The 55903-nt window shown below is 56.2% G+C and carries 56 protein-coding genes and 2 pseudogenes (1 of these 58 only partly in view); 34 read left to right on the top strand and 24 right to left on the bottom strand.

Features of this window, described 5'->3' with window-relative positions; all coding sequences use genetic code 11:
* The 11 genes from cheA to HFD92_RS00645 all read left to right on the top strand — a co-directional run.
* Positions 1-132, top strand: partial view of a chemotaxis protein CheA gene (gene cheA / locus HFD92_RS00595; RefSeq protein ID WP_185185185.1) — the final stretch only. It extends 1851 nt beyond the left edge of the window; the window shows 132 of its 1983 coding nt (coding positions 1852-1983); its start codon lies beyond the left edge, outside the window; it ends in the stop codon at positions 130-132.
* A 23-nt stretch (positions 133-155) separates the two neighbouring features.
* Positions 156-650, top strand: coding sequence for a chemotaxis protein CheW (gene cheW, locus HFD92_RS00600; protein ID WP_009089670.1), 495 nt, complete (start codon positions 156-158; stop codon positions 648-650).
* A 471-nt stretch (positions 651-1121) separates the two neighbouring features.
* Positions 1122-2684 (top strand): methyl-accepting chemotaxis protein, encoded by a 1563-nt coding sequence (locus HFD92_RS00605; RefSeq protein WP_167428094.1) that lies wholly within the window; start codon positions 1122-1124, stop codon positions 2682-2684.
* A 104-nt stretch (positions 2685-2788) separates the two neighbouring features.
* On the top strand, positions 2789-4465 hold the full coding sequence (locus tag HFD92_RS00610; RefSeq protein ID WP_046102009.1) for a methyl-accepting chemotaxis protein: 1677 nt from the start codon (positions 2789-2791) through the stop codon (positions 4463-4465).
* Between the two features lie 78 nt (positions 4466-4543).
* Positions 4544-5416, top strand: coding sequence for a protein-glutamate O-methyltransferase CheR (gene cheR / locus HFD92_RS00615; protein WP_009089677.1), 873 nt, complete (start codon positions 4544-4546; stop codon positions 5414-5416).
* Entirely contained in the window at positions 5416-6465 is a 1050-nt protein-coding gene (locus tag HFD92_RS00620) for a chemotaxis response regulator protein-glutamate methylesterase (RefSeq protein WP_009089678.1), read from the top strand. Before cheR ends, HFD92_RS00620 begins: the two co-directional genes overlap by 1 nt.
* Positions 6466-6504: 39 nt before the next feature.
* Complete coding sequence (gene cheY, locus HFD92_RS00625) at positions 6505-6894, top strand: chemotaxis response regulator CheY (RefSeq protein WP_003849158.1); 390 nt, start codon at positions 6505-6507, stop codon at positions 6892-6894.
* 9 nt (positions 6895-6903) lie between these two features.
* A complete protein-coding gene (gene cheZ / locus HFD92_RS00630) occupies positions 6904-7545 on the top strand; it encodes a protein phosphatase CheZ (protein ID WP_009089682.1) in 642 nt (213 codons plus the stop codon).
* 191 nt (positions 7546-7736) lie between these two features.
* The gene (gene flhB, locus HFD92_RS00635) at positions 7737-8888 is read left to right on the top strand and encodes a flagellar biosynthesis protein FlhB (protein ID WP_046102008.1); all 1152 of its coding nucleotides are present in this window, start codon (positions 7737-7739) and stop codon (positions 8886-8888) included.
* On the top strand, positions 8881-10980 hold the full coding sequence (gene flhA / locus HFD92_RS00640; protein WP_111207741.1) for a flagellar biosynthesis protein FlhA: 2100 nt from the start codon (positions 8881-8883) through the stop codon (positions 10978-10980). The genes flhB and flhA overlap by 8 nt, the downstream gene beginning before the upstream one ends.
* Positions 10980-11369 carry a flagellar protein FlhE gene (locus HFD92_RS00645; RefSeq protein ID WP_167428095.1) on the top strand — a complete coding sequence of 130 codons (390 nt, stop codon included), beginning with the start codon at positions 10980-10982 and terminating at the stop codon, positions 11367-11369. Before flhA ends, HFD92_RS00645 begins: the two co-directional genes overlap by 1 nt.
* Positions 11370-11465: 96 nt before the next feature.
* Here the strand turns inward: HFD92_RS00645 and HFD92_RS00650 are convergent, their stop codons facing one another.
* The 4 genes from HFD92_RS00650 to HFD92_RS21715 all read right to left on the bottom strand — a co-directional run bounded on the left by HFD92_RS00650 (position 11466) and on the right by HFD92_RS21715 (position 15764).
* On the bottom strand, positions 11466-12464 hold the full coding sequence (locus HFD92_RS00650) for an aldo/keto reductase (protein WP_167428096.1): 999 nt from the start codon (positions 12462-12464) through the stop codon (positions 11466-11468).
* 234 nt (positions 12465-12698) lie between these two features.
* Positions 12699-13616 (bottom strand): LysR substrate-binding domain-containing protein, encoded by a 918-nt coding sequence (locus HFD92_RS00655; protein ID WP_167428097.1) that lies wholly within the window; start codon positions 13614-13616, stop codon positions 12699-12701.
* A gap of 83 nt (positions 13617-13699) precedes the next feature.
* Complete coding sequence (argS, locus tag HFD92_RS00660; protein ID WP_111207745.1) at positions 13700-15430, bottom strand: arginine--tRNA ligase; 1731 nt, start codon at positions 15428-15430, stop codon at positions 13700-13702.
* Positions 15431-15641: 211 nt separating this feature from the next.
* Positions 15642-15764, bottom strand: a complete 123-nt coding sequence (locus tag HFD92_RS21715; protein WP_009089698.1) for a hypothetical protein — start codon at positions 15762-15764, stop codon at positions 15642-15644.
* Between the two features lie 313 nt (positions 15765-16077).
* Here HFD92_RS21715 and HFD92_RS00665 point away from each other — a divergent pair, with 313 nt between their 5' ends.
* Positions 16078-16638, top strand: coding sequence for a VOC family protein (locus HFD92_RS00665; protein ID WP_111207746.1), 561 nt, complete (start codon positions 16078-16080; stop codon positions 16636-16638).
* Here the strand turns inward: HFD92_RS00665 and HFD92_RS00670 are convergent.
* The gene (locus HFD92_RS00670) at positions 16635-17780 is read right to left on the bottom strand and encodes a MalY/PatB family protein (RefSeq protein WP_111207747.1); all 1146 of its coding nucleotides are present in this window, start codon (positions 17778-17780) and stop codon (positions 16635-16637) included. The two genes, HFD92_RS00665 and HFD92_RS00670, sit on opposite strands and share 4 nt — an antisense overlap.
* Before the next feature lie 85 nt (positions 17781-17865).
* Between HFD92_RS00670 and cutC the strand changes: the two genes are divergently transcribed.
* Positions 17866-18618, top strand: coding sequence for a copper homeostasis protein CutC (gene cutC, locus HFD92_RS00675; RefSeq protein WP_111207748.1), 753 nt, complete (start codon positions 17866-17868; stop codon positions 18616-18618).
* 668 nt (positions 18619-19286) lie between these two features.
* Here cutC and HFD92_RS00680 read toward each other — a convergent pair.
* Positions 19287-20285: a hypothetical protein gene (locus tag HFD92_RS00680; RefSeq protein WP_046101997.1), complete on the bottom strand. Its 999-nt coding sequence runs from the start codon at positions 20283-20285 to the stop codon at positions 19287-19289.
* A 527-nt stretch (positions 20286-20812) separates the two neighbouring features.
* Between HFD92_RS00680 and HFD92_RS00685 the strand changes: the two genes are divergently transcribed.
* Entirely contained in the window at positions 20813-21661 is an 849-nt protein-coding gene (locus tag HFD92_RS00685; protein WP_167428098.1) for a hypothetical protein, read from the top strand.
* A 30-nt stretch (positions 21662-21691) separates the two neighbouring features.
* Here the strand turns inward: HFD92_RS00685 and HFD92_RS00690 are convergent, their stop codons facing one another.
* Positions 21692-22789: a glycerol dehydrogenase gene (locus HFD92_RS00690; protein WP_009089706.1), complete on the bottom strand. Its 1098-nt coding sequence runs from the start codon at positions 22787-22789 to the stop codon at positions 21692-21694.
* A gap of 145 nt (positions 22790-22934) precedes the next feature.
* On the opposite strand from HFD92_RS00690, the pseudogene HFD92_RS00695 reads away from it, so the two are divergent.
* Positions 22935-23559 (top strand): annotated as a pseudogene (locus tag HFD92_RS00695) (LysE family translocator).
* 4 nt (positions 23560-23563) lie between these two features.
* Here the strand turns inward: HFD92_RS00695 and cmoB are convergent.
* The 4 genes from cmoB to HFD92_RS00715 form a co-directional block, all read right to left on the bottom strand.
* The gene (gene cmoB, locus HFD92_RS00700) at positions 23564-24532 is read right to left on the bottom strand and encodes a tRNA 5-methoxyuridine(34)/uridine 5-oxyacetic acid(34) synthase CmoB (protein ID WP_167428099.1); all 969 of its coding nucleotides are present in this window, start codon (positions 24530-24532) and stop codon (positions 23564-23566) included.
* Complete coding sequence (gene cmoA, locus HFD92_RS00705) at positions 24529-25257, bottom strand: carboxy-S-adenosyl-L-methionine synthase CmoA (RefSeq protein WP_167428100.1); 729 nt, start codon at positions 25255-25257, stop codon at positions 24529-24531. The genes cmoB and cmoA overlap by 4 nt, the downstream gene beginning before the upstream one ends.
* A gap of 81 nt (positions 25258-25338) precedes the next feature.
* Positions 25339-25734, bottom strand: coding sequence for an MAPEG family protein (locus HFD92_RS00710; RefSeq protein WP_167428101.1), 396 nt, complete (start codon positions 25732-25734; stop codon positions 25339-25341).
* A 70-nt stretch (positions 25735-25804) separates the two neighbouring features.
* On the bottom strand, positions 25805-26626 hold the full coding sequence (locus HFD92_RS00715; RefSeq protein WP_009089716.1) for a DUF72 domain-containing protein: 822 nt from the start codon (positions 26624-26626) through the stop codon (positions 25805-25807).
* A 211-nt stretch (positions 26627-26837) separates the two neighbouring features.
* Between HFD92_RS00715 and aspS the strand changes: the two genes are divergently transcribed.
* From aspS to ruvB, 6 genes are all read left to right on the top strand, one after another.
* Positions 26838-28616: an aspartate--tRNA ligase gene (gene aspS, locus HFD92_RS00720; protein ID WP_167428102.1), complete on the top strand. Its 1779-nt coding sequence runs from the start codon at positions 26838-26840 to the stop codon at positions 28614-28616.
* A complete protein-coding gene (gene nudB / locus HFD92_RS00725; RefSeq protein ID WP_167428103.1) occupies positions 28616-29047 on the top strand; it encodes a dihydroneopterin triphosphate diphosphatase in 432 nt (143 codons plus the stop codon). The genes aspS and nudB overlap by 1 nt, the downstream gene beginning before the upstream one ends.
* Before the next feature lie 277 nt (positions 29048-29324).
* Positions 29325-30068 (top strand): YebC/PmpR family DNA-binding transcriptional regulator, encoded by a 744-nt coding sequence (locus HFD92_RS00730; RefSeq protein WP_009089723.1) that lies wholly within the window; start codon positions 29325-29327, stop codon positions 30066-30068.
* A gap of 37 nt (positions 30069-30105) precedes the next feature.
* Positions 30106-30633: a crossover junction endodeoxyribonuclease RuvC gene (gene ruvC / locus HFD92_RS00735; protein ID WP_009089725.1), complete on the top strand. Its 528-nt coding sequence runs from the start codon at positions 30106-30108 to the stop codon at positions 30631-30633.
* A gap of 95 nt (positions 30634-30728) precedes the next feature.
* Positions 30729-31343 carry a Holliday junction branch migration protein RuvA gene (gene ruvA, locus HFD92_RS00740; protein WP_009089727.1) on the top strand — a complete coding sequence of 205 codons (615 nt, stop codon included), beginning with the start codon at positions 30729-30731 and terminating at the stop codon, positions 31341-31343.
* Positions 31344-31351: 8 nt separating this feature from the next.
* Positions 31352-32356, top strand: coding sequence for a Holliday junction branch migration DNA helicase RuvB (gene ruvB, locus HFD92_RS00745; protein ID WP_009089728.1), 1005 nt, complete (start codon positions 31352-31354; stop codon positions 32354-32356).
* Here ruvB and znuB read toward each other — a convergent pair.
* Together znuB and znuC are read right to left on the bottom strand one after the other, a co-directional pair.
* Positions 32353-33138: a zinc ABC transporter permease subunit ZnuB gene (gene znuB, locus HFD92_RS00750; RefSeq protein WP_009089730.1), complete on the bottom strand. Its 786-nt coding sequence runs from the start codon at positions 33136-33138 to the stop codon at positions 32353-32355. The two genes, ruvB and znuB, sit on opposite strands and share 4 nt — an antisense overlap.
* Positions 33135-33890 (bottom strand): zinc ABC transporter ATP-binding protein ZnuC, encoded by a 756-nt coding sequence (znuC, locus tag HFD92_RS00755; protein WP_009089732.1) that lies wholly within the window; start codon positions 33888-33890, stop codon positions 33135-33137. Before znuC ends, znuB begins: the two co-directional genes overlap by 4 nt.
* Positions 33891-33967: 77 nt before the next feature.
* Between znuC and znuA the strand changes: the two genes are divergently transcribed.
* From znuA to lpxM, 3 genes are all read left to right on the top strand, one after another.
* Positions 33968-34915 (top strand): zinc ABC transporter substrate-binding protein ZnuA, encoded by a 948-nt coding sequence (gene znuA / locus HFD92_RS00760; protein WP_167428104.1) that lies wholly within the window; start codon positions 33968-33970, stop codon positions 34913-34915.
* Positions 34916-34928: 13 nt separating this feature from the next.
* A complete protein-coding gene (gene mepM, locus HFD92_RS00765) occupies positions 34929-36260 on the top strand; it encodes a murein DD-endopeptidase MepM (protein WP_046101985.1) in 1332 nt (443 codons plus the stop codon).
* A 125-nt stretch (positions 36261-36385) separates the two neighbouring features.
* Positions 36386-37360, top strand: coding sequence for a lauroyl-Kdo(2)-lipid IV(A) myristoyltransferase (lpxM, locus tag HFD92_RS00770; protein ID WP_111207757.1), 975 nt, complete (start codon positions 36386-36388; stop codon positions 37358-37360).
* A gap of 27 nt (positions 37361-37387) precedes the next feature.
* Here the strand turns inward: lpxM and HFD92_RS00775 are convergent, their stop codons facing one another.
* The 3 genes from HFD92_RS00775 to HFD92_RS00785 form a co-directional block, all read right to left on the bottom strand.
* Positions 37388-38620 (bottom strand): MFS transporter, encoded by a 1233-nt coding sequence (locus HFD92_RS00775; RefSeq protein ID WP_167428105.1) that lies wholly within the window; start codon positions 38618-38620, stop codon positions 37388-37390.
* Between the two features lie 84 nt (positions 38621-38704).
* A complete protein-coding gene (gene pyk / locus HFD92_RS00780; RefSeq protein WP_009089741.1) occupies positions 38705-40147 on the bottom strand; it encodes a pyruvate kinase in 1443 nt (480 codons plus the stop codon).
* Positions 40148-40253: 106 nt separating this feature from the next.
* Positions 40254-41132, bottom strand: a complete 879-nt coding sequence (locus HFD92_RS00785; RefSeq protein WP_167428106.1) for a MurR/RpiR family transcriptional regulator — start codon at positions 41130-41132, stop codon at positions 40254-40256.
* Positions 41133-41496: 364 nt separating this feature from the next.
* Between HFD92_RS00785 and zwf the strand changes: the two genes are divergently transcribed.
* Positions 41497-42972, top strand: coding sequence for a glucose-6-phosphate dehydrogenase (gene zwf / locus HFD92_RS00790; RefSeq protein ID WP_009089746.1), 1476 nt, complete (start codon positions 41497-41499; stop codon positions 42970-42972).
* A gap of 212 nt (positions 42973-43184) precedes the next feature.
* The gene (locus HFD92_RS00795) at positions 43185-43823 is read left to right on the top strand and encodes a bifunctional 4-hydroxy-2-oxoglutarate aldolase/2-dehydro-3-deoxy-phosphogluconate aldolase (protein ID WP_167428107.1); all 639 of its coding nucleotides are present in this window, start codon (positions 43185-43187) and stop codon (positions 43821-43823) included.
* 34 nt (positions 43824-43857) lie between these two features.
* On the opposite strand, the gene purT is transcribed toward HFD92_RS00795, so the two are convergent.
* Complete coding sequence (gene purT / locus HFD92_RS00800) at positions 43858-45036, bottom strand: formate-dependent phosphoribosylglycinamide formyltransferase (RefSeq protein WP_154928258.1); 1179 nt, start codon at positions 45034-45036, stop codon at positions 43858-43860.
* Positions 45037-45203: 167 nt separating this feature from the next.
* Between purT and HFD92_RS00805 the strand changes: the two genes are divergently transcribed.
* Both HFD92_RS00805 and HFD92_RS00810 read left to right on the top strand, forming a co-directional pair.
* Positions 45204-45860, top strand: a complete 657-nt coding sequence (locus HFD92_RS00805) for a tellurite resistance TerB family protein (RefSeq protein ID WP_046101979.1) — start codon at positions 45204-45206, stop codon at positions 45858-45860.
* Positions 45861-45976: 116 nt separating this feature from the next.
* A complete protein-coding gene (locus HFD92_RS00810) occupies positions 45977-48040 on the top strand; it encodes a prolyl oligopeptidase family serine peptidase (protein WP_167428108.1) in 2064 nt (687 codons plus the stop codon).
* Here the strand turns inward: HFD92_RS00810 and exoX are convergent.
* The gene (gene exoX, locus HFD92_RS00815) at positions 48034-48705 is read right to left on the bottom strand and encodes an exodeoxyribonuclease X (protein WP_181161900.1); all 672 of its coding nucleotides are present in this window, start codon (positions 48703-48705) and stop codon (positions 48034-48036) included. The two genes, HFD92_RS00810 and exoX, sit on opposite strands and share 7 nt — an antisense overlap.
* Positions 48702-48935 carry a DNA polymerase III subunit theta gene (locus HFD92_RS00820; RefSeq protein WP_046101977.1) on the bottom strand — a complete coding sequence of 78 codons (234 nt, stop codon included), beginning with the start codon at positions 48933-48935 and terminating at the stop codon, positions 48702-48704. Before HFD92_RS00820 ends, exoX begins: the two co-directional genes overlap by 4 nt.
* 151 nt (positions 48936-49086) lie before the next feature.
* Here HFD92_RS00820 and copC point away from each other — a divergent pair, with 151 nt between their 5' ends.
* The 5 genes from copC (at position 49087) to HFD92_RS00845 (ending at position 52675) form a co-directional block, all read left to right on the top strand.
* The gene (gene copC / locus HFD92_RS00825) at positions 49087-49464 is read left to right on the top strand and encodes a copper homeostasis periplasmic binding protein CopC (protein WP_167428109.1); all 378 of its coding nucleotides are present in this window, start codon (positions 49087-49089) and stop codon (positions 49462-49464) included.
* A gap of 5 nt (positions 49465-49469) precedes the next feature.
* On the top strand, positions 49470-50345 hold the full coding sequence (gene copD / locus HFD92_RS00830; RefSeq protein ID WP_167428110.1) for a copper homeostasis membrane protein CopD: 876 nt from the start codon (positions 49470-49472) through the stop codon (positions 50343-50345).
* Positions 50346-50373: 28 nt separating this feature from the next.
* Entirely contained in the window at positions 50374-50721 is a 348-nt protein-coding gene (locus HFD92_RS00835; protein WP_009089760.1) for a YebY family protein, read from the top strand.
* A gap of 725 nt (positions 50722-51446) precedes the next feature.
* Entirely contained in the window at positions 51447-52217 is a 771-nt protein-coding gene (locus HFD92_RS00840) for a hypothetical protein (RefSeq protein WP_255461680.1), read from the top strand.
* A 17-nt stretch (positions 52218-52234) separates the two neighbouring features.
* Positions 52235-52675: a hypothetical protein gene (locus tag HFD92_RS00845; RefSeq protein WP_167428111.1), complete on the top strand. Its 441-nt coding sequence runs from the start codon at positions 52235-52237 to the stop codon at positions 52673-52675.
* Between the two features lie 188 nt (positions 52676-52863).
* Here HFD92_RS00845 and HFD92_RS21720 read toward each other — a convergent pair whose 3' ends face one another.
* Positions 52864-53001, bottom strand: a complete 138-nt coding sequence (locus HFD92_RS21720; RefSeq protein ID WP_255461681.1) for a hypothetical protein — start codon at positions 52999-53001, stop codon at positions 52864-52866.
* 268 nt (positions 53002-53269) lie between these two features.
* Here HFD92_RS21720 and HFD92_RS00855 point away from each other — a divergent pair, with 268 nt between their 5' ends.
* Complete coding sequence (locus HFD92_RS00855; RefSeq protein WP_167428112.1) at positions 53270-54394, top strand: hypothetical protein; 1125 nt, start codon at positions 53270-53272, stop codon at positions 54392-54394.
* Positions 54395-54396: 2 nt separating this feature from the next.
* Here the strand turns inward: HFD92_RS00855 and HFD92_RS00860 are convergent, their stop codons facing one another.
* From HFD92_RS00860 to HFD92_RS00870, 4 genes and pseudogenes are all read right to left on the bottom strand, one after another.
* Positions 54397-54843, bottom strand: coding sequence for a phage virion morphogenesis protein (locus HFD92_RS00860; protein WP_167428113.1), 447 nt, complete (start codon positions 54841-54843; stop codon positions 54397-54399).
* Positions 54818-55009 carry a phage tail protein gene (locus HFD92_RS21725; protein WP_255461682.1) on the bottom strand — a complete coding sequence of 64 codons (192 nt, stop codon included), beginning with the start codon at positions 55007-55009 and terminating at the stop codon, positions 54818-54820. Before HFD92_RS21725 ends, HFD92_RS00860 begins: the two co-directional genes overlap by 26 nt.
* An 8-nt stretch (positions 55010-55017) precedes the next feature.
* On the bottom strand, positions 55018-55197 hold the full coding sequence (locus tag HFD92_RS21730) for a phage tail protein (protein WP_255461689.1): 180 nt from the start codon (positions 55195-55197) through the stop codon (positions 55018-55020).
* A 273-nt stretch (positions 55198-55470) separates the two neighbouring features.
* Positions 55471-55734: pseudogene (locus tag HFD92_RS00870) on the bottom strand (DUF1493 family protein); the annotation flags it as partial.
* Positions 55735-55903 lie beyond the last annotated feature (169 nt).

The raw sequence follows: 55903 nt of genomic DNA on the forward strand, positions 1-55903 counted from the left end.
AGCAACTATCGCAAGGTACCGGGCATCTCTGCCGCGACCATTCTGGGTGACGGTAGCGTCGCGCTGATTGTCGATGTCTCCGCCCTGCAATCTCTGAACCGTGAAAAACGTGTGGCCGGCGCTGCCGCCTGATTGAAAACGAAAAGGTAAATAACATGAATGGAATGGCAACCGTGACAAAAATTGCTGGCGAAACCGTAGGTCAGGAGTTCCTGGTTTTCACGCTGGGCGACGAAGAGTACGGCATCGATATCCTTAAAGTGCAGGAGATCCGCGGTTACGATCAGGTTACCCGTATCGCAAACACCCCTGACTTTATCCGTGGTGTAACCAACCTGCGCGGCGTTATCGTGCCGATCATCGATCTGCGCGTGAAGTTTGCACAGCCCGATGTGGAGTACAATGACAACACCGTGGTCATCGTGCTGAATCTGGAAAACCGCGTGGTCGGCATTGTGGTTGACGGCGTCTCTGATGTGCTGTCGCTGACCCAGGATCAGATCCGTCCTTCCCCGGAGTTCGCGGTCACCATGTCTACCGAATACCTGACCGGTCTGGGTGCGCTCGGCGAGCGTATGCTGATTCTGGTCGACATCGAGAAGCTGCTGAGCAGCGACGAGATGGCGCTGGTCGATAACCTGCGCGCGTAAGGTGTTTATCACGGGCCGGTCTTAACCGGCCCGTGATCCTTCATGCCTGACCTCATTCCCGTTTATTCAGATATCTCCCCCGACACCTGCGCTGATTTCCCGCCTTACTCTGCTGATACGTCAGCGGTCATCCTGATCTGGCTGGCCTTCAAGGATTCATCAGGCTGAACGCCTGCGTTGCCACCTCTCTATCGCTGAAGCACACCGGGAGTCGGGTGTGCGATGACTCTGATACGATTTTCACCCTTGTCAGTCAGACGCACTGGCATTGCGTCTGATTCTGCGCTGTCCATCCTGCGAGGCGGGGCGCACCCTTTGTGCTTTTTCTGACTAAAGTCAAACTGATAGCCCCGCGCTGATAAAAATAATTACAAAAGCCATTTTCGGTCTTCAAGTGCCGAAAAGCGTTAATTAATCCCGTAATCACGCCGATATAGCCGCTGCACCTTAATCAACCTGCAGGGGAACGAGATGTTAAAAAAAATAAAAGTGGTGACCAGTTTAATCGCCGTACTGGTTATCTTTGGCACGCTCCAGTTAATTTCTGGCAGCCTTTTCTGGTCCGCTCTGAATAATGACAAAGCGGCTTTTGCACTGTCGCAGGTCTCTAACCGCAACGTCACCTCGATGACGGATGCCTATATCTCTCTGAACAACAGCCGCACCACACTGAACCGCGCCATGCTGCGGTTGCAGACCAGCATGGCGGCGCAGATGAACGGCGGTCAGCTGGATGATCTGATGAACCGCGCTAACAGTCAGTTAGCGGAAGCCGATCGTCACTTCAAAATCTACTACGATCTGCCTGCCACGCCGGGCCTGGAAGTGGCGCTGCGTGACAGACTCGAAGCGGATTATGCGCAATATGAAAAAGGGCTGAAGGGGATGGTGGCGAGCCTGCAGGCCCGCGATCTGGAAGGGATGTTCAAACAGAACATCGAGCAGAAGCAGGTTGCCATGCAGGAGAGTTACAGCGCATGGCGTGAACGTCAGACTGAGCTTTCCGATCAGGGCATGGCGCAGAACCAGCGTGCCTTCACCCAGATGATGTGGCTGCTGGGCGCGATTGGTATTACGGTCATTGCCGTGATCGTCGCCTGCTGGTTTGGCCTGCGTCAGGTGCTGATTCAGCCGCTGCACCAGCTGCTGACCCAGATTCGTGCTATCGCGTCTGGCGATCTGACACAGCCGATTGTGGTTGAAGGCCGCAACGAGATGAGCCAGCTGGCCGCAGGCATCCATGAGATGCAGCAGTCACTGGTGATGACGGTCGGCAATGTGCGCGACGGCTCTGATGCCATCTTTACCGGCGCCAGCGAAATCGCGGCCGGTAACAACGATCTGTCGGCCCGCACCGAAGAGCAGGCCGCCTCGCTGGAGCAGACCGCAGCCAGCATGGAACAGCTGACCGCCACCGTGAAGCAGAATGCGGACAACGCCCGCCAGGCCTCTCAGCTGGCGCTGACCGCCTCGGAAACCGCGCAGCAGGGCGGAAAAGTGGTCGATGGTGTCGTCAGCACCATGAAAGAGATCGCGGGCAGCTCGAAGAAAATTGCTGACATCATCAGCGTTATCGATGGCATCGCCTTCCAGACGAACATCCTGGCGCTGAACGCCGCCGTGGAAGCGGCGCGAGCCGGTGAACAGGGTCGCGGTTTTGCGGTCGTGGCCGGTGAAGTCCGCAGCCTGGCGCAGCGCAGCGCACAGGCCGCCAAAGAGATTAAAGGCCTGATCGAAGATTCCGTGTCGCGCGTCAACAGTGGTTCACTGCAGGTGGAAAGCGCCGGCAGCACCATGAGCGAGATCGTCGGGGCGGTCACCCGCGTCACCGACATCATGGGCGAAATCGCCTCAGCATCGGATGAGCAGAGCCGCGGTATTGAGCAGGTCGGACAGGCGGTAACCGAGATGGATCGCGTCACGCAGCAGAACGCCTCGCTGGTTGAGGAGTCGGCTGCCGCCGCCGCCGCACTGGAGCAGCAGGCCAGCGTACTGATGCAGGCGGTCTCCGTTTTCAAAATCTCCCGCGCCTGATTTTCCTTCCTTTGACTCTGGTGACGGCGTAAAGCCGTCGCCATCCATAAAGTTCCCTCACGTTGCGCCGATAAACAAAACGAATCGCAACCAATGAGGTGTTTATGTTTAGTCGAGTACGCGTTGTTTCCGGCCTGCTGTGTGTGCTGGCGCTGTTTGCGCTGCTGCAGCTGTTTTCCGGCGGAATGTTCTTCAAAACTGTCAGTTCAGATAAAGATAACTTTGCCTACAACCAGCGTCTGAATACGCTGCAGCAGGCTATGGGCACCTCATGGGTTTCGCTTGTTCAGGCGCGCAACACCCTCAACCGCGCCGGTATTCGTTTTCTGCAGGATGCGCAGATGGCGGGATCGGGTGCCAGCGTGAAAGAGCTGGTGGCACTGGCGGGTGAAGAGCTGAAACAGGCGGAAATCAACTATCAGATCTTCAACGATAACCTGTCGGAGAAGGGCAAAACGGCCGAAAACGTCCTGGCACTGCAGGCGAACTACAAGGCCTATCACGATGCGCTGGCGGAGCTGATGGTCTTCTTCACCACCGGCAACTTCAAAGGCTTTGTCGATCAGCCCACCCAGAGCTATCAGGACAAGTTCCAGAAAGATTACACCGCCTGGCTTGAGTACAACCAGGTCCTGGCGAAGCAGGGTGTCGAAGCTAACCAGCAGGCCTATACCCGTTCTATCACCATCGTGGTGGCCACGCTGGCGGTCACGCTGCTGATGATTATCCTGGTCTGGAATGTGATGCGCTCGGTGCTGATCCGTCCGCTGCGTCAGAGCATGGAACATATCCAGCACATTGCACGTGGCGATCTGACTCAGCCGATAGAGATTAGCGTGCGAAACGAAATCGGTGAGTTACTGACCTCTCTGCAGCACATGCAGCAGGAGCTGGTACGTACCGTACGTACCGTGCGTGATGGCTCTGACGCCATCTACACCGGTGCCAGCGAAATCGCTATCGGCAACAACGATCTCTCTTCGCGTACGGAAGAGCAGGCGGCCTCTCTGGAGCAGACCGCGGCCAGTATGGAGCAGCTGACGGCCACCGTGAAGCAGAACGCCGAAAACGCCCGTCAGGCGTCCAAGCTGGCGCTGACCGCCTCGGAAACCGCGCAGCAGGGCGGCAAAGTGGTGGATGGCGTGGTCACCACCATGAAAGAGATTGCGGGCAGCTCGAAGAAAATTGCCGATATCACCAGCGTCATCGACGGTATCGCCTTCCAGACCAACATTCTGGCGCTGAACGCGGCGGTTGAAGCCGCCCGTGCGGGTGAACAGGGGCGCGGTTTTGCCGTGGTGGCCGGTGAAGTGCGCAGCCTGGCGCAGCGCAGCGCCCAGGCCGCAAGAGAGATCAAGGGCCTGATTGAAGATTCCGTGAGTCGCGTGAATACCGGCTCGGTGCTGGTAGAAAGCGCCGGTGACACCATGAGCAACATCGTCAGCGCGGTAACCCGCGTGACCGACATCATGGGTGAAATCGCCTCTGCGTCAGACGAGCAGAGCCGCGGTATCGACCAGGTTGGCCTGGCGGTCACCGAGATGGATCGCGTGACCCAGCAGAACGCCTCACTGGTCGAAGAGTCAGCGGCAGCCGCTGCGGCGCTCGAAGATCAGGCAAGTCACTTAAAACAGGCGGTTTCAGTGTTCAATATTGGTAAAGAATTTGTCGCTCAGGCCGTTAACAAGACAACGGCGACAAAAACCCTACAGCTTGATGCGCCGTTAGCCGTTGGCCGTCAGTCTGCTGCGCGCAGTGACGACAACTGGGAAACCTTTTAATCGCCCGTCGTCCGGCCGCCGTTTCGCGGCCGGACATCGCAGCAGAGTTAATGTATTCAGTTCGGGCCAGGTGCAGAGATGAAAAAATCGACGATATTAGATCAAAATGAGACGACAACGCTGCTGTCACAGATGGTGCAGCGCCTGCCGCTCTCCGATGCGCATTTTCGCCGTATCAGCCAGCTGATCTATCAGCGTGCCGGTATCGTACTGGCCGATCACAAGCGTGAGATGGTTTACAACCGTCTGGTTCGTCGTCTGCGCACGCTGAACATCGACGATTTTGGTCGCTACCTGGCGCTGCTGGAGTCCGACCCGAACAGTGCCGAGTGGCAGGCGTTTATTAACGCCCTGACGACTAACCTGACCGCGTTCTTCCGTGAAGCGCATCACTTCCCGATTCTGGCGGAGCATGCACGTAAGCGTCAGGGCAACTTCAGCGTCTGGAGCACCGCGGCGTCAACCGGCGAAGAACCCTATTCGATCGCCATGACGCTGGCCGAAACGCTGGGGACCGGACCCGGCAAATTTCAGGTTCACGCCAGCGATATCGACACCCAGGTACTGGAAAAAGCGGTTTCCGGCGTCTATCGCCAGGAGGAGCTGCGCACGCTGTCACCGGCGCAGATGCAGCGCTTCTTCCTGCGCGGAACCGGGCCGCATGCGGGCATGGTGCGGGCGCGCCCTGAGCTCAGTGGCCTGGTCACGTTCGCCCAGCTTAACCTGCTGGCTAACGAGTGGGCGCTACCGGGGCCGTTTGACGCCATATTCTGTCGCAATGTGATGATCTATTTCGATAAAGAGACGCAGGAGAAGATTCTGCGTCGGTTTGTCCCGCTGCTGAAGCCGGGCGGCATTCTGTTCGCCGGTCACTCAGAGAATTTCAGTCAGATCAGTAAAGAGTTCTGGCTGCGCGGACAAACCGTCTATGGACTGACGAAGGAAAGATGATGAGCAAAATCACCGTGATGTGCGTAGATGACTCTGCGCTGATGCGGCAACTGATGACGGAAATCATCAACAGTCATCCGGATATGGAGATGGTCGCTACGGCGCCGGATCCGCTGGTCGCCCGCGATTTGATTAAGCAGTTCAATCCGCAGGTGCTGACGCTGGATGTGGAAATGCCGCGCATGGATGGCCTCGATTTCCTGGAAAAACTGATGCGGTTACGCCCGATGCCGGTCGTGATGGTCTCCTCGCTGACCGGAAAAGGCTCCGAGATTACGCTGCGGGCGCTGGAACTGGGGGCGGTCGACTTCGTCACCAAGCCTCAGCTCGGCATCCGCGAAGGGATGCTGGCTTACAGCCAGATGATTGGCGACAAGATCCGCGCCGCGGCCCGTGCCCGTCTGCATAACCGCGCCGCGATGCCGGCCCCGGTGACGCTGAAAGCAGGGCCGCTGCTGAGTAGTGAGAAACTGATTGCGATTGGCTCCTCTACCGGCGGCACCGAGGCGATCCGTCATGTGCTGCAGCCGTTACCGGCGACCAGCCCGGCATTGCTGATTACCCAGCACATGCCGCCAGGCTTTACCCGCTCCTTTGCCGAGCGTCTGAACAAGCTGTGTCAGATCACGGTGAAAGAGGCGGAAGATGGCGAGCGTATTCTGCCGGGTCACGCCTATATCGCGCCAGGCGCGATGCATATGGAGCTGGCCCGAAGCGGTGCCAACTATGTTGTGAAGCTCAATGACGGCCCGCCGGTTAACCGGCACAAACCGTCGGTGGATGTGCTGTTCAAATCGGTGGCGATCAACGCCGGACGAAATGCGGTGGGGGTGATCCTCACCGGCATGGGCAACGACGGCGCCGCCGGGATGCTGGAGATGAACCGGGCGGGAGCCTGGACCATCGCCCAGAGCGAGGCCAGCTGTGTGGTATTTGGCATGCCGCGTGAGGCAATTGCCACAGGCGGTGTGAATGAAGTCGTGGATTTAAGCAACATCAGCCAGCACATGCTGGCGAAAATTAGCGCCGGACAGGCATTGCGTATTTAACAGGCCCGTCCTGCCGGGCGAGACAACTCAGGAGTAGATATGGCTGATAAAAACATGCGCTTTTTGGTAGTAGACGACTTCAATACGATGCGTCGTATTGTCCGTAACCTGCTGAAAGAGCTGGGCTTCAATAACGTAGAAGAAGCAGAAGATGGTGTGGATGCCCTTGGCAAACTGAAAGCAGGCGGTTTTGACTTCGTCATTTCTGACTGGAACATGCCAAACATGGATGGCCTGCAGCTGCTGCAGACCATTCGTGCCGACGCGGCGATGAGCACGCTGCCGGTGTTGATGGTGACCGCAGAAGCGAAGAAAGAGAACATTATCGCTGCTGCTCAGGCAGGCGCCAGCGGATATGTGGTGAAGCCTTTCACCGCCGCTACCCTGGAAGAGAAGCTGGGTAAAATTTTTGAAAAACTGGGCATGTAAGGAGATGTGATGAGCGACCTTCCGAAACCAACTATGGATGCCTCGGCACACGACATCATCAGTCGCATCGGGTCTCTGACCCGCATGCTGCGCGACAGCCTGCGCGAGCTGGGGCTGGATAAAGCCATCGCCGATGCCGCTGAAGCCATTCCTGATGCCCGCGACCGTCTGGATTACGTGGTGCAGATGACGGCGCAGGCCGCCGACCGTGCGCTGAACTGTGTTGAAGCAGCTCAGCCACATCAGGATAAAATGGAAGCCGGGGCAACTCAGCTGAAAGGGCGTTGGGATGAGTGGTTTGAGAACCCGATTGAACTGGGTGATGCGCGGGAGTTGGTGACGGATACGCGCGCATTCCTCGACGCTGTGCCAGAGCATACCTCCTTCACCAACAAACAGCTGCTGGCCATCATGATGGCGCAGGATTTCCAGGATCTGACCGGTCAGGTGATCAAGCGCATGATGGATGTGATCCAGGAGATTGAGCGCCAGCTGTTGATGGTGCTGCTGGAGAACATGCCGGAAGTCAGCGCAGAGAAGCGCCAGGAGGGCACCAGCCTGCTGAACGGGCCGCAGATCCACGCCGATGCACCGGGCGTGGTGGCGAACCAGGATCAGGTTGATGACCTGCTGGACAGCTTAGGGTTCTGACCCGATGTTGTCCGCCTGCGGGCGGGCAACAGCGCTGTACTCCCCTGAAACAGGGTCACCCTCCGGTGGCCCCGTTCCCCATTGCCAGATTCATCCCCGAAAGAACGCCCTTTTTCCCCATCTTATCTCCGCTTTGACTTAAGCCAGATTTGGCATCCTATGCTCAGAATTCCTGCCAGCTGAGGTTTGTCGTGGCTGAAGAAAGCGACGAAGACAAAACAGAATCGCCCACGGCCCACCGACTTGAGAAAGCGCGTGAAGAGGGCCAGATTCCGCGTTCGCGCGAACTGACGTCATTACTGATGCTGCTGGCCGGCATCATGATCCTGTGGGTAGGCGGCAACATGATGGCGCACCGGCTGGCCGCGATGGTGGCCACCGGCCTCCGCTTTGATCATGGCATGGTCAGAGATGACAAAATCATTGTCAGCCACATCGGCGGACTGATCACCCAGGCGCTGATGGCGCTGCTGCCCCTGATGGGCGGGCTGGTGCTGGTGGCGATTGCCGCCCCCATGCTGCTGGGCGGTATCGTGTTCAGCGGCAAATCGATCAAGTTCGACCTGAAAAAACTGAGTCCGATGGCCGGTTTTAAGCGGATGTTTGCCGCTCAGGCCTGGACCGAACTGTTTAAAGGCGTGCTCAAAACCATTCTCGTCGGTGCCGTGGGCTGGTGGTACATCTGGAGCCACTGGCCGGAGATGCTGCGGCTGATCAGCGAAGCCCCGATTAACGCGCTGATCCACGGCATGGAGATGATCGCCGTCTGCTGTTCGCTGGTGATGCTGGGGCTGGTGCCGATGGTGGGGTATGACGTCTTCTGGCAGCTCTACAGCCACTTCAAAAAGCTGAAGATGTCGATGCAGGAGATCCGCGACGAGCATAAGCAGCAGGAGGGTGACCCGCACGTTAAGGGGCGTATCCGCCAGCAGATGCGTGCCGCCGCGCGCCGCCGCATGATGGCGGATGTGCCGAAAGCAGACGTTATCGTCACCAACCCGACACACTACTCGGTGGCGCTGCAGTACAACGAGAAGAAGATGAGTGCGCCAAAAGTCGTCGCCAAAGGCGCAGGCGAGATAGCCCTGAGAATCCGCGAACTGGGCGCGGAGCACCGCATCCCGGTTCTGGAAGCACCGCCGCTGGCGCGTGCTTTGTATCGACACACTGAGATTGGTCAGCACATCCCCGGCGCGCTTTATGCTGCCGTGGCAGAGGTACTGGCATGGGTCTGGCAGTCACGCCGCTGGAAGCGTGAAGGCGGCCTGATCCCAGCCAAACCAAAAAACCTGCCGGTTCCGGCAGAGATGGACTTTGCAGGAGAGAGCAAAAACGATGGCTAACAACCTGGCCGCAAAACTACGTTTACCGGGCAACTTTAAAGAGATGCAGTGGCAGGTGCTGGCAGGTCCGGTGCTAATCCTGATGATCCTGTCGATGATGGTGCTGCCTTTACCGCCATTCATCCTCGATCTGCTGTTTACCTTTAACATTGCGCTGTCAATCATGATCCTGCTGGTGTCGATGTTCACCCAGCGGACCCTGGAGTTTGCGGCATTCCCGACCATCCTGCTCTTCTCTACGCTGCTGCGCCTGGCGCTCAACGTCGCGTCGACCCGTATCATCCTGATGGAAGGACACACGGGGGCCGCGGCGGCGGGGCAGGTGGTGGAAGCGTTCGGCCACTTCCTGGTGGGCGGAAACTTCGCCATCGGTATTGTGGTGTTTATCATCCTCGTCATCATCAACTTCATGGTTATCACCAAGGGTGCCGGGCGTATCGCGGAAGTTGGCGCGCGCTTTGTGCTGGACGGGATGCCCGGTAAGCAGATGGCAATCGATGCCGACCTCAACGCCGGTCTGATTGGCGAAGATGAGGCCAAGCGTCGCCGTGCGGAAGTGACCCAGGAAGCGGACTTTTATGGCTCGATGGACGGTGCCAGTAAGTTCGTTCGCGGGGATGCCATCGCAGGCATCATGATCATGGTGATTAACGTCATCGGCGGCCTGCTGGTCGGCGTGGTGCAGCACGGTATGGATGTGGGTCATGCCGCAGAAACCTATACCCTGCTGACCATCGGTGATGGTCTGGTCGCTCAGATCCCGGCGCTGGTTATCTCCACCGCGGCCGGTGTTATCGTTACGCGCGTCGCCACCGATCAGGATGTGGGCGAGCAGATGGTCACCCAGCTGTTCAAAGATCCGCGCGTGCTGATGCTCAGCGCCGGGGTGATCGGTCTGCTGGGCCTGGTGCCGGGCATGCCTAACTTTGTCTTCCTGCTGTTTACCGCGGCCTTACTGGGTCTGGCCTGGTGGCTGCGTGGCCGCGAAATGCAGCCGAAGAAGAAAGTGGACAGTGCAGGCAGCATCAGTAACAAAGCGGCGGCGGACACGCCTGCCGCCACGGAAGCCTCCTGGACCGATGTGCAGCTGGAAGACACGCTGGGCATGGAAGTAGGCTACCGCCTGATTCCGATGGTCGATCATCAGCAAAATGGCGAGCTGCTGGGGCGTATCCGCAGTATCCGTAAGAAGGTCGCTCAGGATGTGGGTTTTCTGCCGCCGGTCGTGCACATTCGCGACAATATGGAGCTGCCGCCTGCACGCTACCGCATTCTGATGAAAGGGGTGGAGATTGGCAGCGGGGATGCGTACCCTGGCCGCTGGATGGCGATCAACCCAGGCACGGCGGCTGGCTCGCTGCCGGGTGAAGCCACGGTCGATCCCGCCTTTGGCCTGGCGGCGGTCTGGATTGACAGCGCGCTGAAAGAGCAGGCGCAGATTCAGGGCTTTACCGTAGTGGAAGCCAGTACCGTCGTCGCGACCCACCTGAATCACCTGATTGGTCAGTACGCCAGCGAGCTGTTTGGTCGTCAGGAAGCGCAGCAGTTGCTGGATCGGGTGACGCAGGAGATGCCGAAGCTGACCGAAGATCTGGTGCCGGGTGTAATCACGCTGACGACGCTGCATAAAGTGTTGCAGAACCTGCTGGTTGAGCGGGTGTCGATTCGCGATATGCGAACCATCATTGAAACACTGGCGGAGCATGCGCCAGTGCAGAGCGATCCGCAGGAGCTGACCAGCGTCGTTCGTGTGGCGCTGGGCCGTGCGATTACCCAGCAGTGGTTCCCGGGTAATGATGAGGTGCAGGTAATCGGACTGGACTCGACGCTGGAACGGCTGTTGCTGCAGGCCCTGCAGGGTGGCGGCGGGCTGGAGCCGGGGCTGGCCGATCGGCTGTTAAGCCAGGCACAGGCGGCGTTGCAGCGTCAGGAGATGCTGGGCGCACCACCGGTGCTGCTGGTTAATCATCCGCTGCGTGCGCTGCTGGCGCGTTTCCTGCGCCGCAACCTGCCACAGCTGGTCGTAATCTCAAATCTGGAGCTGAGCGACAACCGCCAGATCCGTATGACCGCCACCATCGGAGGCAAATAATGCGCTGGCCAATCGCTCTGTTGCTGCTGCCGCTGATGGCACAGGCGGCCGGCGGGGCCTGGAGTGGCAGTGCCAGCGGGCCACCGCTGGCAAACCGGGGCAGCTGGATGCGGTCGCAGCCGCTAACGCCCCCCACCGGTGTGGGCGGTGAGGTCAGCGTAATCAGCTGGCGTTATGAGCTGAGCCGGCCGGCGCCTTCCGGTCTGGAGGTGCGGCTCTGCGGCGTGCAGCGCTGCGCAACGCTGGAGGGGGCCAGCGGGGTGACGCGCGGGCTGGCCCATCTGAGTGCCGATGAACCGCTGCATATGGTGTTTGGTTTTGCCGGCAGCGGGGCGCTGCCGCCAGGTTTGCGGGTGGTCAGCAGCGAAGTGATGGTCAACTACGAGTAGGGCTACGGCCGCGAGTCAGACTGCGGCTGAATAATCCGAAAGTCCTTATTTTCAGCACTTGCGCACCGTTGCACAGTGCGCAAGTGCTAATCGGGGTCAGCCATTTACCCCCTTCATTCCCTCCTCAGAGTAGCGGCCACCTTTGACTTCGATCTGCTGATGCAGGCCATTCAGCAGCCGGACATCGGCCTCTTCCAGTTCAATCTCTGCGGCCCCGGCATTTTCATGAAGCCAGACGAGCTGCTTCGTGCCTGGGATCGGCACCACTTTTTCATACTGAGCCAGTAACCACGCCAGCGCAATCTGCCCGCTGGTGGCGTGATATTTCTCAGCCAGCGGCGCGATCGCGTTAAGAAGGCTGAGATTGTGGTCGAGATTTTGTTGCTGGAAGCGGTCATTATTTTTGCGGAAGTCGCCTTCAGTAAAATCGCTGTTGTTACGGTATTTACCGGTAAGAAAACCTCTGCCCAGCGGCGAGTAGGGCACCAGTCCGATGCCGAGCTGTTTCACCATTGGCAGGATCGCCGCCTCAATGTCCCGCGTCCAGAGTGAATACTCCGTCTGTAATGCCGCCAGAGGATGCACGGCATGCGCCCGCTTCAGCGTGGCGGCGGAGGCTTCGCACAATCCAATCTGTGCAATCTTGCCCTGCTGCACCAGACTGCTGAGGCACGCCATGCTCTCCTCAATCGGTGTCGCCGGACTGATACGATGCAGATAGAACAGGTCGATGCGCTCAACGCCCAGCCGTTTCAGCGACGCGTGGCAGCTGCGGATAATGTAGTCCGGCTCATTATTGATGGTGCGGGCATAGGCCTCATCCGCTGGCCGGGCGATGCCACATTTGGTGGCGACGGTAAATGTCTGCCGGTCGGCCGGGCTCAGCCCGGCAAGAAACTGACCGATCAACTGCTCGTTGTGGCCGCGGCCATAGAGATCGGCGGTGTCGATAAAGGTGATGCCGGTTTCGCGTAGCTGGTTAAGCAGCTGCAGTGAGTAGCGGTCGTCGGTCTGACCATAAAATTCGCTCAGCCCCATTGCGCCATAACCGATCGCGCTGACCTCCATCCCCTGAGATAACGTACGTGTTTTCATTGTCTCTCCTCGTGAGTGAGCCGCCATTATTTCACTCACGCCGATAGCCATGAATTGCTATTCCGGCAATGCCATTAAGGTATCAGTCAGGTGAATAAATAAGCGGAGAAGCTGCGGCGGAAATTATTAATTGCACATTGGAAAAGGGCGGGGGTGGGTAATTAACGCTTCGTTCTGAGGGCGGCGTAAATATATTTTCTCCGATGAAGTGCGGCTATTTTTTAACGGAATGGGTTAGCTTTGAGAGGATATTTTTTCCAGCGCTGCGAGAACCGCCTCGTTTTTTTCATCGGCACGGATAGCGGCATACACATCAATGGCCAGGTGCCGGGCTGCGCGTTCGCTCAGCGGCCGGTAGCAGAGTCCGGCCTGATTAAAGGTACATTTTGACCGGGGCATCAGGGCGAAACCCTTGCCTCTGGCGATATGGGACAGCATCAGCAGTGAATCTTCCGGCTCCCGCTGCCGTTTCAGCGTCACGCGAAGCGTGGCGAAGTAGCGCTCACATTTGTCGTAGAACAGCGGATTGGCACTGCGCGCGAACCAGAACAGGGGCAGGTCAGCCACGGCCTCAGGCGAAACCTGTTCCGCCCGTGCGGCAGGATGAGAGGCGGGCAGGACGACCAGCAGCGGCTCGCGGTAAACCCAGGCGTAGTGGACGGCCTCATCAGCCTCCGCGCCTTTTTCTCCGGTGAGGATTAAATCGAGCGTGTTACGGGCCAGGTTCTGCAGCAGCTGCGCGGAGGTCAGGCTGGGCATCTCCATCTCTTCACTGGCATGAAGTGCAATGAGCTGCTGGTTAAGCGGCGTGATAGCTTCAAAGTTCAGCGTTCGGGTTACGCCGATACGCAGGCGCGACGCAACAGGGCCCGCATCCTGGGTTAAGGCTTCGAGGGCGATGAGGATCGCTTCCGCTTTAGCAACCAGGGCCTGCCCGGCTTCGGTGAGCGTCACCTCATGGGGCGTCCGGCTGAAGAGGGGCTGCCCCAGCAGATCTTCCAGACTCTGAATCTGGCGGGTCAGGGGAGGCTGCGTCATTCTGAGGCGTTCAGCGGCCCGGCGAAAGTTAAGCTCATGCGCGACCGCCAGAAAGCATTGCAACTGCCTGACTGCAGGGAGGTGACTGCTGATGAGATGCGCTGCTACAGCCATGAGGTCGTTCTGCCACTCAGAGAAGGGGGAATAAGGCAGGAGCGGTCAGCGAAGGAGAGGGAAGGCCCTCTCCGTCGCGACGATTACATGCGCTCGACGGTGTCGATGCCCAGCGTATCCAGACCCTGCTTCAGCGTCTTCGCGGTCAGCGCAGCCAGCTGCAGCCGGCTCAGGCGGGTTGACTCTGATTCTGCCGTCAGGATCGGGCAGTGCTCGTAGAAGCCGGAGAAAAGACCGGCCAGATCGTAGAGATAGGCACACATCACATGGGGAGTGCCGTCACGGGCAACCTGAGTGATGATCTCTTCGAACTGCAGCAGGCGGGTCGCCAACTGGGCTTCGCGCTCTTCGCTGATGACAATCTCTGCATCCAGCGAATCGGCATCAATACCCGCCTTGCGGAACACCGAGAGTACGCGGGTGTAGGCATACTGCATGTAGGGCGCCGTGTTACCCTCGAAGGCCAGCATGTTGTCCCAGTCGAAGATGTAGTCGGTGGTGCGGCTCTTTGAAAGGTCAGCATATTTCACCGCGCTGATCCCGACCACTTCCGCCAGCGTTTTGACTTCCGCTTCGCTCATCTCCGGGTTCTTCTCGCGCACCAGCGTGTAAGCACGCTGATAAGCTTCATCCAGAAGGTCGGAAAGCTTGATGGTGCCACCGCTGCGGGTTTTGAACGGACGGCCATCTTTGCCCAGCATCATGCCAAAGGCATGGTGTTCGAGCGGCACCGACTCCGGAACATAACCGGCTTTACGCACGATAGTCCAGGCCTGCACCAGGTGCTGATGCTGACGGGAGTCAATGTAGTAAAGAACACGGTCAGCTTTCAGGGTCTCATAACGATATTTCGCACAGGCGATATCGGTCGTGGTGTAGAGGTAGCCACCATCCTTCTTCTGGATGATGACGCCCATCGGCTCACCTTCTTTGTTCTGGAACTCATCCAGGAACACCACGGTCGCGCCTTCACTCTCGACGGCTAACCCTTTCTGCTTCAGGTCAGCCACGATGCCAGGCAGCATATCGTTGTAAAGACTCTCACCCATCACATCGTCGCGGGTCAGGGTGACGTTCATGCGGTCATAAATCTTCTGGTTCTGACTCATCGTGATGTCGACCAGCTTCTTCCACATCTCACGGCAGTAAGGATCGCCACCCTGTAATTTCACCACGTAGCTGCGTGCGCGCTCGGCAAACTCAGGATCTTCGTCATAGGTGCGCTTGGCTTCACGGTAGAAGGCTTCGAGATCGGCCAGCGCCATCTCTGCGTGGTTCTCGTTCTGCTGCTTTTCCAGGAACGCGATCAGCATGCCGAACTGAGTGCCCCAGTCGCCGACGTGGTTCGCACGGATCACCTGATGGCCGAGAAACTCCAGCGTACGAACGGCGGCATCACCAATGATGGTGGAACGGACGTGGCCCACGTGCATCTCTTTGGCGACGTTAGGCGCAGAGTAGTCGACTACGATCGTCTGAGGCTCAGCCAGCTGCACGCCCAGACGCGGCAGACTCAGGGCTTCACGGGCATGCTTCGCCAGCCAGGCGTGGTCAAGGAAAATATTGATGAAGCCCGGTCCGGCGATTTCGACTTTGCTGGCGATGCCGGTCAGGTCGAGATGCTGGATCACCGCTTCCGCTAATTGTCGCGGAGCCTGTCCCAGCTTTTTCGCCACGGCCATAATACCGTTGGCCTGATAGTCTCCAAACTGGACCCTGGCGGACTGACGAACCTGCGGTTCGCAATCGGCGGGTGCGCCGGCTAAAACCATTGCCTGACTGACTTTTGCGGAAAGAAGTGCCTGAATATTCACCGAGTTACCTTCATAAGCTGAACAACGCCCGAGCCTGCTAAGCCGGACTGTCATCATCTTGCCTGACAGCATCGCGTCACGGACGGGCAGAAACGGATGAGGCAGACAAAACGGAAAAAAATGAGGGGGAAAGTATACGTGAAATGTCAGTGTGCGTCAGTAGCTGGATGAAGCGGGGAAACAGAGCCAGAGAAGATGTTTCCCGGAGGCATTAACGACGTCTCAGATGACGGCGGGGGTTCTTAACGCTTTTGTCTTCACGCACCTTCCAGTGGCGGGAAATTGCAAATCCCATCAGTGCGATCAGGACAGCGACAACGATGAGCATAGACATAGAGCCATTCCTTTTGGTTGTGTTAGGACAAATTTATAGGAAGGCAGGGAGAGCTGCAATTGATCGTCGCCGAAATGAGAGTTATCTTATTGTATTAAAGAACTCTAATTAAATCACTTGCTTAATATGCATTCATCAAGGAACTCATGGTCCTAAACAGGAGATAAATCCGAAATGAAAGATGTTATTATGCGGTTTTGCGTTAAATTTCCGGTCAAATAAGATGAATCTTATCATTTAATACGCTTAACTCCCGGCGCACAATAAAGCAGACTGGTCATAAATGTTAAATAAAGAGAGAGGAATGAGGGTTGTGAAGCATACTTTTCCGGCAGAATTGGATGATTTAAAGTCAGATTTAGAGCGTTTTGAAGAATCGTTGCAAAACTTTGCGCAGCGCCTGGGTTTGTCTCTTTGCGATCACGAAATCGACCATATCGCGGTGCGCTGTCATCAGGACACCACGGCGGCACGCTGGCAGAAGGGTCTGCAGCAGATAGGCACTGAATTTTCCTCCGCCGTCATCAATGGGCGACCAATTTGTCTGTTTAAGCTCGATCAACCCTTCACCGTGGCAGGGTGTCAGATTGATGTGGTGGAACTGCCGTGGCCGGGTGAAAAGCGCTATCGCCATGAAGGCTGGGAACACGTTGAGGTCGTGTTACGCGGCGATCCTGAGTCGCTGGGCATGCGCGCAATGGCCTTACTCTCTGACGCGGCACTGACGCAGCCGGGCATCTCGTTTAAAACCAGCGCGCCGAAGGGAGAGAATGAGCGTCTGCCCAATCCGACGCTGGCGGTGACGGATGGACAGACGACAATCAAGTTTCATCCGTGGCGACTGGAAGAGATTGTCGCCAGCGAGCAGAACTAAATCCGGGCGGCGACCGCGCGTTTCAGGCGGGCGACCGCCTCGTCAAGCAGCGCGCGCGTGCAGCCGAAATTGAGCCGGACAAACTGGTCATTGCCAAATTCCCGGCCTGCGGTTAAGCCCAGACCGTGTTTTTCGAAGTAGAGCGCCGGGCTGGCGACGCCCAGTTCGCTGGCGTCGATCCAGGCCAGGTAGGTTGCTTCCGGCGCGGCGAGTGACAGGCCGGTCATTTTATTGACCTGCGACACCAGCCAGTCGCGGTTGCTGCGCAGGTAGAGGTTCTGCGCGTCCAGCCAGGATTCACCCTCGCGCCACGCCGCCGCCGCTGCCGTAATCGCCAGAATATCGACGTCAGGCACAATGCCGCGCCGCAACCGCGTAAAGCGCGCGCGCAGTTCGGGATTCGGAATAATGGCGATGGATGCGCCAAGCCCGGCAATATTAAAGGTTTTGGACGGCGACATCAGGGTTACACTGCGCTGCGCGGCGTCTTCGCTCAGGCTGGCAAACGGGATGTGCTGAACACCCGGCTCCAGCAGCAGATCGCTGTGGATCTCGTCAGAGCAGACAATCAAATCGTGCTTCTGCGCAAAGGCGAGCTGCGCCAGCAGTTCATCCCGACGATAGACGGTGCCGCCCGGATTCTGCGGATTGCAGAGCATTAACAGCCGCTCGCTGCCCGTCATCTCACCCTCGGCTGCCGTCAGATCCAGCAGCCAGCGTCCCGCGTTCAGGGTCAGCGGCAGATTCAGCTGAGCACGCTCCGCCAGCTTTGACGCCCCGCGAAACGGGGGATAAATCGGGGTCGGCGCTATCGTGCGTTCGTCTGAGGCCGTAAAGGCACGGACAGCCAGGTTCAGCCCGCTCACCACGCCGGGCAGTACCACAATCCACTCCGGATTTACGTGCCACTGATAGCGTGAGGCAAGCCAGGCGATCGCGCTGTCGATAAACTCAACGGGCGTGTCGCCGTAACCAAAAATCCCATGTTCGGCACGGGCTTTTATCGCGTTGATGATGCAATCCGGCGATCGGAAATCGGTATCCGCGACCCACAACGGCAGAATGTCCTGGTCCGCATATTTGTTCCATTTGAGACTATCGCTGTGACGGCGGTCTATCCGTTGGTCGAAATTGAATGTCATAGTTAACTTTCCCGGTAAACTCATTCCAGCAGCCAGACTAACTGATGAATCTGCCTTGAACCAGAGTCATGTAAAGGAGAAGAGAATGACCACACTGGAAATTTGCTGCTATGGCGTGGACTGCGCCGTGACCGCACAACAGGCGGGTGCCGATCGGGTTGAACTCTGTGCCGCCCCGCGCGAAGGCGGTCTGACCCCGTCTGCGGGGATGCTGAAGGCGGCCCGTCAGGCGGTTTCGATTCCGGTTCATCCTATTGTCCGGCCACGCGGGGGCGATTTTTGTTACACCGCACGTGAATTTGAAGCGATGAAATCGGATGTGACGCTGATCCGTGAACTCGGTTTCCCGGGGCTGGTGATTGGTATGCTGGATGAAGATGCCCATATTCATCAGGGGCAGATGCGTCAGATTATGGCGCTGTGTGACGGCCTGAGCGTCACCTTTCATCGGGCCTTCGATCTCTGTCACAGCCCTAAGCGCGCCCTGGAAACATTAACCGATCTGGGAGTGGCACGGATTCTGACCTCCGGGCAGCAGCAGAGCGCCGAAAACGGAATTGCATTACTCAGGGAACTTAATGAGACCAGCACGGGTCCTACTATTATGGCGGGTGCCGGGGTACGTCTCAGCAACCTGCAAAAGTTTCTCGATATGGGCATTCGCGAAGTTCACAGCTCGGCCAGCCGCCTGATGGCCTCGCCGATGCGCTACCGCAAAGCGGGTGTTTCCATGTGTTCAGAAGCCGAAACCGACGAGTTCAGCCGCTACTGTGTCGACGGCGATGTGGTTGAGGCGATGAAAAGCGTGATGCAGATGAGCAGCGTCCGGGTCGCCTGAGCTACAACAGATTTTGCCGCGCAGCACGCCGATCATTGACGTGGTGTTTGCAAGTACCAAACCCCAGTATGCTTGCTGGGGTTCTTTTTGTCTGAAATTAAGGTTTAGGATCAAATCAGCGTCGGCTCAGGTTTTGTAAAAGCCTGAGGTTTCTTTAAACCGCACTACCTGTCTCTGACTGAATAGTCTGTACAAGTAAGGCCAGGACTATGCATTACGCGTACGAATTTCTGGCTCTCTTTGCGTCTGATAAAGGCGGATTTCAAAATTGTGTGATGATAGCTTTCACTAAAGAAATTATTAAAAAAACGGCATACAAAAACAGCGATAAGAGTGAAAGGTAATAGTAATTATCAATCCATCCAGTGAGGTTGTAGTTCATGCCTTTCAGATGCTCGGTAATAGCGACGTGTTGTCTGGGCTGAAAAATGACCTTTTTTCCTTTTCTGAGTCTTGAGAAGAAATAGGACATGCCAAACGACCCCAAAAAACCCATAGACCCATAAAACCTGTAAAGGGGTGGTAATTCAAACCTGGCATCATGGTAAAAAGATAACAAAGATTCATATTTCTCTTTGTTAATGGAAAAGATCACGAACTGTATAATGGTAATAAAGAAAGGCACAAGGGCACAGCCCATAGCGAGATAAAAAAGCCTATTTTCCATATTATTGTAACCACATATCCATAAAATAATCGTTTACTGCACTTGCAGCGGTCCCGCCGACTAGCGAACCCACTGCAGCACAGGCAACCCCCCCGGCACCAGCGGTAACTATACCTACTGCAAAGCAAACGCCCATACCAGCAGATGCACCCAGTGTGCCTCCAGCCATGCCAGAAAATGTACCACTGGCAAATTTAGCGTATTCCTTAAATGCTATCTTACTGCATTCACCTTCTCGCCCAATCTTGCAGGCATTAGCGACTTCGTTTGTGGTTCCTAAAAAGGCAAAGCCTATTCCGATATATCCTCCGGATTTTAGGAATCGCGCCGCTCTGGCTGCATTGCCTACATAGAATGAATAACCGGGAATGCCGCCCAGGCCCACCGTTGACCACTCATGCACGATTGAACGACTGGAAAGATTTAAGGCTCGCTTCAGATTTTCGTACTGTCGGAACTTAACGACAGAACGTGATAGTGATTTTAACAGTGGCTTATTGACCAGTTCTCTAAGCTGGTTTAGCAACTGATTACGCTCGAGGAAAAACTGCTGGCTGATGAGCGTTCCCTGCGAACGGAACTGATTCTGATAACTGGCCTCAATTTTCGTCAAAGTTTGCTCAATGGCTCTGAAGTATCTTTCACCGGCATCGCCTGCTGTGCTGAAAATCTTATCTCCCGCGCCAGTCAAAGCGGCAATCAGACCGTAATGCTTTTGCAGAAAACTGGCATCGTCACCATCAATCCCTGTAAAGGCGTTATTGGTCTTGTCTTTCGCCTGCCTGAGTGAATGCAACATTTGCAGGGTGATTTGAGCGGGTGTCTCTGGATCAGCGACAATCAGAATCTGCCCAGGCTTAAGATAGCGGGTATCTGCATTAAGTTTCATAAACAGGCTGACTGCTGGAGATTGAACGTCCCTGAACAATTCTCGCGCCTGGTATTCCAGTGTTCCGGGCCTCTCCACAACACAATATCCGGGGGCAATATTACGCGCCATGATTCCTTTCTCCGTTCGTTATAAACCCGACATGATGAGTAATACAGACAGACGGCAGTACCGGTATGGATAAAAAGCTGGGGTAAATATAAATAATTCCGTTAAGCAACGCAAAAGTGTTGAGCCCTGCCAGAGGCGATTCTAGCGACAGCCTGAAAATAACTGTCTGACGGTTTTCAGCCCAATACTTGCTATCCAGTTTGATACGGAATGGCTCCCTCGCTTTCCCTGCTGAATCCGGACGAGGAAAATACGTGCCGCCGCTTCAGCGTGTTTTCATATCCCTTAAAGCCGATCAGCCGGGTAGACCACCCGCACAATGCGCAGCTGTCGTTCAGATAAATTATTCACTGCCATCCGGGACTTTTACCGCAGAGACCCACGCAAACCGCCGCGCTATCCGTTACGCTTAGATCACCGCACCGCTTCAGGCATAACCCCGGGCGGCAGCTTCAATTCGTCACCGGTTGCCGCTGTTTTTCACGGCAGGGTTTACACTTACAGCAACGTTGCCCGGAACTGACCCTATGAATCGCAATCAGAGTGCCGCTCTCATCCTGTTGCTGACTGCGCTGTGCAGTGGCAGCGTGGCGGCCAGCGCATGCCGGCCGCAGAGCACAACCATCACCAACAGTAATAACCTGATTCTGCTCGGCGGCAATGCCAAAGGCGCAGTGAAGCAGGTGATTGCGGGGGAATTTGGCAAGGATGTGAATTCTCAAAAGCGTGTGCTGGGCCAGTTTGACGCCTGCGGCGACCTGACCGTGGCTGACGTCAGCTATGACAAAAATGAGCGCAACGTTATCCTCAGTATGGAGCAGCACATTGCCAGAGTGCAGGGCGGCTGGGTGGCGGAATATGCCTGGATGGTGAAAGTGCTGAAAGAGGGCAAGGAAGTCGTGGTCGACAACCGACAGGGGACGATCAACTGGCAGAAAGGGGAGCATGGCAATATCACCAGCGCCTCTGACAAATTTATCAGCATGGGAAAAAGCGGTTTTACCGACACGACCTATCGCTATGATCGCCAGTTGCGCCTGGAGAAGAGCGTGGCGCGCGGTAGCGACCCGACGACCAACGGCGAGTTTCACTATCACTGGAATCCAAAGGGACTGGTGACACGCACCACTTCCGCCCGCAGCACGGACAACTACACCTACGATCCGCAATGGCGTGAAGTGCGTCTGAACGGCACGGCCAGCACGCCGCTAAGCACGATCCGCTCGGTAGACGAGTGCCAGTCATGGGATGAGGTCGGTAACTGCACCCTGAGCTACCTGCATGAGACCGAAATTTTCACGCGCGGCACCATCGAACGCCACCTCAGTTCTGCCTATAAATATGAGTACTGGGATCAGCCTGCGGCGGAGGAGTAACGGGCGATCGGATCATCGCCCGTTGGCGGCTTATTTCACTGTCTGACTAAAGGCATCCAGCGCCAGCAGGGCGTTGGCAATATCTTCCGGTGACAGATGAGGATTCAGGTTTTTCAGCGTATCCCCCTCACTGTTGGCCAGAGCGCCCACTTTCACCAGATTCTCCCAGCTTTCATTTTCAAGATGCATCTCCCGAAGCGTGGTCGGCATGTTGATAGAGCGATAGAAACGGATGTAGCGCGCAATTTCCTCGTCCGGACGCTGCTCCAGCACCATCTGCGTCAGTGTGCCATAGGCAACTTTTTCGCCGTGGGTCAGATGATGAATTTCACCATCAATGGCGGTAAAACCATTGTGAATGGCGTGAGCGGCTGCCAGCCCGCCGTTTTCAAAGCCCAGTCCTGAGAGCAGCGTATTCGCCTCAACCACCGCTTCCACGGCGGGCGTGACCCGTTTTTCGCTCACGGCGATATAGGCGCTGTAACCCCACTTGAGCAGTGTTTCTTCGCAGGCACGGGCAATCGCCAGTCCGGCAAGGGTCGGATCGCCATTGACCATGGATTTCGCATGGGAACGCGCCACGGCCTGCGCTTCAACCCAGGTGGCCAGCCCATCGGCAATGCCAGAGGCAAAGAGTCGCGCAGGCGCACTGGCGCAGACAGCCGTATCCACCAGCACCAAATCAGGGTTTTTGCTGTAGAAGCGATAGCTCTCAAATACGCCACTGTCAGAGTAGATGACCGACAGGGCGCTGCAGGGGGCATCGGTAGAGGCAATGGTCGGCACGATGGCTACCGGCTGCTGAAGTTCGTCCGCTACCGCCTTAACCGTGTCCAGCGTTTTGCCGCCACCCAGCCCGACAATCACGTTACAACCCTGGCGCTTCGCCAGCGCACTGAGACGGGTGATCTCATTGCTGGAGGCCTCGCCGTTAAATTGCTGCCAGCTGAATTTCACTCCCGCGGACTGCAACGTCTGTTGCGTCCGTTCGCCAATCAGCTTCCAGACAACCTCATCCGCCACCAGAAAAGCCTGATCGCCCAGTTCAGTCAGCAACGTTCCCAGCTCGTCCAGTACACCTGCGCCCTGCACATATTTACGGGGTGATGAAAAAATAAATTTACTCATAATCACGTCTCCTTAATATGAATAGCCCGACCCGATCCAGCCTGGCACAATCCGCCCGGCATGGCTGGTGATCCCGCGCATTACGCTGTCAGGGCTGTTAAGCTGCCTGAACACCCCTTATCGGGAGAAACAATGGAGAATCATTATGAGCGCCACGCTCTTTTCATTTCTGTTTGCGATAACCATTCTGACGCTCACGCCTGGGTTTGACACCGCGCTGGTGCTGCGAACGGCCATTGCGCAGGGCTGGCAGCGCGCCTGGGCGACAGCGCTGGGTGTGACGCTGGGTTGTCTGCTCTGGGGGATCGCCGTCGGGCTGGGGCTGGGGGGCGCTGCTGATGGCGTCTGAGATCGCCTATAACCTGCTGAAATGGCTCGGCGCGGCCTGGCTCTGCTATCTCGGCGTCAGGTTGCTGGTCACCCCGCGCCAGCAGTCGCCTGCTGTAGCTCAGCCCGCGGTTCGGCAGCAGGGCTATCTGGCCTGCTTCAGTCGGGGATTGATGGGCAACCTGCTGAATCCAAAAGTGGGGGTCTTTTACGTCACCTTTCTGCCTCAGTTCATTCCGGCCGGAGCGTCAGTGCCGCTCTGGTGCAGCCTGATGGCGCTGGCTCACATGCTGCTGGGGCTGGTCTGGAATGCGGTGCTGATTGGCGGCAGCCACTTTTTCGCCGGTCATCTGCAAAAACCTGCGGTGCTGAAGGTAATGGATCGCCTGACCGGCTGCGTGTTTATTGGATTTGCGGCGAAACTGGCCTTGTCCCGCCGCTGAGACGTCAGGGTTTGGTGGCGACCAGCACGGCACGCAGGGGAGCGGGGTAGCCCTCAATCGTTTTGCTGGCGTCATCGGGGTCGAGAAACTCTGCCAGGGATTCGCTGGTCATCCAGTCGGTCCGGCGCTGCTCTTCCGTGGTGGTGCGGGCAAAATCAACGATCCGCACATCCATAAACCCGCTTTTTTCCAGCCAGCTCTTCAGGGCCTCGGCTGACGGAATAAAGAAGACGTTGCGCATCTGGGCATAGCGCTCGCCGGGCACCAGAACCTGATTCACATCGCCCTCAATCACCAGCGTTTCCAGCACCAGCTCGCCGCCGCTGACCAGCTGGTTTTTGAGCTGTAACAGGTGATCCAGCGGGGAACGACGATGATAGAGCACGCCCATAGAGAAGACGGTATCAAACGCCTGCAGTGCCGGTAACTGCTCGATCCCCAGTGGCAGCATGTGCGCCCGGCGATCGTCATTGAGCAGCTTGCGCACGGCTTCAAACTGCACCAGGAAGAGCTGCATCGGATCGATGCCGACCACCAGATGCGCACCGGCACCGATCATGCGCCACATGTGATAGCCGCTGCCACAGCCCACATCCAGCACGGTGCGGCCCGCCAGGGGGGAGATGTGCGGCAATACGCGCTCCCACTTCCAGTCAGATCGCCACTCAGTGTTGATGTGCGTGCCATAGAGGGAGTAAGGCCCTTTGCGCCACGGCATCAGGTTACGCAGTAATTTCTCAATGCCCTGACGATGACGATCGCTGATGTCATCACGGTCGGCGGTGACGCTGTGCAGCAGGTCCAGCTTCTGGGGCGCGAGCAGCGGCAGATACTCCAGCGACTTGTACCAGTCGCGGAAGTGACCGTGCAGGTTTTCCCGCTGCCATTCACTGATTTGAGCCGGTAATACTTCCAGCCACTTCGCCAGCGGACCTACCGCAATTTGCTGATAAAAACGGCCAAAGTCGATCATTTCAACGCCACCAGTGAACCAAAATTAAAGCACTGGAACCAGAGTTCGGCGTGCGGGAAACCGGCCTGCTTCAGGCGGGCTTTGTGGGCTTCAACGCTGTCGGTCAGCATCACATTTTCCAGCATGCTGCGCTTCTGGCTGATTTCCAGTTCGCTGTACCCGTTGGCGCGCTTGAAGTCGTGATGCATGTTAAATAACAGCTCACCGACTTCCGCATCTTCAAAACTGAACTTCTCAGACAGCACCAGCGCGCCACCCGGTTTCAGTCCCTGCCAGATTTTCGTCAGCAGCGCCAGACGCGCAGGCGGCTCCAGAAACTGTAACGTGAAGTTGAGCACCACCAGCGAGGCGTTCTCAATCACAATATCGCGGATATCCGCTTCCAGCACCGTCACCGGCGTATCGGCGCGGAAGGCATCCAGATGACGACGGCAGCGTTCCACCATCGCGGGCGAGTTATCCACCGCGATGATCTCACAACCCGGCACATGAATGTTGCGGCGCACCGACAGGGTGGCTGCACCCAGTGAGCAGCCCAGGTCATACACCCGGCTCTGCGGGGTAACAAAACGTTCTGCCAGCATGCCAATCATCGAAATGATGTTGGAATAGCCAGGCACCGAGCGCTGAATCATGTCAGGAAAGACTTCAGCCACGCGCTCGTCAAAAGTCCAGTCGCCCAGTTTTGCAATGGGCGCTGAGAAGAGTTGATCGCGGTCAGACATATCGAAAATCCGAAGAGACGACGGAAAGGGCGCTATTCTGGCAGAAAGTGGGGCAGGCTGCACCCCTTAACCCCGCCCCGCTTAATGGAGCGACAGCACCAGATCCCAGGGGAGATAGATCAGGTTAAAAATAACCATGCCGCAGAGGGAAAACAGCGTCAGCATCATGCCATATTTGCGACCGGTCATTGCGCTGTTGCGTAATCCCCAGGCGTGCAGAAACCGGCCGATGAAAAACAGCAGCGCGGTGAGATGCACCATCCAGATATCCGCGCCGTTCATCTCCATCATGACCAGCAGCAGCAGCGCCAGGGGGATGGTTTCGATGGCGTTACCGTGAATGCGAATCGCCATTTTCAGGTCGTGATAGCCGCCGTCGCCATAGGCCACGCGATAAAAACGGCGGAAACGCACGACGTCCAGCGTGAATTTCATGATCAGTAAGGCACCCAGTACCACGTATAACGCGCTTATCATTGTCACTCCGGTACGCATTCAGAAGAGGGGCTATTCTATCCAGCGTTCGGCACGCTGTCCCGTATGGCGTTTAAAACAGTGATGCCTGCTGCGGCCAGTCTGGCCCGTCACCGATGGCCGGATCGATCTGTTGCAGCTGCGGCCACAGCGCCTGCACCAGTGGAAAAACCTGGCCCATATCGGGCGTGTGCAGAAACAGCATGGCGTCACCCTGCTGCTGCCACTCGGCCAGTTTGCTGCGCCAGATCTGAAACAGCGGCACACTCTCTTCCACGCTGTCGCTGCCGATAAAGCGCACCATCGGCTGTGAACCGGTGCGCAGCGCGTGGGGCGGCACCCGCGGCTTCTGCGCGCGGGCGGCCAGCGCGGCCGGACTCTGTGAGGTGGAAGCATGCACCGGACGGCTGTCGAGCATCACGCGATTGATGCCGCGTGCCAGCAGGCCGCGGTTCAGCGCCCGCTCCGCCTCGCCTTTGGCAAAGAACGCGGGATGGCGCACCTCTACCCCGTAGTGAAAACGGCGCGGCAGGCTGTCGAGAAAACGCCACAGGTCATCGAGCTGCGGCGGGGAGAAGCTGGCAGGCAGCTGCAGCCAGTACTGACCGATGCGATCGGCCAGCGGCTCCATCAGGCGCAGAAAATCGGTCAGCAGATCGTCGCTGTGCTGCAGCGCCGCCTGATGGCTGATGGTGTTGGGAAACTTAAAGCAGAAGCGAAATGCCTCATGCGTCATGTCGCGCCAGCGCATCACCGTTTCAGCATTTGGCAGCGCATACAGCGTGGTGTTTCCCTCCACACAATGGAAATAGCGGGCATAGTCCGCCAGGCTTTCAATGCCCCAGCGTTTCCAGTGAGAGTGCTGCCACTGGGGCAGGCCAATACGCAGTGTCACGCGCGCTCCTCGCGGCCGGTTAAGATACCCTATTATCTGTCAGGCTCAGGCAGGGGGGCAAATGCACAGAGGAAATCGGTGCTTTGGCGCGGATATGTTTATCCTGCCTGGCTTTTTCCATTATAATGGCCGCCATTTTTGCGACAGCATCGCATCAGGTAACGCGGCCGGATGCTGTCAGCTGCAGCGGCGAAGTTAAAAGGATAGTGTTATGCGTACAGAATATTGCGGACAGCTCAATCTGTCTCATGTGGGTCAGCAAGTCACGCTTTGCGGCTGGGTAAACCGCCGTCGCGATCTGGGCAGTCTGATTTTTATCGACATGCGCGATCGTGAAGGCATCGTACAGGTGTTCTTCGATCCCGATCGTCAGGACGCGTTTAAGCTGGCTTCTGAACTGCGTAACGAATTCTGCATCCAGATTACCGGTACCGTGCGTGCGCGTGATGAGAAGAACAAAAACAGCGACATGGCAACCGGTGAAGTGGAAGTGTTCGCCCAGGAACTGACCATCATCAACCGCTCTGAACCCCTGCCGCTGGACTCTAATCAGACCAACAGCGAAGAAGCGCGCCTGAAGTATCGCTATCTGGATCTGCGTCGCCCGGAGATGGTGGCTCGTCTGAAAACCCGCGCCCGCATCACCAGCTTTGTGCGTCGCTTTATGGATGACGAAGGCTTCCTGGATATTGAAACCCCGATGCTGACTAAAGCGACACCGGAAGGTGCGCGTGACTATCTGGTGCCAAGCCGGGTTCACAAAGGGAAATTCTATGCACTGCCGCAGTCACCTCAGCTGTTCAAACAGCTGCTGATGATGTCCGGTTTTGACCGCTACTATCAGATCGTGAAATGCTTCCGCGATGAAGATTTACGTGCCGATCGTCAGCCTGAATTTACCCAGATCGATGTTGAAACCTCATTCATGACCGCGCCACAGGTGCGTGAAACCATGGAGCGTCTGATTCGCAACCTGTGGCTGGACGTCAAGGGGGTGGATCTCGGTGAGTTCCCGCAGATGACCTTTGCGGAAGCGATGCACCGCTACGGCTCCGACAAGCCAGACCTGCGTAACCCGATGGAGCTGGTGGACGTAGGCGACCTGCTGAAAAACGTCGAATTCCAGGTCTTCTCTGGCCCGGCCAACGATGAAAAAGGCCGCGTCGCCGCGCTGCGCGTGCCGACCGGTGCACAGCTGAGCCGTAAGCAGATTGATGAGTATGGCAAGTTTGTCGAGATTTACGGCGCGAAAGGCCTGGCGTGGATGAAGGTCAATGTCCGTGCCGATGGACTGGAGGGCGTGCAGAGCCCGGTTGCCAAATTCCTGAATGCGGAGATCGTTGAGGGCATCCTGAGCCGTACCGGCGCGCAGGATGGCGACATCATCTTCTTTGGTGCTGACCGCGCTAAAGTAGTGGCTGACGCACTGGGTGCCCTGCGCCTGAAAATCGGTCGCGAGCTGAATCTCACCGACGAGAACGCCTGGGCACCGCTGTGGGTAATCGACTTCCCGATGTTCGAAGAGGACGAGGAGGGCGGTCTGGCCGCGATGCACCATCCGTTCACGGCGCCAAAAGAGATGAGCGCCGAAGAGCTGGCGGCCGATCCGACCCGTGCCGTGGCGAACGCCTACGACATGGTGATCAACGGTTACGAAGTGGGCGGCGGTTCTGTGCGTATCCACAACGGCAACATGCAGCAGACGGTGTTCAGCATTCTGGGTATTGAAGAGCACGAGCAGCGTGAGAAGTTTGGCTTCCTGCTGGACGCGCTGAAGTTCGGTACGCCGCCGCATGCAGGCCTGGCGTTTGGTCTGGACCGTCTGACCATGCTGCTGACCGGCACCGACAACATCCGTGACGTGATCGCCTTCCCGAAAACCACGGCAGCCGCCTGTATGATGACCGAAGCGCCAAGCGAAGCGAACCCGGCTTCCCTGCTGGAGCTGGGCATTCAGGTGGTTAAAAAAGAAAAGCCTGAGAATAAATAATGGGCTATAAACACCCGGTTTCAGTGCTGGTAGTGATTTCGGCGCGTGATACTGGCCGGGTGTTGATGCTGCAGCGGCGTGACGATCCCGCGTTCTGGCAGTCGGTCACCGGCAGCCTGGAGCCGGGTGAGTCTCCGCTGGCGACCGCCTGTCGCGAAGTGAATGAAGAGGTCGGTATTGATGTGCTGGCTGAGCGTCTGGAGATGGAAGATTGTCAGCGTCAAATCGACTTTGAAATCTTTCCCCATTTCCGCCATCGCTATGCACCGGATGTCACCCATAATCACGAGCACTGGTTTCGCCTGCAACTGCCAGCGGAGCGCGATGTGAGGCTGACCGAACATCTGGCCTTTCGCTGGCTGGCAGCGACGGAGGCGGCAGCATTGACCCGTTCATGGAGTAACCGCCAGGCAATCGAAGAGTTCGCCTGAAACCTGTCGCCGCACGCTATTCCGGCGACGGAGAGATGATAAGTTGAGTCTGGTGAGTGTTAACACAACGACACCACACTATTAAACAGTCGGGCGTCATCGCCGCCGCGACAATGTTCCCCGCCAGCAAGAGGGCACCCGCGTCAGGTTGACCGCGAGGATGACGCGCAGGCTCGCCCGTCACGGGCTGACAGGTTACGACCTGTATGAGCTACGCCGGAGGACAGGATCGCAGCCAGATCGCCCGCACCCTGTAAAAGATCGGAGAGAAGAGAAAATGGCAGGACACAGTAAGTGGGCTAACACCAAACACCGTAAGGCGGCGCAGGATGCGAAGCGCGGCAAAATCTTCACCAAAATCATTCGTGAACTGGTGACGGCAGCCAAGCTGGGCGGCGGCGATCCGGGGTCTAACCCCCGTCTGCGTGCGGCGATGGATAAAGCACTGTCTAACAACATGACGCGTGACACCATGGATCGCGCCATCGCGCGCGGTGTGGGCGGCGATGACAACGCCAACATGGAAACCATCATCTATGAAGGTTACGGTCCGGGTGGCTCCGCCATTATGATTGAATGCCTCAGTGACAACCGCAACCGTACCGTTGGCGAAGTGCGTCACGCCTTCACCAAAACCGGCGGCAACCTGGGAACTGACGGCTCCGTGGCCTACCTGTTTAACAAAAAAGGCGTCATCTCCTATGCGCCAGGCCAGGATGAAGATGCGGTCATGGAAGCGGCGCTGGAAGCGGGTGCTGAAGATGTGGTTAGCTACGACGATGGCGCGATTGATGTCTTCACCGCATGGGAAGAGATGGGCAGCGTGCGTGATGCACTGGAAGCCGTCGGCCTGAAAGCGGATACCGCAGAAGTGTCGATGATCCCGACCACCAAAGCGGAAATGGATGCGGAAACCGCACCGAAACTGCTGCGTCTGATCGACATGCTGGAAGACTGCGACGATGTGCAGGAGGTTTATCACAACGGTGAAATCTCCGACGAGGTGGCGGAAACGCTGTAATGGCGTTGGCCATCACCGCTTCAACCGGAGAGGCGTAATGTCGATTATCCTGGGTATCGATCCCGGCTCACGCATCACCGGTTATGGGGTTATTCGTCAGACTGGCCGCCAGCTCACCTACCTGGGCAGCGGCTGTATCCGCACCAACACCGCCGAGCTTCCCGCCCGCCTGAAGCTGATTTATGCGGGCGTCTGCGAAATCATCACCCAGTTCGCACCCGACTACTTCGCCATTGAACAGGTGTTTATGGCAAAGAATGCTGACTCGGCGCTGAAGCTGGGTCAGGCTCGCGGTGCGGCGATTGTTGCAGCGGTCAACCACGACCTGCCGGTGTTTGAATATGCCGCCCGTCAGGTTAAGCAGACGGTGGTTGGGATCGGCAGCGCCGAGAAAAGCCAGGTGCAGCACATGGTGCGGACCCTGCTGAAGTTACCGGCAAACCCGCAGGCGGATGCCGCTGATGCCCTGGCCATTGCGATTACGCACTGTCACGTGGCACAGAATGCGACGCGGATGAGTGACAGCAAGCTGGTACTCACGCGCGGACGATTGCGATCCGGTTAACGGCCGCGGCACCGTCTCACTCTCAGGCTGGATATTCATCCAGCCTTTTTTATGTTATAAAATCCGCCACATTCGTAAGTTAAGGAAGCATTCAGGTGATAGGTCGTTTACGGGGCAACATTCTGGAAAAGCAGCCGCCACTGGTGCTGCTTGAGGCACACGGCGTCGGCTATGAAATTTACATGCCTATGACCTGTTTTTATGAGCTGCCTGAACTTCAGCACGAAGCGGTGATTTTTACCCACTTTGTGGTGCGCGAAGATGCCCAGCTGCTGTTTGGTTTTAACAGCAAGCAGGAGCGCACGCTGTTCCGCGAACTGATCAAAGTGAATGGCGTCGGGCCAAAACTGGCGCTGGCGATCCTCTCCGGCATGTCGGCGCAGCAGTTTGTGACCGCGGTGGAAAAAGAGGAGATCGCGTCGCTGGTGAAACTGCCCGGCGTGGGTAAAAAGACCGCCGAGCGTCTGGTAGTGGAGATGAAGGACCGCTTTAAAGGGATGCACGGCGACCTGTTTGGCGGTGATTCAGCCTTTACACTCACCACGCCAGGGCCGGAAGCGGACACCAACGATGCGGAAGCGGAAGCGGTTGCAGCGCTGGTATCGCTGGGTTATAAACCGCAGGAAGCGAGCCGTATGATCAGTAAAGTCGGTCGACCGGATGCGGATTGTGAAACCCTGATCCGCGAAGCGCTACGCGCCGCCATTTGAGGTAAGTGATGATAGAAGCCGACCGTCTGGTCTCCGCTGCCAGCGTTAACGAAGAAGAGATTATCGATCGCGCCATCCGGCCAAAACTGCTGAATGAGTATGTCGGACAGCCACAGGTGCGTGAGCAGATGGAGATTTTCATTAAGGCTGCGCAGCTGCGCGGTGATGCGCTTGATCATCTGCTGATCTTCGGTCCGCCGGGGCTGGGTAAAACCACCCTGGCGAACATCGTCGCTAACGAGATGGGCGTTAACCTGCGCACCACCTCGGGCCCGGTACTGGAAAAAGCCGGGGATCTGGCGGCGATGCTGACCAACCTTGAGCCGCACGACGTGCTGTTCATTGATGAAATCCACCGCCTCTCGCCGGTCGTGGAAGAGGTGCTCTATCCGGCGATGGAAGATTATCAGCTGGATATCATGATTGGTGAAGGCCCGGCAGCCCGTTCGATTAAGCTCGACCTGCCGCCGTTTACCCTGATTGGTGCTACTACCCGTGCCGGCTCACTGACCTCGCCACTGCGCGACCGCTTTGGCATTGTGCAGCGACTGGAGTTCTATCAGGTTAAGGATCTGCAGCACATCGTGGGCCGCAGCGCCGCCTGTCTCGGTCTGGCGCTGAGTGATGACGGTGCGTTAGAGATTGCCCGCCGCGCCCGCGGCACGCCGCGTATCGCCAACCGTCTGCTGCGCCGGGTTCGTGACTTCGCCGAAGTCCGGGCCAACGGCGAGATGAGCGGTGAAGTCTCCTGCAGTGCGCTTGATATGCTCAATGTGGACAGCGAAGGTTTTGACTATATGGACCGCAAGCTGCTGCTGGCCATTATCGATAAGTTTATGGGTGGGCCGGTCGGACTGGACAACCTGGCGGCCGCCATCGGTGAAGAGCGCGAAACCATCGAAGATGTGATTGAACCCTTCCTGATTCAGCAGGGCTTCATTCAGCGCACACCGCGTGGCCGTCTCGCCACGCAGCATGCTTATCGTCACTTCGGCATTACGCGCGAAGATTAAACGGCGGGCTTGCGCACCATGCTGAAGATAAACAGGATGGCGGCGCACAGCACCACTGACGGGCCGGCTGGCGTATCATAGAACGCGGAGAAGGTCAGCCCGCCGGTTACAGCGATGACCCCGATCACCACCGCGACGGCTGCCATGCCTTCCGGCGAACGAACAAAACGCCGGGCGGTCGCCGCCGGTATGATCAGCAGCGACGTGATAATCAGCGCCCCCACGAACTTCATCGCGACGCCGATGGTCAGTGCGGTGATAAGCATCAGGATCAGCCGGGTGCGCTGAATATTGACGCCATCTACCTGCGCCAGCTCCGGGCTGATGGTCATCGACAGCAGCGATCGCCACTGCCATGCCATCACCAGCAGCACGACCACCACGCCACCGCCCATCATCCAGAGATCGTCTGGCGTCACCGCCAGCAGATCGCCGAACAGATAGGCCATCAGATCGACGCGCACATTCTTCATCAGGCTGACGACCACCAGACCCAGTGACAGCGCGCTGTGCGCCATGATCCCCAGCAACGTGTCGATCGCCAGATGGGGGCGCCGTTCCAGCCAGACCAGACCCAGCGCCAGGCAGACCGTCACCAGAATGACCGCGTAATAGGGATTAACGTTAAACAGCAGGCCAAACGCGACGCCGAGCAGGGAGGCGTGTGCCAGAGTGTCACCGAAGTAGGACATCTTGCGCCAGACGACAAACGAACCCAGCGGGCCGGCAGCCAGCGCTAACATCACGCCGCCTATCCAGCCCGGTAATAACAACTCAATCATGATGAACTCTGTCCTTTGCGTAAAACGATACGTCCCTGAAGGTCGTGACGGTGATTATGATGGTGACGGTAGATCGCCAGCTCCTGCGCACCGCGCGGACCAAACATGGCGATAAATTCGGGATGCTGTGACACCGCTTCGGGGGTACCGGAACAGCAGATGTGGTGATTCAGGCAGAGCACTTCATCGGTTTTGGCCATCACCAGGTGAAGGTCGTGAGAGACCATCATCACGCCGCAGTTCAGTTCAACGCGCAGCTGATTGATCAGATCATAGAGGGCGACCTGACCGTTGACATCCACCCCCTGCGTCGGCTCGTCCAGCACCAGCAGCTGAGGCTGGTTGAGCAGGGCGCGCGCCAGCAGCACACGCTGCGTTTCGCCGCCCGAGAGTTTCTGCAGCGGCGCGTTGAGTAAGTGGCCCGCCTGCACGCGTTTCAGGGCGGGGAGGATCTCCGCCTGTTTACTGCCGCGGGTCAGACGCATAAAGCGTTCGACGGTCACCGGCAGCGTTGGATCGATATGCAGTTTCTGTGGCACATAGCCAATACGCAGATCGGCATGGCGCTGAACCGTCCCGCTGGTGGGGGCGAGCAAACCCAGCACCACACGGACGAGCGTAGACTTACCGGCGCCGTTAGGCCCGAGCAGGGTGAGAATACGGCCAGGCTGCAACGCCAGGCTGACGCCCGATAAGACATTGCGCTGGTTAAATTTTATCGAAACGTTATCAAGTGTGACAAGTGAGGTCATAGTATTTACAGGTTGCACAGAATTTCGAATGTTATAATATCACATTCCACTTCATGGTCACGATGGAATGACGCAATATGTTACATAATAAAAAAGGCGCAATTTTCGCCTTATCGGCCCTCGCTGTTTCAGCTTCGTTAACCCTTCCTGCACAGGCAAACGTCGTCGCCTCATTAAAACCGGTCGGTTTTATCGCCGCAGCCATTGCCGATGGTGTTACCCCGGTTGATGTTCTGCTGCCAGATGGTGCCTCTGAACACGATTATGCCCTGCGCCCCTCTGATGCAAAACGCTTAAAAAACGCGGACTTAGTCGTCTGGGTTGGCCCTGAAATGGAAGCGTTTATGGCGAAGTCTGCATCTGAACTTCCGGCCAAAAAAAATCTCGCTATGGTCGACATCGACGGCGTAAAACCGTTATTGATTAGCGGCGGTGAAGATGAAGATGAACACGCAGCGGAAAATTCTGAAGAACAGGATGCCGGTGCCCATCACCATCATCACGGTGAGTTTAATATGCACCTGTGGTTGTCGCCAGAGATCGCGCGCAAGACCGCGGTTGCAATCCATGGAAAATTATTGGAACTTATGCCGCAAGATAAAGCCAAACTTGACGCCAACCTCCAGCAGTTTGAGGTAGCGTTGGCAGACACGGACAAACGCGTTAGCGCACAACTTGCTCCGGTCAGAAATAAAGGATATTTCGTTTTTCACGACGCTTACACGTACTTTGAAAAGCACTACGGTCTCTCGCCTGCCGGGCATTTTACCGTGAATCCTGAAATTCAGCCGGGCGCACAGCGTTTACACCAGATACGAACACAGTTGGTTGAGCAAAAGGCGGTCTGCGTCTTTGCTGAGCCACAATTCAGGCCAGCAGTCATCGATGCTGTTGCCCGCGGAACGCAGGTGCATAAAGGCACGCTCGACCCGCTGGGGACAGACATCAGTCTGGCAAAAGACAGCTATGTGAAATTCCTCTCACAGCTGTCGGGCCAGTATGAAAGCTGCCTGAAAGGAGCATGAGGAATAGGTAAAAGTGCAGCAGATAGCCCGCTCTGTCGCCCTCGCATTTAATAATTTGCCGCGCCCCCACCGCGTAATGCTGGGTTCTTTAACTGTAGTCACTCTGGCCGTCGCTGTCTGGCGGCCTTATGTTTACCATCCCACCGATGACGTGACGCCTATCGTCAAAACGATCGAGCTGGACAAAAGTGAACTTCGTACGCTGCTGCCAGAAGCCAGTGAGCCTATCGATCAGAGCACACCGGAACCGGACGAAGAGCTGCCTGCGGATGATGTCGACACCGACGTGCCGGATACGGCAGGCGTGCATGACTACACCGTCTCTTCCGGCGATACGCTGAGCAGCGCCCTGAATCAGTATGGCATCGACATCGCTGACATCAATGCGCTGGTGGTGAGCGACCGCGACCTGCGAAATCTGCAGGTGGGTCAGCAGCTGAGCTGGACGCTGGATGATGATGGCGGTCTGAAAACCCTGAGCTGGGAAATCTCCCGTCGTGAAACCCGCACCTATGAGCGCACCCCGAAGGGTGGCTTTAAGATGGAAGCGGAGATGCAGAAGGGCGAATGGCGCAACAGTGTCATGCAGGGCGAAGTGCGTGGCAGTTTTGCTGCCAGTGCCATGCGGGCCGGACTGAGCGGCGCTGAAGCAAGCGCCGTCATCAAAGCGATGCAGTGGCAGATGGACTTCCGCAAGCTGCGTGCCGGTGATCAGTTCAGTGTTCTCATGTCGCGCGAAATGCTGGACGGTAAAAGTGCACAGAGCCAGTTGCTGGGCGTGCGCCTGCGCAGCGGGGGCAAAGACTATTACGCGTTCCGTGCCGAAGATGGCAAGTTCTACGATCGCAGCGGCTCCGGCCTGGCGCGCGGCTTTATGCGCTTCCCGACGGTTAAGCAGTATCGTGTCTCCTCCAACTTTAATCCGCGCCGTCTGAACCCTGTGACGGGGCGTATTGCGCCGCACAAGGGCGTCGACTTTGCACTGCCGATCGGCACGCCGGTACTGGCTGTCGGAGATGGCGAGATCGTCGTGGCGAAAAATGGCGGTGCCGCCGGTAACTATGTTGCCATTCGTCATGGCCGTCAGTATATGACGCGCTATATGCATATGAAGAAAGTGCTGGTGAAGCCGGGTCAGAAAGTGAAGCGCGGCGACCGTATCGGCTTGTCCGGTAATACCGGGCGTTCAACCGGGCCGCACCTGCATTTTGAAATCTGGATCAATAATCAGGCGGTCAATCCGTTAACGGCGAAACTGCCGCGCATGGAAGGCCTGACCGGTAAAGAGCGCAGCGAGTACCTGGCGCAGGTGAAATCCTGGCTGCCGCAGCTGGGCCTTAAGTAAGCGATTTTCATCAGGTTGCACAAAAACCGACGGTTTCCCCGTCGGTTTTTTGTTATCCGGACCGTGATGATTGCAAATTTGTTTGCCGCCACTATCATTAGCCGGTCATTGCTTGAGGCGAGTGCATGGAAACCCGTAAAAAAAATAACACTGAATTCATTCCCGTTTTTGAACGATCTTTTCTCAAACCGAAATACTGGGGCAGCTGGCTGGCGATTGGCGCACTGGCCGGCCTGGCTTATTTACCGCCAAAGGTGCGCGATCCGCTGTTAAGCCGCTTAGGCCGGTTCGCCGGTAAGCTGGCAAAGGGGGCGCGTCGTCGTGCGCTGATTAACCTCTATTACTGCCTGCCGGAACTCAGCGAAGCGCAACGCGCCACGCTGGTGGACGAAATGTTTGCGACAGCACCGCAGGCGATGACGATGATGACCGAGCTGGTGCTGCGCGATCCGGCCCGCATTCGTCAGCGTGTCGAATGGCATGGTCGTGAAATTATCGACCAGATGAAAGCCGCGCAGGAGAATGTGATTTTCCTGGTGCCCCACGGCTGGGCGGTAGATATTCCGGCCATGCTGCTGGCGTCAGAAGGGCAGAAGATGGCGGCGATGTTCCATAATCAGAGCGATCCGCTGCTCGATTATGCCTGGAATACCGCGCGTCGTCGTTTCGGTGGCCGGATGCATGCCCGAAATGATGGCATTAAGCCGTTTATCAGTTCGGTGCGCCAGGGCTACTGGGGCTACTATCTGCCCGATCAGGACCATGGCGCCGAGCACAGCGAGTTTGTTGACTTCTTCGCGACCTACAAAGCAACGCTGCCCGCAGTCGGGCGACTAATGAAAGTGTGTCGCGCCCGCGTGGTGCCGCTGTTCCCGGTCTATAACAGTGAGCGGCATATTCTTGAAATCTATGTGCGTCCGCCGATGGATGATCTGCTCGAAGCGGATGATCATCAGCTGGCTCGCCGGATGAATGAAGAGGTGGAAATTTTTGTCCGCCCGCATCCCGAGCAGTATACGTGGATCCTCAAGCTGCTGAAGACCCGCAAAGAGGGTGACATCGAACCCTACTCGCGCAAAGAGCTCTATCCACGCAAATAGTCAGAAGGCCGCGCAAGCGGCCTTTTTTTATAACGCGTCCAGTTTGCTGCGACGCTTTCGCTCGCGCATAAACAGGATCACCAGACCAAACCACAGCACGCCACTGATAAAGTTGATCAGGCAGAACCAGAGTGTGCCACCGCTGAAGTAGCCACTCTTCGCCAGCTCAATCCCCACTGCCAGCGTCAGAATACTGATCATCCCCAGCATCGCCGCCACGCTGCCTTTACCCTCATTGCTGGCGTACAGCGTCAGGCGATAGAGCCCGGCGTTCACCATGCCTGCACCAAAAGCGTAGAGGCTGAGACCGGCCGTAATCAGCAGATAGCCATGGCTGTTCAGCAGGCTCGCCACCAGTGCCAGGCTCAGACCGATCAGAATCGGCCAGGCAGCAAACTTTACCGGCTGCTCAATCGGCACACGTCCCGCCAGCTTACTCAGCGTCAGGTTACCGGCGATCATCGCCAAAAAGACCGGAAGCTGCAGCAGGGCATACTGCATCCGCGACAGGCCTTCGTCATGCATCAGGATCACCGGCGAGAGGGCAACCCAGGTGAGGATCGGGATAAAGACCATGCCGATGGCAAAAGAGCCGGACATCACCAGCCGATCCTTCATCAGCCGGCCATAGTTGCGCGCCAGGCTGGGCAGGGCGATAGAGTGACTGCGGTCGCCCGCGGTTTCGGGCATGACCCGCCACAGCACCGCAAACGCCACCAGGCTGCAGGCGGCAAACAGCCAGAACATGCTGCGCCAGCTGCCGACGGTCAGCCAGGCAGCACCGGCCAGCGGGCCGGCCAGGGGAGCCAGCAGCGCCACGTTGGCCATCAGCGCCATCATGCGCACCGCCAGCGCCTCATCAAAGGCTTCCTGAATCGCGGCATAACCCACTGCGCCAATAAAGCAGAGGCTGATGCCCTGAACAAAGCGCAGACTGACAAACTCTTCAATGGAGCTGACCCAGTTGGTCAGGATACAGGCGATGGCAAAAAACAGGATGCCGGCGAGCATCACCGGGCGGCGGCCAAACTTATCAGAGAGCGGGCCAAGCAGCCATTGCAGTACCACGCCGCCAATCAGGTAGGCGGTCAGTGAGGTGGAGACCCACTCCGGGCCGACAGCAAATTCGCTGGTGACGATCAGCATGCCCGGCTGGATCATGTCGTGAGCAATATAGGTGGCAAACTCAAACAGCACTAATGCCAGAGGGAAAAGCAGAATCCGGCCGGTCAGCTGGCTGATGGGTTGAAAACGGGCCATCTGGCCTCCTTGTCAGAAAAGAAAACGCGACTGGCTGGCAGTCGCGTTACTGATTCTACACTGACAATGTCAATCCGGGCTTAATTAATCCACGCGCAGCACGCGGCTGGTATTGGTCGTGCCGGTGGCACCCATCACATCACCCTGCGTCACGATGACCAGATCGCCGGATACCAGGAAACCTTTGTCACGCAGCAGATTGACGGCATCGTGTGCCGCAGCCACACCGTCATTGTTGCTGTCGAAGTAGACCGGGGTGACGCCGCGATAGAGCGCGGTGAGGTTCAGCGTGCGCTCATGGCGTGACATGGCAAAAATCGGCAGGCCTGAGGTAATGCGCGAGGTCATCAGCGGCGTACGGCCCGACTCGGTCATGGTGATGATCGCGGTCACGCCCTGCAGATGGTTCGCGGCGTACATGGATGACATCGCAATCGCTTCTTCGATGTTATCGAACTGCACGTCCAGACGGTGTTTGGAGACGTTAACGCTCGGGATCTTTTCCGCGCCCAGGCAGACTTTCGCCATCGCCGAGACGGTTTCAGCCGGATACTGGCCTGCGGCGGTCTCCGCGGAGAGCATCACGGCGTCGGTGCCATCCAGTACGGCGTTGGCCACGTCCATGACTTCGGCACGGGTCGGCATCGGATTGGTGATCATCGACTCCATCATCTGTGTCGCGGTGATGATGGTGCGGTTAAGCTGGCGGGCGCGGCGAATCAACGCCTTCTGAATGCCGACCAGTTCCGGGTCGCCAATTTCGACGCCCAGGTCGCCACGGGCCACCATCACCACGTCAGAGGCGAGAATGATATCATCCATCGCTTCCTGGCTGGCGACCGCCTCAGCCCGCTCCACCTTCGCGACCAGGCGGGCATCACAACCCGCTTCACGCGCCAGGCGACGCGCCAGGTTCATATCCTCGCCACAGCGCGGGAAGGAGACGGCCAGATAATCGACCTTGATTCTGGCGGCGGTAATAATGTCCGCCTTATCTTTTTCAGTCAGCGCTTCCGCCGACAGGCCGCCGCCCAGCTTGTTGATGCCTTTATTGTTCGACAGCGGGCCACCCACGGTGACTTCGGTGAAGACTTTCATGCCCTGAACTTCCAGCACTTTGAGCTGCACGCGGCCATCATCCAGCAGCAGGATATCGCCTGGCACCACATCTTCCGGCAGGCCTTTATAGTCGATGCCCACCCGCTCTTTATCGCCTTCACCTTTCCCCAGGGTGGCATCCAGCAGGAAGCGGTCGCCGATATTCAGGAAAACTTTGCCTTCTTTAAAAGTCGAAACACGAATTTTTGGCCCCTGGAGGTCGCCAAGGATCGCAACATGGCGGCCCAGTTTAGCGGCAATCTCACGCACTTTATCCGCACGAAGCTGGTGATCTTCTGGCGTGCCGTGAGAGAAATTGAGTCGTACAACGTTCGCGCCCGCCGCGATGATTTTTTCAAGATTATTGTCGCGATCGGTGGCCGGGCCGAGGGTAGTAACGATTTTGGTTCTTCTGAGACGTCTTGACATCGGGGACTCCGTAACATTTAAGCGTGTCCGGATCAGTGGACACAGCATGGTTATCTATTCTATATGATCGACAGCGTGTGATACGACTCACATTGTAAATGTGATGTTAATTTTTTTGCGGTGCATCCTCTTTCCCTGGAGACTGCTTTTCGTAACGCGACGCTTTCAGCGCCTCTTTCACGCGCTTCAGGTTTTCGCGGAACGGCGCACCCCGTTCAAGGGTAAAGCCGGTCGCTAACACATCGATCACGGTCAACTGCGCCAGGCGTGACACCATCGGCAAATAGACATCAGTATCTTCCGGGACATCAAGCACTAAAGCGATGGCGGCTTCATCGGCAAGGGGTGAATCGGGAGAGGTGATGGCAATAACGGTGGAACCGTTTACACGGGCCAGGCGAGCCAGTTCTACCATATTTTTTGTGCGCCCAGTATGTGAAATGAGAACAAAAACGTCACCGGCTCGACTATTTATGCAACTCATGCGCTGGATCACAATATCGTCAGACCAGATGACAGGAATATTAAAGCGCAGGAATTTGGTAAAGGCGTCATGGGCCACCACGGCGGAGGCGCCCAGACCGAAGAAAGCGACTTTATCGGCCTGCGCAAGCTGAGTGACCGCCTGCTGCAGCCGCGAACTCTCCAGCTGATCCCGAACCCGCTGCAGACCTGCCAGCGCGGAGCCAAAGATTTTGTGGCTGTAGTTCTCCACGCTGTCATCCTCCTCCACACCCCGGCTCACCCAGTTGCTGCTCTGTACCAGGCTTTGCGCCAGCTGCAGTTTAAAGTCGGGAAAACCGCGTGCGCCTAAACGGTGGCAGAAGCGGTTTACCGTAGGCTCACTGACGCAGGCTTCGCGTGCCAGAGTGGCAATGCTGGCGTGCATCGCCGCCTGCGGCGCCGCCAGAATCTGCCGGGCGACTTTCTGTTCCGCTTTACTCAGCGAAACGAGCTGCACCTCAATTTTTTCCAGCATGTTCATAAGCCGATGACCATTATCATTTTTAGCAATTTCAGAAATCCCTGTCGTCAGAGCTGATTAACAGAGACTATATCGCGTCAGCGGGGGGCGGGCGCAGTGACGGACAAGCCGATTTGCATTTTTTTTGGGATACTTTGACCCCGGGCAAATTTCACTGACACCCCCGGATACAGAAAAAACCGACAATCCGCACGCGTCATCACACCGGTTTTGCTTATCCGGTACAGAGTTAATGCGGTTAGCCCGGCGAGTCGGTTTACCTGGCGCAGGGAAAAAAGTACATTGTGCGGAAAGAAAATAATAACCTGGACCCGGTGGCAGAGGATGCATCACCACCGGACTATCCTGCAACGAGGAGAGGAAAATGGCGGTAACACAAACAGCCCAGGCATGCGATCTGGTGATTTTCGGTGCCAAAGGCGATCTTGCACGCCGTAAACTGTTGCCTTCACTGTACCAGTTAGAGAAAGCGGGTCAGATCCATGAGGAAACCCGCATTATTGGTGTCGGACGTGCTGAGTGGGACAAAGCGGAATACACCAAAGTGGTACGTGAAGCGCTGGAAACCTTCATGAAGGAGAAAGTTGACGAAGCGCTGTGGGATAAACTCAGCAACCGTCTCGACTTCTGCAACCTCGATGTCAACGACACCACGCACTTCCCTAAACTGGGTAAGATGCTCGATCAGAAAAACCGCACCACCATCAACTATTTCGCCATGCCGCCAAGCACCTTTGGTGCCATCTGTCAGGGACTGGGCACGGCGAAACTGAACGCCAAACCGGCGCGTGTTGTGATGGAGAAGCCGCTCGGCACCTCACTGGAAACCTCACAGGAGATCAACGACAGCGTTGGCGAATACTTCGATGAGAGCCAGGTGTTCCGTATTGACCACTATCTGGGCAAAGAGACGGTGCTAAACCTGCTGGCGCTGCGCTTCGCGAACTCCATCTTCGTGAACAACTGGGACAATCGCACCATTGACCACGTGCAGATCACCGTGGCCGAAGAGGTGGGTATCGAAGGCCGCTGGGGTTACTTCGACAAAGCGGGCCAGATGCGTGACATGATCCAGAACCATCTGTTGCAGATCCTGACCATGATCGCCATGTCGCCGCCGTCCGATCTCAGCGCAGACAGCATCCGCGATGAGAAAGTTAAAGTGCTGCGCTCGCTGCGTCGCATCGACCAGACCAACGTGCGTGAGAAAACCGTGCGCGGTCAGTACACCTCCGGCTTTGTACAGGGTAAAAAAGTCCCCGGCTATCTGGAGGAAGAGGGCGCCAACAAATCGAGCGCGACCGAGACTTTCGTGGCAATTCGCGTCGATATCGATAACTGGCGCTGGGCGGGTGTTCCGTTCTACCTGCGTACCGGTAAGCGTCTGCCAACCAAGTGTTCTGAAGTCGTGGTCTATTTCAAAAACCCTGAGATGAACCTGTTTAAAGACTCTTACTCAGAGCTGCCGCAGAACAAGCTGACTATTCGTCTGCAGCCGGACGAAGGGGTGGATATCGAAATTCTGAACAAAGTGCCAGGCCTCGACCACAAGCATAAGCTGCAGACCACCAAGCTCGATCTGAGCTACTCTGAGACGTTTAACCAGTCGCACCTGGCCGATGCTTATGAGCGTCTGCTGCTGGAGAGCATGCGCGGAATCCAGGCGCTGTTTGTGCGTCGCGATGAAGTTGAAGCGGCATGGACCTATGTCGACTCCATCATCAACGCCTGGGCTGCGGATGGTGACTCATCCAAACCGTATCAGGCTGGCACCTGGGGTCCGGTGGCCTCAGTCGCGATGATTACCCGCGATGGCCGTTCCTGGAACGAGTTCGAATAACCGTCGTCATGAAGAAGCCCGCAACGCGGGCTTTTTTTTTGCCCGTCATCCGACTGGCGCAGGCAGATAAAACTGAACTGCTGTTTCAAAATGAGAGCAGGGTAATGGACGCTCCGGAAGCCGATCATGTATGGTAGTGTCATCATTACAGGGCAGGAGCCGAGGCTCCGTGACCGGGCTGCTATCCCGGTGTTATTAATCAAGGGGAACTGATGAAAAACTGGAAGATGAGTGCTGAACAGATTCTGACCACCGGGCCTGTGGTGCCGGTCATCGTCGTGAATAAGCTGGAACATGCCGTGCCGATGGCAAAAGCGCTGGTGGCGGGCGGTGTCCGGGTGCTGGAAGTGACGCTGCGCACGCCCGTCGCGATGGAGGCATTGCGTGCGATGATCAAAGAGGTGCCGGAGGCGATTGTGGGGGCGGGAACCGTCATCAATCCGCAGCAGATTCAGCAGGTGACCGATGCCGGCGCGCAGTTTGTTATCAGTCCGGGGATTACGGAATCACTGCTGAAGGCCGCGGTGGAAGGGCCAGTTCCCCTGATTCCGGGTATCAGCACCGTCTCTGAACTCATGACCGGAATGGACTACGGTCTGCGCGAATTTAAGTTTTTCCCGGCCGAGGCGAATGGCGGTGTCAAAGCGCTGCAGGCCATTGGCGGGCCTTTCCCGCAGGTCCGTTTCTGCCCGACTGGCGGGATCTCTCCGGCAAACTACCGTGACTATCTGGCGCTGAAAAGCGTGCTCTGCATCGGCGGCTCCTGGCTGGTGCCGAATGATGCACTGGAAGCGGGCGACTGGGATCGCATCACCCGCCTGGCGCGTGAAGCCGTTGAAGGCGCGAAGTAAGCTGAAGCGGTGAGCGTCTGCTCACCGCACGCTGTTACCCCTGAACCGTCACCGCTGCTGCGCTGGCAACGGCACGCGCAATGGCCTCATCCGTCGTCTCACCGCTCGCCAGCGCCACGCCTAAACGACGTTGACCGCTGATCTCCGGCTTACCGAACAGGCGCAGTTGCAGACCGGCACCCAGCGCCGCTTCGACGTTGACGAACTGCACATTCTGGCTGGTCAGTTGCGGCAGGATAACGGCCGAGGCGGACGGACCATACTGACGAATTGCGCCAACCGGCAGACCCAGGAATGCCCGCACGTGCAGCGCAAACTCTGACAGATCCTGCGAAATCAGCGTGACCATGCCGGTATCATGGGGACGCGGTGACACTTCACTGAACACCACCTCATCGCCACAGACAAACAGCTCGACGCCGAACAGACCATAGCCACCCAGCGCCTTGACCACCTGCGCGGCAACCTCCTGGGCCCGCTGCAGCGCCACATCACTCATCTGCTGCGGCTGCCAGGATTCGCGGTAGTCGCCATCTTCCTGACGATGACCAATCGGCGCACAGAAATGGATGCCGTCAACGGCACTGATGGTGAGCAGGGTGATTTCAAAATCGAAGTTAACCACGCCCTCTACGATGACGCGACCGGCTCCGGCGCGGCCACCCTGCTGCGCATAGTCCCAGGCGCTGTCAAGCTGGCTGGCGTCACGGATAAAGCTCTGGCCTTTGCCGGAGGAGCTCATGACCGGTTTTACGATGCACGGAAAGCCAATCTCTGCAGCGGCTTCGTCAAAGCGCGCTTTACTGTCGGCAAAGCGATAGCGTGAGGTCGGCAGGGATAACTCTTCCGCAGCGAGGCGACGAATCCCTTCACGGTTCATGGTCAGCCGTGCGGCACGGGCTGTAGGGACCACGCGCTGGCCCTGCTGCTCCAGCTCAACCAGGGTATCCGTGGCGATAGCCTCAATTTCCGGCACCACAAAGTCAGGTTTCTCCTGCGCGATTAACGCAGCCAGGGCCGCACCATCCAGCATGTTGATCACATGGCTGCGATGCGCCACGTGCATGGCCGGGGCATCCGGGTAGCGATCGACCGCAATCACTTCCACACCCAGACGCTGACACTCCAGCGCCACCTCTTTACCCAGTTCACCCGAACCCAAAAGCATCACACGTGTTGCCGCCGGACGCAGCGCCGTTCCGAGAGTTGTCATACATTCACCTAAGCAGTCAAAATTCGCGCGCAAGTATAAACGAAAACGTTTGCGTTCTCACCCTTCGTCCATACAACGCCGCCATTTGCCTTACTTTTCCCGCTCTGACGTTTCCTGACAACCCTTTCGCCAGGATAGCAGGCTGACATCGTGAACAGGAGCGGATGATGAACAACTGGTTGCAACAGATTCAGTCGGTACTGGCGAAGAAGGGCGGTGACGGTAAATCGGGCGGAGGCCTGAGCGATATGCTGGCACCAGGCGCACTGGGGGGGCTAGCCGCAATGCTGATCAGCAGTAAGTCTTCCCGCAAACTGCTGACGAAATATGGCGGCCAGGCGCTGATTATCGGCGGCGGGGCGGCGGCGGGTGCGGTACTGTGGAACAAATACAAACAGCGGGTCAGCGACGCGCATCAGAGTGAACCGGACTTCGGCGTGTCGCAGACACCGGTCGATCTGCGCGCTGAGCGTCTGGTCACGGCGCTGGTGTTTGCCGCCAAAAGCGACGGACACATCGACGATCAGGAGCGTGCCGCTATTGAGCAGAATATTCATCAGTCCGGCTACGGTCAGGATGCGGAAAAGCTGATCCAGAAAGCGATGAATCGCCCGCTGGATCCGCAGTGGCTGGCCGCTGACGTGAAGAACGAGGAAGAGGCGCTGGAGCTCTATTTCCTCAGCTGCGCCGCCATTGACGTCGATCATTTCATGGAACGCAGCTACCTCTCTGCGCTGGGTGACGCGCTGAAAATCCCTCAGGATGTCCGCGACGGCATTCAGCAGGATATCCAGGCCGAAAAAGCCCGTCTTCCGGCCAGTTAACTTCTCCTGGCGGGCCTCAGAAGAGGCCCCGCCTGCCGCCGCTTCCTCGCTGCCCCCTGGCTTCCCGCCACTTAAGTGTTACGCTTACAGATCATGACGTTCACGGAGACGGATGGATGAAAGCTCCCATTGCAAAAAAAATTCCTCATGAAATGACGCTGCATGGCGAGACGCGCGTCGACAACTATTACTGGCTGCGCGACGATAAGCGCGAAAACAGCGAAGTGCTTGATTACCTGCGTGCCGAAAATAATTACGGCAAAAAAGTCATGTCGTCGCAGCAGCCGCTGCAGGACCGGGTATTAAAAGAGATCATCGACCGGCTGCCACCGGAAGATCACTCAGTGCCCTATGTCAAAAACGGCTACCGCTATCAGAGTCGTTATCAGAGCGGCAATGAGTATCCAGCCTATTACCGTCAGCCCGCGGCGAGCGAGGAGTCAGCGGAGTGGACCCTGCTGCTGGATGCCAACCAGCGCGCGTCACACAGCGACTTTTACACCATGGGCGCGCTGCATATCAGCCCGGACAACCGCGTGATGGCGCTGGCCGAGGACTTTCTCTCGCGCCGCCAGTATGGCATCCGCTTCCGCAACCTTGAGAGCGGAAGCTGGTATCCTGAAGTGCTGAGCAACGCCTCCTCAAGCTTCGCCTGGGGTAACGACTCCCGTACGCTCTACTACGTGCGGAAACACCCGCAGACGCTGCTCTCTTATCAGGTCTGGCGACACGAGCTGGGATCGCCGCAGTCTGATGATCAGCTGGTTTATGAAGAGCAGGATGACACCTATCATCTGAGCGTCCACAAGACCACCTCAAAGCAGTTCATCATGATTGCGCTCTACAGTACCAACACCAGCGAGATTCAGCTGATCGATGCTGATTTCCCCGATGCGCAGCCGCATGTGTTTCTGCCGCGCCGCCGCGATCATGAATACAGCATCGATCACTACGAGCATCAGTTCTTTATCCGGTCTAACCGGAAAGGCGAAAACTTCGGGCTCTATCGCAGCCGTTATCTGGATGAATCCCGCTGGGAGACCCTCATCCCGGCGCGTGAAAACGTAGTGATGGAAGATTTCCAGCTGTTCCGCGACTGGCTGGTGGTTGAAGAGCGCCAGCGCGGCCTGACCAGCCTGCGGCAGATTAACTGGGCCAGCGGCGAAACAAGTGGCATCGCCTTTGACGATCCCACTTACGTCACCTGGCTGGCTTACAATCCGACGCCGCGCACCAGCAAACTGCGCTACGGTTACTCCTCAATGACCACACCGACCACGCTGTTTGAGCTGGATATGGACACGGGTGAGCGCCGCATCCTGAAGCAGAGCGCGGTCAAAGGGTTCAACGCCGATGATTACAAAAGCGAGCACCACTGGATAAAAGTCAGCGATGGCACCGAAGTGCCGGTGTCGCTGGTCTATCATCGCAGACACTACCAGCCCGGCCAGAATCCTATGCTGGTCTATGGCTATGGCGCCTATGGCAGCAGCATGGATGCCGATTTCAGCGTCAGCCGTCTGAGCCTGCTGGATCGCGGTTTTGTGTTTGCCCTGATTCAGGTGCGCGGCGGCGGGGAGCTGGGGCAGCAGTGGTATGACGGCGGTCGCCTGCTGAACAAAATGAACAGCTTCACGGATTTCATCGACGTGACCAATGCGCTGGTGGCGCGCGGGATAGGGCATCCGGAACGTCTCTACGCCATGGGCGGCAGCGCAGGCGGCTTACTGATGGGCGGGGTGATCAACATGGCACCGCAGCGCTTCCATGGCGTTGTGGCGCAGGTTCCTTTTGTGGATGTTGTCACCACCATGCTCGATGAGTCGATCCCGCTGACGACCGGCGAATATGATGAGTGGGGCAATCCCGGCGATCCGGAGTACTACCGCTACATCCGCCAGTACAGTCCCTATGACAACATTGAGGCAAAAGCCTATCCGCATCTGCTGGTCACCACCGGCCTGCACGATTCGCAGGTTCAGTACTGGGAACCGGCCAAATGGGTAGCGAAACTGAGGTCGATGAAAACCGATAATAATCTGCTGCTGCTCTGCACCGATATGGATGCCGGACACGGCGGCAAATCGGGGCGCTTTAAAGCCTATGAAGGGATTGCGATGGAGTATGCCTTCCTGCTGGGGCTGGCGCAGGGCACCCTGCCCCCGGCAGAGGATTACTGAGGCTCGGTCAGGTATTTACGCAGCGCCTGCCGCAGTGGCGGGCGCAGATCGCTGACGTTATCCAGCATCCACTTCAGATAGCCCGGATCCTTGCGCGCCACCACCGCAATCGCCTGACCACGGTATTTGCCGAACGGCAGAATGTCGTCGCGCTGGGCCGCCGGTTGTGAGCGCACAATCATCTCGGAGGCGTTCCAGCCCGAAGTCTCCATAATGCGGATCAGCAGAGCCGCCGTCACATAGCAGTCATAGAGCGCGCGGTGCGCATGCAGATCGGCTGGCGGGGTAACATCCAGCTTCAGGGAATGACGCAGGGCCTGGTTGCCATATTTGATGCCCGGCCAGAGCTGACGCGCCAGCTGCATGGTGCAGATCCACTCGCCAAACATCTCCGGCAGCATCCGGCGATCAAAGCTGGCGTTATGCGCCACATAGAAGGCACTGCCGTAGTAGCGCGGGATCGCCTCTTCGATGGTCGGTTTTCCGGCCACCATCGCTTCTGTGATGCGGTGCACGGCCATCGCCTGACGGCTGATGGGGCGGTCAGGCAGGATGAGATCGCTCATCGGATTTACAATCTGGCCATCGACCACATCGACGGAGGCCACTTCCACCACGCCACCCTGCAGGCCGCAGGTTTCGGTATCAATTACACGAAACATCATTGCTTCATCTTCGGTTCGTAAGGAAGGCGTGACAGGCTGAGTGACGCCTGGCGGTAATGCATCAGACGCTGACGAAACCAGTCACGCAGCGCTTCGGGCTGCTCCTGCGCCACCATCTCGGCAACCACCGGCATGTTATAGCGCTCTTTAAACGCCACGCCCGCAGCCGCTAAATCGACGTTTAACTTATCTTTCTCGTCCTGGGACAGCAGGGCAAGGTTATGGCTCATAATATTCTCCTGATGACAGGGGGCAAAAGTAATGTTTTCGCCGGTCTGAATCAAGGATTAAGGATCGCATTGCTGGCCTCGACAGTGCAAATGCAGCAGCGTATCCTTTTGCCTCGTTTATCGCCCTGGCGGCGGCTAAAAGGATGATCTGATGCAGAAAAAACACATTTCCCGCATGGTTATTACGCTGGTGGCAGCTGGTGCGATGGCATTCAGCTCGCTGGCAGCTGCGCATGCCCATCTCCGCGCCTCCACGCCGGCGGCCAAAGCAGAAGTAACGACCGCTACCGATGTGCTGACGCTGACTTTCACTGAAGAGATTGAGCCCGCGTTCAGCGGCGTTACGCTGCTTGACGATCATCAGAAGCCTGTTGCGACGGAGAAGGCGCGCGTAACGTCCGGCCACAAAGATCGGCTGATTGTCAGCCTGCCTCAGCCACTGAAAGCGGGGCACTATCAGGTTAACTGGCATGTCCTGTCGGTGGACGGACATAAAACCGCAGGAAGCTACCGCTTCAGCGTGAAGTAAGCGTCGTGACGACCCTCTGGCCAGCGCTGCGCGCGCTCCATTTTGCTGCCGTGATGCTGCTGACCGCCAGTGCCTGCTACAGCGCGCTGCTGGCACCAGAACGTTATCGCTCACAACTGGCGCGGCGACTCAATCCGCTGGTAAACGGAAGTGCGTGGCTGGCCTTGCCCAGCGCGCTGGCGATGCTGGCCTGCCAGAATGTGCTGATGAGTGGCGACAGCGCCAATCTGCTTCAGCCTGACATCTGGCTGGCGGTGCTGGGCACCCATTTCGGTGCGGTGTGGCAGTGGGAAATCGTGTTCAGCGTGCTCGCCGTGTCGGCGTTGTTACTGACCGCGCAACTGCGCCAGCAGGCCTTACTGCTGGCAGGCGTGCTGCAACTGGCCTGTATGGCCCTGACGGGGCATGCCGCGATGCGGGAAGGCTGGCCGGGCCTGCTGCATCAGATCAACCATGCGCTGCACCTGATTGCGGCAGCGTTCTGGGTGGGGGGACTTGTTCCGCTTCTGCTGCTGATGCGCGAAGCGCGCCAGATTGATCGCCGCACCGATGCGATCCGCACCATGATGCGCTTTTCGCGCTACGGTCATCTGGCGGTCGCGTTAACGCTGCTGACCGGCGGGGTGAACAGCCTGATGATCCTGGGCTGGCCGCTGACGTGGCACGCATCCCGCTATAGTCTGTTATTGCTGGGGAAAGTGCTGCTGGTGGCCCTGATGGTGGGAGTGGCGCTGATTAACCGTTACTGGCTGGTACCGCGTTTCCGCGTCGCGGGTAGCGGCACCCAGCAAAAATTTATCCGCATGACGCAGCTCGAACTGCTGCTGGCGTGTGGCGTGGTTGGGCTGGTCAGCGTGTTTGCCACGCTGTCGCCAGCCTGAATGTGATTTAAGAGAGAAAAGGGCAGTTATGTTGCTGAAGAAAGTGGTCCCCGCAATCCTGTTATTATCTGTATGCGGCCAGGCGCTGGCGGCACAAATCATTACCGTCAGCCGCTTTGAGATTGGTAAAGATAAGTGGCCGTTTAATCGTGAAGAGGTGATGCTGACCTGCGAGAAAGACGGTGCCATGTTTGCCATCAACCCGAGCACGCTGATGCAATACCCGCTGAACGACAAAGCGGATGCACTGTTTAAAAGCAACCAGGTGAAAGCACAGCCGATCAGCGTGATCCAGAGCGAGGATAAAGCGCATCCGGGCCAGATGATGAGCCTGCAGCCGATTGTTGAGCGCACTCAGGCGCTGTGCGGTAAATAAGCCTGCCGGGTGCAGCATCACGCTGCGCCCGACTGTTTTTTGCCGTTGCGATCACAAACTGATCCTGTTTATGGCCCCGTGCGGTGCCTCAGCTGGCAATTCCTCCGCGCTGTTCTAATCTTAAGTTGCAAGGCGTTATCGCCTTCATAAATGCCAACTTTTAGCGCACGGCTCCTTGAGAGCCATTTCCCTGGACCGAATATAGGAATCGTATTCGGTCTTTTTTTGTTTAATTTATATTGAATTTTTCATCGGTGCGAAAAATATCCCGAACCTGTCCTGTTCAAATTATTCCCATCACTTATTTCTTACCCAATATATTGAGACGCTTTTTCGTTATAATAAGTTATTTTTAGCGAAGAGTTTTTGCGCAAAATACTCCCCATATGCCACCTCATACCCTCGCCTGACAGACCTTAGTATATCGTGAAATGTTCAACGCATATGGCATAACCGTGCCCCGCTTTCTGCCCTCTGTCGTATTGACAGAAATTTTTCAGGCGACTGAGACCCACGTCTCACTTCAGGTGAAGATGGCTTCACAGCATCTCTGCCGACATTATCTGCGCTGGCTCAAGCTGTTTCACCCGTTGGCGCTGCACGACCCGAACGTTCCGCAGCGGACAACGAAGTCATCAGTCAGGCATCTTTAAAGATAAGGACATAGGTCTGATCAGACAGAAGAGGCACTTAGTTTTAAAGGTGTTCAGGGGGAAAGGGAAGGTGTGCGATCAAAGTTTGGTGATAAGCTATCAGGTAATGATCGTTTTATCTTCCTGTGGCACTATAAAACAGCCATTGTCATAAACGAGGGATTGAGTATGACTTCAGGAACAGCAGCGAGGCAGGAACCCGGACGTTACTATACATTTGAGTCGAGATTGCCTGAGGGCGTTTTTTTTGAGTTTCGTCCCAGTCATTTGCCCCGAAACGCAAAGCCTGTAACCGATGAAACCAGTGGTATGTGTATCGGATACACGGTCGCACAGGCTCCGGGATTATGGCAGATTTATGATGTCCAGGGGCATTTTGTCAGGCTGGAAGAAGCACCACTTGAAACACCATTATTTGATCCAACTGATATTGCCCTTTTTGGATTAGGGGTTTTCCGTATTCTTCGAACGGGACGAGTTCTGTTTGAATCAGGGGCACGAGCGACACTTTCAGCAAAAATTAGTCAGGGTACGGTATCTCTTTTGCGAGGGCGGCTAAAATTCGGTCTGCATGCGCGCAGTCTCAAAATGACGGAAGCAGTCGCAAAGCATATGTACGATCCTGCTCGATATGTTCCTTTGCAAATTCAGGAAAAAACTATTCGTTATGGCAAGCGCATGCCAGATCCTCGTGAAGGAAAAGGAATGTTCCGTTACGAAACAGATATCTATAAATTGCGCTTCGATAAGCACCGTCGGGAGTATGTTTATCAGAAGTACAGATTTGAGGTGATTGTCAGAGAATCTGACTGGACAATATCTCATTTTAAATATTTTTATTAACTAACAGGAATATTTCCATGTTTGATCTCAGGAGTGAAGAATTTACTTTCGCAATCGCGCCTTATGAACGCGTGGTGGAGAATGAAGTCGATCCTGTTAACCATAACTGGGACTGGATAAAGTCCTGGGTAGAATTCTCGGTAAGCGGCCTTAACTTAGCGTTTAAAACGGAATTTACCGTTGGAGAATTGAAACTATTGAAAAAAGAATTTTCAGCTTTTCAGCAGGCGATAATTAATCAGCAAAAGCTTAAATCGTTCACATATCAGAGTGATATTCATCAGCTTGATATGATAGTGAAAAATGAAAACAGTATTGATAGTGTCACGATTGAATTTATTCTTCGCCCGGAGCCCCATGCCGACAGTGTTCAGGTTAAAGGCAGTTTTGGCCTTGATGAAACCTATTTTCCTGATATTTTAAAGCGACTTGATGAAATGATTGAATGGCAGAATTAGGCTGATTATTCATTACATCTATTTCCTCTCATGCACGAGAACTATCACCGCAACTACTGGACGCGCCGGATTGCCAGGTGATGCAGAGGTTACAACGATACTAAGACTGAAGCGGCGCTGAGGTAGCAGGATGTCACTCATGAGCTCTGAAGCTAAACGAGGTCGGTCAGCGCGCCGGTTTCCTGCTTTTACTCGATCAACCCGCCGTCAGGAAATGACCAGCGCAGCGCATCGGCCGAGGCTGACGGAGCCGGATTGTCATCGAATAAAATACCCGGCAGTACAAAGCCGGTATCGAGTTTAACGCCGAGGCAAAGAACAAGCACCTACTCACCCACTAAAGGTGCATTCCTGGCGAGAGTTTTAACCGCGCGGGCGCTCAGCCAGTGCAGCAGTGGGTTGTGTTTTTTCCCCTATCGACACGGCACAGACCGCTATCAAAATTGAAGGCCGATGCGTATCAGATTGCACAGCAGGCGCAGAATTTCTGTGATTTGTGTATCCATAAATGCATAATCTAATTCTTCAATTTTTTTCGATAACATGGCGTTGTTTGTCTATGGATGAGCGCATAGAAATGAACAGGAAGGTAAAATGAAAAGCTTTTTCAATGATCAAAATTTCAAAGCATCCATTACTACCTATATAAAGGTAATAAAGAAACAACCTACCCAAGGCGAGTTTGAAGAAAAAAGGAATAGCTTTATAAGTTGGTTATTAAGCGATATGGTTACAAATCCAATATCTTGGGATGAAAAAACGCCGTTCAATAAAAAATTTATCTCTCACCATTTTAAAAAACGTATTGAAGAAGCTGATATGAGTAAGGAGAGTATAGATCAGCTGTATTCGATTGTTTTTCGCTTTGCTGTTGAGGAACACATTAATCACCCTTACGATGATGATGATATTGATTTCATCGAATTGAAGGAGTTCAGTCGCCTACATTTAAACTTTTTCTCACAGACAGCTTCCGGTCAAATTGAATTCGCACTTTCTGACATGGGTTTGTCCATATTGAGACATCTTATGACTAGCGAAGAACTCTCAGATATAAAAAAAACCGGCGACTTCAAAAAATCAATCGAGCAACTACATGTCGACTGGAATGCAGAGCTTGATAAGCAAAAAATCGAGACTGACTCTGTTAGAAAAAAATGGAAAAGTGATCTGGAGGAAACTGAAGATAGGGTGAATCAACTTCAAGAAACGCTAATTAATCAAAGGAATGCATTTAACTTTGTTGGCTTATATCGTGGTTTCGAATCCTTAAGTGATACAAAAGTGAAACAACTTTATTGGGCTAGATTATTTTTGGTCGGACTTGGCTTGTTAGTTCTTGGGGTTATCTTCTTTGAAATAGTTTCTTTTCATAAAGCTAAGGAAGAAAATAATGGACTGCATGATTATCTTTCTCTTATACCTGTCTCATCTTTGGTTCTAGTGTTGATATATTACTTTAGGGTAAGCCTTATGAATTTCAACTCAATACGAGCACAAATAATGCAGATAGAGTTAAGAAAAAGTCTTTGTCAGTTCATCCAAAACTATGCTGACTACAGTAGCAGCATTAAAAGTAAGGATAGTAACTTACTTGATAAGTTTGAAGACATAATTTTCTCGAATATTATGTCCTCTGAAGACAAAATACCTTCGACTTTTGACGGACTTGAACAAATAGTTTCTTTAATAAATGCAGTAAAAAACAAAGGGAAATAACCTTATCTAATCTGTGCAGATATGTACTGCCCGATCAACTCGAAACCAGCATCAGTAATACTTAGCAGAGGACGGGCCTCATACTGCACTTCTTTCCCTTTGCGCGACGTGCGGTCGCGTAGCCCGTAATGATGCAAGCGGGCCATGCGCTGCACGTTGCCCGCAAACTCGATCATGGCCTCATTCGGGCTGGCCTGCGTCTTCATGTATTTAGCGGTGAGTAGCTTTGCGAACATCTCGCGCTTTATGCGGCCCTTTTTAGTGCGCACCGGCTGCGTTTCGCGTGGCTTGAACGGCGTGCCGTCAGGTGCCTGCTGGCACTTAAAGTTCTGCTGCTGACTCGCGCGCAGCTTCTTGGCTATGGTTCGCGCCATTTCTCTACAGGCCAGGGCTGACAGGCTGCTGATAAGCGCCTCCAGCCGGTCATTTACCAGCTGAAGCCCGCTCATGTCTGCCACCGCTGACCAGCTCGCCGTGAACATAAAGCTGCAGCGGCCGCGCGTCATTTTCCGTCAGCGGGTTTTCGCCAACGTGCGCCACATGCAGCCCGTCGTCAGCACGCTCTACGATCACGCGCTCTCTCAGCTGCAGCTCAATGCTGATATCGCTGATCATGTCGCTTATCACATCCGCCTAGAAAGTAAAGTCGTGTGGCGCTTTTCCCCGGTTGCCATAATGTCGGGTTCATTCGTGCGCACCCATGACAGCAGCGGCACGATCATCAGGTCGATATTACCGGCGTAGTCGGTAATGATTATGTTAAGCCAGTACTGGTATGCAAACGACAGCGAGCTGGCAATCATCAAGACGTGCGCCTGCTGTCGATAACACGTTCAGCACGCACCGCATGCCATCGCAAATGATGTCAATTATCAGGGATGACTCCTGCGGGTTTGCGCGAGGCACTAAAGTCTTCTTTGCTTTTCATCAGGCATGAGCTGGTGTTGCTGTAGGAGCGTCTGAAGCAGATAAATGAATGGTTGGAGGGGAAGAGGTGAACGTATTCCAGCTAAGTTAACTGGCAACGCACGAACAACTTGAAGAAATAGCGCCTGCTTTTGCAGTCGCTTTGCCGATTAGTAAAGCCAGCGCCCAGCTTTAGCCGATTCGATTAGCATAGCGATGGTTAAGTGCTCTGCGCTTTTCTCATCCACACTCAAGGATCGCGGTCTGATAAAGTCAGGAATAAATCCTTTACTGACCGGCCAGTATTTCAGGAAATCAAAGGAGGAATCATCAACATGAAAGCGTGAAAAATAGTCTTTCATGATATCGTCGCCGGTTTCCCTGGCCCAGGGGTACTTGCCAGTAAAAAGACTGGTCTCAGGCGATAGAGGGCGTTTTTTACTAAAAGGAGTCGGTAAATTCCATTTGCTGTCGTACCAATCTTATATTTTTATTTCAATTTCGTCTCTCAATTCCACAACTTATCTCAATTCCGTGCAATGCGATTGTATGTTGTGGTCGCCTTCCAGCTGATAGTCGCGACATCGTTGAATAAGAAAATAA

It is taken from the genome of Pantoea sp. EKM101V, from assembly GCF_011800325.1.
Lineage (GTDB): Bacteria > Pseudomonadota > Gammaproteobacteria > Enterobacterales > Enterobacteriaceae > Pantoea > Pantoea anthophila.

Excerpts from the sequence above, each read along its gene's own strand:
- HFD92_RS21725 (WP_255461682.1), bottom strand. The coding sequence starts at position 55,009 with ATGATCAGCGATATCAGCATTGAGCTGCAGCTGAGAGAGCGCGTGATC.
- flhA (WP_111207741.1), top strand. The coding sequence starts at position 8,881 with ATGGCTAACAACCTGGCCGCAAAACTACGTTTACCGGGCAACTTTAAA.
- HFD92_RS00685 (WP_167428098.1), top strand. The coding sequence starts at position 20,813 with ATGAATCGCAATCAGAGTGCCGCTCTCATCCTGTTGCTGACTGCGCTG.
- purT (WP_154928258.1), bottom strand. The coding sequence starts at position 45,036 with ATGACAACTCTCGGAACGGCGCTGCGTCCGGCGGCAACACGTGTGATG.
- HFD92_RS00620 (WP_009089678.1), top strand. The coding sequence starts at position 5,416 with ATGAGCAAAATCACCGTGATGTGCGTAGATGACTCTGCGCTGATGCGG.
- HFD92_RS00710 (WP_167428101.1), bottom strand. The coding sequence starts at position 25,734 with ATGATAAGCGCGTTATACGTGGTACTGGGTGCCTTACTGATCATGAAA.
- HFD92_RS00855 (WP_167428112.1), top strand. The coding sequence starts at position 53,270 with ATGAAAAGCTTTTTCAATGATCAAAATTTCAAAGCATCCATTACTACC.
- HFD92_RS00775 (WP_167428105.1), bottom strand. The coding sequence starts at position 38,620 with ATGGCCCGTTTTCAACCCATCAGCCAGCTGACCGGCCGGATTCTGCTT.
- exoX (WP_181161900.1), bottom strand. The coding sequence starts at position 48,705 with ATGATGTTTCGTGTAATTGATACCGAAACCTGCGGCCTGCAGGGTGGC.
- cheR (WP_009089677.1), top strand. The coding sequence starts at position 4,544 with ATGAAAAAATCGACGATATTAGATCAAAATGAGACGACAACGCTGCTG.
- HFD92_RS00795 (WP_167428107.1), top strand. The coding sequence starts at position 43,185 with ATGAAAAACTGGAAGATGAGTGCTGAACAGATTCTGACCACCGGGCCT.
- cheW (WP_009089670.1), top strand. The coding sequence starts at position 156 with ATGAATGGAATGGCAACCGTGACAAAAATTGCTGGCGAAACCGTAGGT.
- HFD92_RS00605 (WP_167428094.1), top strand. The coding sequence starts at position 1,122 with ATGTTAAAAAAAATAAAAGTGGTGACCAGTTTAATCGCCGTACTGGTT.
- ruvC (WP_009089725.1), top strand. The coding sequence starts at position 30,106 with ATGTCGATTATCCTGGGTATCGATCCCGGCTCACGCATCACCGGTTAT.
- cutC (WP_111207748.1), top strand. The coding sequence starts at position 17,866 with ATGACCACACTGGAAATTTGCTGCTATGGCGTGGACTGCGCCGTGACC.
- HFD92_RS21715 (WP_009089698.1), bottom strand. The coding sequence starts at position 15,764 with ATGTCTATGCTCATCGTTGTCGCTGTCCTGATCGCACTGATGGGATTT.
- znuC (WP_009089732.1), bottom strand. The coding sequence starts at position 33,890 with ATGACCTCACTTGTCACACTTGATAACGTTTCGATAAAATTTAACCAG.
- HFD92_RS00670 (WP_111207747.1), bottom strand. The coding sequence starts at position 17,780 with ATGACATTCAATTTCGACCAACGGATAGACCGCCGTCACAGCGATAGT.
- HFD92_RS00835 (WP_009089760.1), top strand. The coding sequence starts at position 50,374 with ATGTTGCTGAAGAAAGTGGTCCCCGCAATCCTGTTATTATCTGTATGC.
- HFD92_RS00845 (WP_167428111.1), top strand. The coding sequence starts at position 52,235 with ATGTTTGATCTCAGGAGTGAAGAATTTACTTTCGCAATCGCGCCTTAT.
- HFD92_RS00730 (WP_009089723.1), top strand. The coding sequence starts at position 29,325 with ATGGCAGGACACAGTAAGTGGGCTAACACCAAACACCGTAAGGCGGCG.
- HFD92_RS00650 (WP_167428096.1), bottom strand. The coding sequence starts at position 12,464 with ATGAAAACACGTACGTTATCTCAGGGGATGGAGGTCAGCGCGATCGGT.
- HFD92_RS21730 (WP_255461689.1), bottom strand. The coding sequence starts at position 55,197 with ATGATTGCCAGCTCGCTGTCGTTTGCATACCAGTACTGGCTTAACATA.
- HFD92_RS00645 (WP_167428095.1), top strand. The coding sequence starts at position 10,980 with ATGCGCTGGCCAATCGCTCTGTTGCTGCTGCCGCTGATGGCACAGGCG.
- HFD92_RS00610 (WP_046102009.1), top strand. The coding sequence starts at position 2,789 with ATGTTTAGTCGAGTACGCGTTGTTTCCGGCCTGCTGTGTGTGCTGGCG.
- HFD92_RS00785 (WP_167428106.1), bottom strand. The coding sequence starts at position 41,132 with ATGAACATGCTGGAAAAAATTGAGGTGCAGCTCGTTTCGCTGAGTAAA.
- HFD92_RS00690 (WP_009089706.1), bottom strand. The coding sequence starts at position 22,789 with ATGAGTAAATTTATTTTTTCATCACCCCGTAAATATGTGCAGGGCGCA.
- nudB (WP_167428103.1), top strand. The coding sequence starts at position 28,616 with ATGGGCTATAAACACCCGGTTTCAGTGCTGGTAGTGATTTCGGCGCGT.
- znuB (WP_009089730.1), bottom strand. The coding sequence starts at position 33,138 with ATGATTGAGTTGTTATTACCGGGCTGGATAGGCGGCGTGATGTTAGCG.
- aspS (WP_167428102.1), top strand. The coding sequence starts at position 26,838 with ATGCGTACAGAATATTGCGGACAGCTCAATCTGTCTCATGTGGGTCAG.
- cmoA (WP_167428100.1), bottom strand. The coding sequence starts at position 25,257 with ATGTCTGACCGCGATCAACTCTTCTCAGCGCCCATTGCAAAACTGGGC.
- HFD92_RS00820 (WP_046101977.1), bottom strand. The coding sequence starts at position 48,935 with ATGAGCCATAACCTTGCCCTGCTGTCCCAGGACGAGAAAGATAAGTTA.
- zwf (WP_009089746.1), top strand. The coding sequence starts at position 41,497 with ATGGCGGTAACACAAACAGCCCAGGCATGCGATCTGGTGATTTTCGGT.
- HFD92_RS00860 (WP_167428113.1), bottom strand. The coding sequence starts at position 54,843 with ATGAGCGGGCTTCAGCTGGTAAATGACCGGCTGGAGGCGCTTATCAGC.
- HFD92_RS00655 (WP_167428097.1), bottom strand. The coding sequence starts at position 13,616 with ATGGCTGTAGCAGCGCATCTCATCAGCAGTCACCTCCCTGCAGTCAGG.
- ruvB (WP_009089728.1), top strand. The coding sequence starts at position 31,352 with ATGATAGAAGCCGACCGTCTGGTCTCCGCTGCCAGCGTTAACGAAGAA.
- HFD92_RS00810 (WP_167428108.1), top strand. The coding sequence starts at position 45,977 with ATGAAAGCTCCCATTGCAAAAAAAATTCCTCATGAAATGACGCTGCAT.
- HFD92_RS00805 (WP_046101979.1), top strand. The coding sequence starts at position 45,204 with ATGAACAACTGGTTGCAACAGATTCAGTCGGTACTGGCGAAGAAGGGC.
- znuA (WP_167428104.1), top strand. The coding sequence starts at position 33,968 with ATGTTACATAATAAAAAAGGCGCAATTTTCGCCTTATCGGCCCTCGCT.
- cheY (WP_003849158.1), top strand. The coding sequence starts at position 6,505 with ATGGCTGATAAAAACATGCGCTTTTTGGTAGTAGACGACTTCAATACG.
- lpxM (WP_111207757.1), top strand. The coding sequence starts at position 36,386 with ATGGAAACCCGTAAAAAAAATAACACTGAATTCATTCCCGTTTTTGAA.
- HFD92_RS00680 (WP_046101997.1), bottom strand. The coding sequence starts at position 20,285 with ATGGCGCGTAATATTGCCCCCGGATATTGTGTTGTGGAGAGGCCCGGA.
- copC (WP_167428109.1), top strand. The coding sequence starts at position 49,087 with ATGCAGAAAAAACACATTTCCCGCATGGTTATTACGCTGGTGGCAGCT.
- pyk (WP_009089741.1), bottom strand. The coding sequence starts at position 40,147 with ATGTCAAGACGTCTCAGAAGAACCAAAATCGTTACTACCCTCGGCCCG.
- cheZ (WP_009089682.1), top strand. The coding sequence starts at position 6,904 with ATGAGCGACCTTCCGAAACCAACTATGGATGCCTCGGCACACGACATC.
- cmoB (WP_167428099.1), bottom strand. The coding sequence starts at position 24,532 with ATGATCGACTTTGGCCGTTTTTATCAGCAAATTGCGGTAGGTCCGCTG.